Origin of the sequence: Xenorhabdus yunnanensis (genome assembly GCF_028598805.1) — a bacterium.
Lineage (GTDB): Bacteria > Pseudomonadota > Gammaproteobacteria > Enterobacterales > Enterobacteriaceae > Xenorhabdus > Xenorhabdus yunnanensis.
Genome location: NZ_JAQRFI010000015.1, coordinates 1 through 57,671, shown reverse-complemented (window position 1 = coordinate 57,671; position 57,671 = coordinate 1). Strand labels below are relative to the sequence as shown.

Genomic DNA, 57,671 nt, shown 5'->3' with positions numbered 1-57,671 from the left:
TAAGACTTAAGGAGATACACCATGACAACTTACGCCCTGGTAGGCGATATCGGCGGTACAAATGCACGACTGGCATTATGTGATGTGGATACTGGGCAACTGAGCGCAGTCGAAGTCTATCCCTGTGCGTATTATGCATCGCTTGAAATTGTTATCCGCCAGTACCTGAAACAGCAAAACTGTGAAGTCAATTATGGTTGCATCGCCATTGCCTGTCCGGTGACGGATGATATTATCAGCATGACCAACCACAGTTGGCGTTTTTCCGTTAGCCAAATGAAAGCGTCTCTGGGATGGGAACGTTTTGAGGTGATTAACGATTTTACCGCTGTTTCCCTCGCTATTCCGGTTCTGGGAGCTGATGATGTGATTCAGATTGGTGGAAAGCAACCTCAAGCCAAGCGTCCCATCGCGGTTTATGGGGCAGGTACTGGATTAGGTGTCGCCCATCTGATTCACACAGGAAACCAATGGATGAGCCTGCCCGGTGAAGGTGGTCATGTAGATTTCGCACCGGACAGCACAGAAGAAGATCATATGTTGAGTGTACTACGGGAAGAATATGATCATGTCTCCGCCGAACGTGTCCTTTCCGGGCCTGGCTTGGTGAATATTTATCGTGCTTTAATGAAGTTGAACGGTCAACCCGCAGAAGAGCTTACCCCACGCGATATTTCCGACCTTGCTCTAAGCGGAAATTGCCCTACCTGCAAACAGGCGCTGGAACTCTTTTGTTCAGCATTAGGGCGCTTTGGCGGAAACTTGGCGCTGAATATTGGTGCATTTGGTGGCGTGTACATTGCAGGTGGGATCGTTCCACGTTTCCTTGATTTCTTCCAAAAATCAGGCTTTCGGCAGGGATTTGAAAGCAAAGGCCGATTTACGAGTTATTTGCAGGATATTCCCGTGTATCTGATTACCCATGATAAACCCGGGTTACTGGGGGCAGGTTCTTATATCCGACAATCGTTGGGTAAAGCAATTGAGTAAATATATTGGGTAAATAACCTCAATATATTTATATCTGCTCATGCTATTTATTTGTTTGATTTTCTGTTGAAAAATATAAGCGATATTTAGCATGGGTGTCTTATGCATAGATCACATAGCCGAAGACGTACATGCAACTAATTTGAATATCTTGATGCAAGATAAACGCAATGAAATAGTTAAACACCGAGGTGAAGAGCAAGATCGATCAATTTTATATTTTGTTAAATGATTAAAAGGCATCGTCAGTCACTTTTATTAATACAGATCTTTAATGATATAAGTCAGTTTCTTGAGAAAAAATTTTCTGATATTCAGTGTGATTCTTGATTTGCATCAAAGTGCTTCATGCTGTTCTTCTTAAGCTAACCCCAGTATTTTTGTTAACATCATACTGTTACTGGGGTATCAAATGAGCATATTAAAGCTTTGTATTATCGGTAATGGAATGGGATGCCGGGCGACAGTGCGTGTGATGGGGATTGGTCTGAATACTGTCCTTCGCCATTTAAAAAGCTCAGACCCAAATCGGTAACAGAAGCCATTGCTCCCGGCACTGAAGTGATTGTCTGTTGCGAAATGGATGAGCAGTGGTCGTATGTGAAGTCAAAGAATCAGCCCCGTTGGCTCTTTTATGCTTACGGCCAGATCAGACGGAAAGTGATCGCCCACGTTTTTGACCCAAGAACAAAGAAAACATTGATGCGTCTGATGGCGCTACTGGCTCCCTTCAACATTGTGATCTCTATGACCGATGGCTGGAGAAGCGATGAAAAAACACTGGCGGGGAAGCTGCATGTGGTCAGTAAGCGTTATACACAACGCATAGAGAGACATAATCTGAATCTTCGTCAACATTTAGCAAGACTGACTCGCAAAACGTTGTCTTTTTCAAAATCCATCGAAATACATGACAGGGTCATAGGGTATTATTTAAACATTCATCACTATCAATAAATTGGTATCATGACCTGTTTTATGTATGAACGAAGCTATCCACATTTCTCCCAGTAAAAAGCTCCTGCAAAATACTTGTTATTATAACCCTATGACTTATGGCGCAATGCGATCGCTGGCCATTTTATAAGCTTTTGAAGCCTCCCTTTTACCTACAGCTATGACCCATATCACAATCTCTTCGTCTATCACTTGGTAGACAAGACGAAATCCCGAAGAACGAAGTTTTATTTTAAAGCAGCCAGATAACTCTCCGTGCAATCTAGCTGACTCAACATAAGGGTTACCTTGTAGCTTTCGCAGCTTCTTTTTAAACTGCTCACGTATACTTTTATCAAGCTTTTGCCACTCTTTTAAAGCACGTTCGTCAAATTCAATACTAAATGTCATCGAGATTTACCCGAATTCGTTTAGCGGAATTTTTTAGGCGATCACGTACTACTTCTAGAATGTCCTCATCCTCATCGTGTTCCGAGACCATCACGGATACTTCCGCGAACGGCAGTTTTTCATTTTCTGCTACATAACGCAGAAAGAGTCGCAATGCATCGGAGGGTGACAGGTTCAGTTTATCAAATGCCCGATACGCACTCTCTTTAAGTTCTTCATCTACTCTTATCTGAATCGTACTCATAGTATCCTCAAATGTAATTACGTTTGTATTGCATTGTACATTATTGCATCTATGGTGCAATGAGTTTTACAAACTGTATATGAAGAGAAAAGCTCCTCTTAAGGCTTATTTACTTCTTCTCACCCATTTCTATGATTTCTTTGGCCGTTTTGCCATAAAGTGCTGCTTTGAACTTTTGAATCTTTTGGGCTTTATCAGCATTAGAAAAACCGACTTTGAATATAGTCACCTCTATTGTTTTTTGAACTTCACTCGGTCTTCTGATGACAATTCCTGATTTATTTTCTGAATGGATTCTTTCATTGCTGTATTGCTTGAAGCATCAAGCTTCAGCTCACCACATCTAACTAAAAACAATGATAAAACCAATACCGTAAGAACCTTTCTTATATAATGGTAATCCCTACGAAAAACCCATCCCACTTTCCAAAGGTAGCCAATAAACCTATTTATACCAAAAAATCGATAAAAAATATTATGTAAGCACAAAAAAACCCCGTATAAACGGGGTCTTATAGACAGAAACTTACCTAAATGCTCTTAGTAAACGTTAGAACGGAATGTCATCATCGAAATCCATTGGTGGCTCATTGCTCTGTGGCGCAGGAGACTGTGCCGGGCGAGACGGAGCGCCGCCGCTGAATTGCTGAGATGCTTGTGGCTGCTGTGGTTGTCCCCAACCACCTTGTGCTGGTGCATCTTGGCTTGCTGCACTGCCGCGGCTGCCCAGCATTTGCATGGTGCCGCCGATAGGATTGACCGCAACTTCCGTGGTATAACGATCTTGACCACTCTGATCCTGCCATTTGCGAGTCTGTAAAGAACCTTCGATATAAACCTGAGAGCCTTTGCGCAGGTATTCACCGGCGACTTCTGCCAATTTACCGAATATCACTACGCGATGCCATTCGGTTTTCTCTCTCATCTCACCGGTTTGCTTGTCACGCCAGCTCTCAGACGTTGCCAGAGTAATGTTGGTGACTGCACCGCCATTCGGCATATAGCGAACTTCCGGGTCCTGCCCCAAATTACCCACTAAAATAACTTTGTTTACGCCTCTGCTGGCCATTGGGAATACTCCTGATGAAATGAATTTTGCTAAAAAATAGAATTCTCTAATTATAAGCGAAGTAGTTTACCATGCGAGGACTAAGTTTAAACAGAGAGCCGTTATATTATACTTTGCGAAGCTCATCGTACTTTACATTATCATGGTTACAGTATAATTCTCCATTAAACACTGTATATCCATTCAGCAATGTTTGTGCAATAATGACGCGTTTATGAGTTTTGCACTATAAATAGAGTTTTGCACTATCAATAATCTGGGAAGTGGTATATGGATAACATCGAAGTTCGGGGCGCCCGCACCCATAATCTCAAGAATATCAATTTAATAATTCCCCGTGACAAGCTAATAGTCATTACTGGGCTATCTGGCTCCGGTAAGTCATCTCTGGCTTTCGATACCCTGTATGCAGAGGGGCAACGCCGCTATGTTGAATCACTCTCTGCATATGCCCGCCAATTTTTGTCACTGATGGAAAAACCGGATGTCGATCATATTGAGGGGCTATCACCGGCCATTTCTATTGAGCAAAAGTCTACTTCCCATAACCCGCGATCTACCGTCGGAACAATAACTGAAATTCACGATTATCTCCGCTTGCTATTTGCACGAGTGGGCGAACCGCGCTGCCCTGAACACGATATTACGCTGGCGGCACAGACGATCAGCCAGATGGTGGATAACGTTCTGACACTGCCGGAAGGTCAACGCCTGATGCTACTGGCGCCTGTCGTCAAAGAGCGTAAGGGCGAGCATGCCAAGCTGCTGGATAATCTCGCGGCACAAGGCTATATCCGCACCCGTATTGATGGTGAAGTATGTGATCTTTCCGATCCACCAAAACTCGAATTACAGAAAAAACATACTATCGAAGTCGTCATCGACCGTTTCAAAGTACGTGCTGACCTCGCTCAACGATTGGCGGAATCACTCGAAACTGCGTTGGAGCTTTCCGGTGGTACTGCCGTTATTGCCAATATGGATGATACTCAGGCCGAGGAACTGGTTTTCTCCGCCAATTTTGCCTGTTCAATATGTGGCTATAGTATGAGCGAGCTGGAGCCACGCCTGTTTTCCTTCAACAATCCCGCTGGTGCTTGCCCAACTTGTGACGGCTTAGGCGTTCAGCAATTTTTCGATCCCGAGCGTGTTGTTCAGAATGAAGATATTTCCCTTGCAGGTGGTGCAATCCGCGGTTGGGATCGCCGTAATTTCTATTATTTCCAGATGCTGAAATCACTGGCTGAACACTACAAATTCGATATCGAAGCATCATTTAATCAGTTAAGCCCAGCCATTCGAAAAGCGGTTTTATACGGTTCAGACAAAGAGTCTATCGAATTCAAATACACCAATGACCGTGGCGATGTGACCGTGCGTAACCATCCGTTTGAAGGTGTTTTGCATAATATGGAACGCCGCTATAAAGAGACGGAATCCACCTCAGTACGGGAAGAGTTGGCAAAATATATCAGCAATCGCTCCTGTGTTTCTTGCGACGGAACTCGATTGCGTCAAGAAGCACGTCATGTTTTTATCGGAAATACCACGCTGCCGCAAATTTCGGATTTCAGCATCGGTCATGCGATGGAGTTTTTCCAAAATATCAAATTGAGTGGACAACGAGCCAAAATTGCCGAAAAAGTCCTGAAAGAGATCCATGATCGTCTGAAATTCTTGGTTAACGTTGGATTGAATTATCTGACTCTCTCTCGTTCAGCAGAAACCCTTTCTGGCGGGGAAGCACAGCGTATCCGTCTGGCGAGCCAGATTGGTGCTGGTCTTGTTGGTGTAATGTATGTGCTGGATGAACCTTCCATTGGTCTGCATCAACGGGATAATGAGCGTTTGCTGGAAACGCTGCTGCATCTGCGCAATTTGGGCAATACCGTTATCGTAGTCGAACATGACGAAGACGCCATCCGTGCGGCTGATCATATTATTGATATCGGGCCAGGAGCGGGTGTGCATGGTGGTGAGATTGTTGCCGAAGGCACTATAGCCGATATTATGGGAAGCCAAAAATCCCTCACAGGCAAATACCTGAGTGGTGAACGCAAGATTGCCATTCCAGAGCGGCGTGTGCCAGCCAATCCAGACAAAATGCTGAAATTGATTGGCGCAAAAGGTAATAATCTGAAAAAGGTGACATTAAAACTGCCTGTTGGCTTGTTTACTTGTATCACTGGTGTTTCTGGTTCCGGCAAATCAACGTTGATCAACGATACGTTGTTCCCTATAGCACAGCGCCAGCTCAATGGGGCAACAAATATTACTCCTGCACCTTACATCGATATCCAAGGTCTTGAGCACTTTGATAAAGTGATCGATATCGACCAAAGCCCGATTGGCAGAACTCCTCGCTCAAACCCTGCTACTTATACTGGCGTGTTCACCCCAGTAAGGGAATTATTCTCTGGAGTTCCTGAATCCCGAACCCGTGGTTATACGCCGGGGCGTTTCAGTTTCAACGTTAAAGGTGGACGCTGTGAAGCCTGTCAGGGTGATGGCGTAATTAAAGTTGAGATGCACTTCTTGCCTGATGTTTATGTGTCTTGCGATCAATGCAAAGGCAAGCGTTACAACCGCGAAACGCTGGAAATCAAATATAAAGGTAAGAATATTAATGAAGTGCTGAATATGACCATTGAAGAGGCCTGTGAATTTTTCGATGCAGTCCCGGCTCTTGCCCGCAAGCTACAAACCTTGATAGATGTTGGCCTCTCCTATATTCGTCTGGGGCAATCTGCAACAACACTTTCAGGCGGGGAAGCACAACGGGTAAAACTCGCGCGGGAATTATCCAAACGGGGTACAGGCCAGACCCTGTATATCCTTGATGAGCCAACAACTGGCCTGCATTTTGCGGATATTCAGCAATTGCTGTCTGTTCTGCATCAACTACGGGATCAAGGAAATACCATTGTTGTCATCGAGCATAATCTGGATGTCATCAAAACGGCTGACTGGATTGTCGACCTTGGCCCTGAAGGCGGCAGCGGTGGCGGTAAGATACTAGTATCGGGAACACCAGAAGAAGTGGCCCAGTGCGAAAAATCTCACACTGCTCGTTTTTTGAAGCCGATACTACAACCTAAGTGAGAATAATGTTCTATTTTGGTACTATTATCTTTCTCATGATACGATGATCTTTCTGAATAGTGGCTTAGGATTTAAAGCACATTATTCAATTTTTCTTCCCCGTTGCTATGTACGGGGATAAACCGGCAGAATATTTATCTTTGTGGTGAAAAACCACGTGTTCCCCGTGTAAACGGGGATTAGATTTGTACTTTTCCTCTTTCGGCTCAATAAAATATTAAAGGCAGATTATTTATCTTTCTGTTGTATTGCAGTTTACTAGATGTGTTCTATGATTACGCTATATTCAAGATTCAAATAAATACGGCCTGATAGCGCTAAAAATCACATTGAGGTTAACTGTCTAATGGCAAAAAACAATATCTCTCCTTCCCAAAAAAATCGACATCAAAATTTCAAAATAATCCATAAAATCATAGAAATAAACAATAAACTTAACGTTCTTAACGCTAAAGTCAGGCGGTTAGAAAATATAGTTAGCCAGTTAGAAAATGAGGAAAAACATCTCAGTCAGAAAATCATGCAACTAACCAATTATTAGTAATAACAAGCTTGTTTTCCGCTCACAGCTAAACTTCCTGTAGAGCGAAAGGGTTAGTGAAATAATCTATCTGATGATCTCATAATATATGGTTGACCTAATATTATTAATGATCATATTACCAATGCATCAATGCCAAAATGGCATAACATATTCTTTAAATTTATAATGGAGATTAAACATGTATATGTTTTTACCGTTCTTAATTGCGCTAGTTACAATCGTCACTGTCATTACTGGCAAAAAAAAGCTGACATATACGCTTTGGTTTGCTTTATTCATCATCACGGTATTTTGGTTTAAATATCATGCAACTGATGCATTAAACCTTTCTTTTTAATCGGAGGCCGTAATGAATAATACAATGTCAGCACCGCGTAATGTTAACCTCGCAATGGCCTTGAATATCCTCGGTCTGTTCGGTATTAGTGTAATTTTGATAGTCGCGTTTTATTATCAGCTAGCGCGTTTTGAACTTCCCTGCCCATTATGTTTATTGCAGCGTGCAGGCATCATCATGATTGGTTTCGGCTTTTTGTTTAATATTTACTTCGGTATAAAAAACGCCCATTATAGCCTCTCATTACTCGGCTGTATTGTGACTGGTTTCGTTGCCATGCGTCAGGTTTCTCTCCATATCCTGCCGGGAGATATGGGATATGGTTCAACTTTCTTCGGCCTGCATTTTTATACTTGGGCCGCAATTCTGTCTATTCTGACGATCATTGCCATTGCGGTTATTATGCCTCTGAAAATCGGTAATACTGATTCAGCAAAATACACGCCACCACCATTAGGCAAAATTGCTATGGGTTTGTTCGCATTTTTAATTGCAGCCAATCTGGTTTCTACCATATTGGAATGTGGCGGCGGACAATGTGATGACAACCCGACGTTCTATCAGTTACTAAAGAAGTAATTCTTTCATACTGAAATCATTAAAATAGAAGGCTACGTAATTCCAACAGCCTTCTATCTTTTCCAATAAGATCTTTTCAGCGAAATCACCAGAAATATATTCTGTAGTTATCGATTCAAAAGCTCCGAGTCAATGAAATAGCAAACTTCATGTGCCTCTTCCGGTGTCGGAACCTCCAGCTTACCAAGCATCCGATCCATCACCTTATCCGGTACAGCATATTGACGATTGCTGTTCTGTTTATGCCAACGTTTATAGTCTTGTTCAATGTAAACAATCCTAACTCGGGCATCATAACTCACAAATAATTTGATGAGTTGCTGGCGTATCTGTTCTGTCAGGTTGGTGGCATTCCAAATGAAATTTTGCCTGCTACGCAATTTATCTCTGGCTTGCTGCTTTGCTTGCTGTACAACCCAACCATTGGCATGTTTATCTTCTGGACTAATTTGATGTTCGCGACGAATCGCATCCAGACTAATCACAGGCATTCCTTCGCCATATAGTTGGATAAAATGGTCTTTACCCATCCCCGGCAATCCGCACAACAAGGTTACCTGACTGCCATAGTTATCATAAGGCTGGTAATCTGGCTGCTCACTATCCGTAAAAAAGTAATGGAAACAAGCCTCACTAGATGAGAATACCCGTGACTCCCGCCAGCAACCCTGTTCACGGCAGTAAAGCTCAAACAGCTCAATACGTTCCAATAATTCCTGTGCGTCATGACATGTGCGCCCTAATACATCTGCTTTTGCCAGTAAAGCCAGCAAATAAGTATCAACACGCAATGATGCCGCCAATAATGCCTTTTGTGGACTGGGTTTTTCCATTAACCACAATGGTAATCCATGGAAACGCACAAGTGCGGCGATCTGTTCCCGTATTGCAAATGGTGTTGGTATTTGCTGAAACAGAATTTTTCTGGCCGTTAATTCTCCTTTACGGGCGTGTCCCGGAGAAATAATGTGTCCATCCCAATCTATCCGCGTCGTACTACGCTTCTCTACATCATGTAATAATGCCGCCGTCCAAAGAATTTCCTGTTCTTCCGGGGCCAATAATGAATATTCGGGTAATAGCTCCAATGCCGCCAATACCATTTGAGTGTGGATTGCGACATCACCTTCGGCATGGTGAATGGGATCTTGCTGAACACCATTCATATCAGCGATAAAAGAGAAGGTTGAGGATAAATAATCCCATGACTTATGGTGGCTGAATACCCAACTCATTCCCTTTCTCCTTTTGCCCTATTTTTATTTGAACCAGAAAGACGTTCGAAATATAGAGGTGCTCTTTGCCAATGACGTTTCCAATGTATATCCGTTTTAACATGATTTTTTCGCACATATTTAAAAACATGATGCGCAAAATCAGTTATCAAATATTCTCCTGCATCTCGGCTAACAATGCCTTCCATTGAGCACTCTTGCTTGGTTTGTGTATCCCAAGAAGAAAAACAACTGCCCTGCCTTGCCGTTTCAATAATATTTTGCATAAATGCAGATTCATTCGATGTTTCAGGAATATTGATTTCAGGCACTGTCGGAAAATCGAATAATGCGGCATAAAATTTGACTTCTTCCCAACTGAGCCAGCAATCTTTAATGCGCACCGCAAATACAAAGAAGTATTCTTCAATATGAAGATATTCGATGGAATGAATGGCATAAAGATTTTCGCCAAAGATCTCAATATCGCCTAAATCGTCTTTAAGCAATTGCCAACGCTGACGAATCTGTTGAGTCCATGCCGATTGTGTTGGTGCCGCATGTGAACGGGCGAATACGCCATAGCGATTTAAACAATTATTCTCACCGTCCAATTTTTCGGTATGAATAAGCTGCTTAATTTTTTTCATATCGAGCCACCAATGAGAATTAATACGATCGTCACTGGTCGTGCCTGGCGAGAACGGATAATGGAACGTTCTACCATACTTTCTTGATTGCATATCCATAATGCTTTGACTCTTTTGATAATTATCCCAATAAAAGCGCAATGTCACCTTTACAGACTAATGTTCATCTGAATGACCGATGAAAGAGTTCAAGAGTTGGTATTACATTTTCTTTATTTCCATTTATTTAATCCTTTCATGAAGAAGGATTAAGTTAAATATTCGATTGGCATTTAATATTAAAGTGAAAGATTTTTTAAATTTAGATGATTACTATATTTAGATGGCTACTATATATGAAGAAGTTATAGATTGACAGAGCGAACAAACTTCAATCACAAATACCCTATAAAAATCTTCTAATTTGGGCTAACACTTTTTTAAGCTAGCAATTTCAAGTTGCGGCCAATAAAGCTGCAACTTGAAATTCTACCAGTGATATAAGATCACTAACTCACCGCAGAAAATGCCTCTGCAATACGCTGTACGTTATGGTGATTCACTCCAGCCATACAAACACGGCCAGAACCGACCAGATAAACACCGAATTCTTCACGCAATCTATCAACTTGTTTCTGGCTGAACCCGGTATAGCTGAACATGCCGCGCTGTTTCAGTAAGTGGTCAAAATTTTTCTCCGGCAAGGCTTTTTTTAATGCATTTACCAATACTGTCCGCATTTCCAGAATACGCAAGCGCATCCGTTCTACTTCTTCCAGCCATTGGTTTTTTAACTCAGTATTACTCAATACTCTGGCAACAACCTGCGCCCCAAAATTTGGGGGACTGGAGTAAATACGGCGCACTCCCGCTTTCAATTGCCCTAAAACACGTTCAGCCACTTTTGCATCGTCACAGATAACTGATAACCCACCAACTCGCTCACCATACAATGAGAAAATTTTCGAGAATGAGTTACTGACCAGACAAGGTAGCTCCGCATTTGCCATTGCTCGGATCACATAAGCATCTTCTTCCATGCCATCAGCAAAACCCTGATAAGCGATATCAAGGAAAGGTAGCAATTCCCGCTCTTTGGCAACTTGAACCACCTGATCCCATTGATCATTAGTGAGATCTGAACCTGTTGGGTTATGACAGCAAGGATGCATTAAAATAATACTTTTTGTAGGCAATTGTTTGAATGTTGCCAGCATTTCGTCAAATTTCACCCCTTTGGTTTTATCATCAAAATAAGGGTAATAGTTCACCTTGACGCCAGCTCCGGCAAAAATGGCAGCATGGTTTTCCCAGGTCGGATCACTGCACCATACTTCAGAATCTGGAAAATAACGATGTAAGAAATTGGCTCCTACTTTCAGTGCACCTGAGCCACCCAATGTTTGAATGGTTGCAATACGCTTCTGGTTTAACAATGGATGATCTTTGCCGAACAGCAATTCCTGAATTGCTACGCGATAAGCAAACAACCCTTCCATTGGGAGGTAAAGAGACGCAGACTGTGGCAAAGCGCGCATTTGTGCTTCGGCAGCCGCAACAGCCTGCAATTTTGGTGTTATACCCTGCTCATCGTAATATAGCCCGATACTCAGATTAATTTTTTCTGCACGAGGATCGTTTTTAAATACTTCCATCAACGACAGAATAGGATCACCCGCATACGCATCAACATTCTGGAACACTACGTTATACTCCCTGCTAGTGAGTTTATAAAAGATACAATAGCAAACAATATAACTTACCAGATTATTCGTCTAGATATTCCATTGCAACACGTGAGGTCAGCTTCGTAATCAGCTCGTAAGCACTGATCCCCGAATGCTCTGCAATTCTTTCCACTGGCAGAACATTCCCCCAAAGCGTAACTTCATCTCCAACTTTATCCTGACATGCAGGTCCCAGATCCACAGTAATCATATCCATGGATACGCGACCAACAAGCGGCACTTCCCGTCCATTGATAAATACAGGTGTACCGACTGGTGCACTGCGGGGATAACCATCACCGTATCCCATCGCCACAACGCCAAGGCAGGTATCACGCTCGCTGATCCACATACCGCCGTATCCTACCGACTCCCCTGCTTTATGTTTACGTACTGCGATTAAGCTGGATTTTAGTGTCATCGCAGGGACTAAATTGAAGTCAGTAGCCGTTTTATCTATCGTTGGCGAAGCACCATACATCATAATGCCGGGACGCACCCAGTCCAGATGCGCTTGTGACCACAATAAAATCCCCCCAGAGGCAGCGATGGATTTTTCGCCGGCTTTATCTGCAATAAATGCCATAAAACAATCAATTTGTTGCTGAGTCGTCTCAACCGTAGGCTCATCTGCACGGCTAAAATGACTGATGATATTAACGGGTTGTTCAACGTTATGGCAGCGGCTCAGACGTTGATAAAATTCTTCTGCTTCATCGACCCTGACACCTAAGCGATGCATGCCTGTATCCAGTTTCATCCACACTTTAATCGGATAGGACAAATCCGCCTGTTCCAGTGCCTCGAGCTGCTCAATGCAATGCACTACGGTTTCAATATGGTTGACGACTAAAATAGGCAGATCAGCCGCTTCAAAAAAACCTTCCAATAGCAAGATGGGTTTGACGATCCCACCACTACACAGGGCAAGTGCTTCCCCAATTCGAGCGACACCGAAGCAATCAGCATCTTCCATTGTGTACGCAGTTTCTAATAAACCATGTCCATAGGCGTTTGCTTTCACAACTGCAATCAGTTTACTGTCAGGAGCTTGTACTCTCACCTGTTGCAAATTGTGTCGCAGAGCGCGGCGGTCGATAACAGCAGTTGCCGCTTTCATTTCATCCCCTTTTTATAATTTTTCAATCAGGTTTGATAAATAACAGCCTATCTTCGATGTTGATTATTCAGTCATTTGAACATAAGCGATAGGTGCTCAGATTTACTCGTCGCTATAACTTGGCCCAGCATAATTATCGAATCGTGACCATTGACCATTAAACGTCAGCCTTACTGTACCGATAGGGCCGTTACGCTGTTTACCAAGGATAATTTCAGCCACGCCTTTTAGTTCACTGTTATCGTGATAAATCTCGTCACGATAAATAAACATAATCAAGTCAGCATCCTGTTCGATAGAGCCTGATTCACGCAAGTCGGAGTTAACCGGTCGCTTATCGGCCCGCTGTTCCAAACCACGGTTTAGCTGGGAGAGTGCAACAACCGGCACTTGAAGCTCTTTTGCCAATGCTTTCAGTGAGCGGGATATTTCCGCAATTTCCAGTGTTCGGTTGTCAGATAAAGAAGGTACCCGCATCAATTGCAGGTAATCGATCATAATCAAGCTGAGTCCGCCATGTTCGCGGAAAACCCGCCGCGCGCGGGAACGCACTTCTGTTGGCGTCAAACCGGATGAATCATCGATATACATATTGCGTTTTTCCAGCAAAATCCCCATGGTGCTGGAAATTCGCGCCCAATCCTCATCATCAAGCTGACCGGTACGAATACGTGTCTGATCAACGCGGGATAGGGATGCCAACATACGCATCATGATCTGATTACCGGGCATCTCAAGGCTGAAAATCAGAACAGGCTTATCCTGCATCATCGCTGCGTTTTCACACAGGTTCATCGCAAAGGTGGTTTTACCCATTGAAGGACGCGCTGCCACGATAATTAAATCTGATTTTTGTAAGCCAGCGGTCTTCTTATCCAAATCTTGGTAGCCCGTAGAAACCCCTGTTACGCCATCATGTGGGCGCTGATAGAGCATCTCAATTCGCTCAACGGTTTCTGTAAGGATTTCCTCAATTCCTTTCGGGCCTTCATCTTTATTCGCCCGATTTTCTGCGATCTGGAATACGCGTGATTCTGCCAAATCCAAGAGTTCTTCGCTGGTTCGGCCTTGTGGATCATAGCCTGCATCTGCAATTTCATTTGCTACTGCGATCATATCGCGTACTACCGCACGCTCACGGACGATATCGGCATAAGCGTTGATATTCGCTGCACTTGGGGTATTTTTTGACAATTCGGCAAGATAGGCGAACCCGCCAACATTATCGAGATCACCATTCTGTTCAAGAGATTCAGATAATGTAATCAGGTCGATGGGTTTTCCTCTTTCAAGCAAACGCTGCATTTCAGAGAAAATACGCCTGTGTGGTCGGCTGAAAAAGTCATTGCTGGTAACCCGCTCGGATACATTATCCCAACGTTCATTATCCAGCATCAGACCGCCTAACACGGATTGCTCTGCTTCCAAAGAGTGTGGTGGAAGTTTCAGCCCTTCCACTTGGCGATCTTTTGGTTCAGCCATACTGTTGTTAGTTGGTTTTTTTCCAGCCATGTATATTGCATCAATCCACTAAACAAAAACGAAATAGCGCATAAGTATACGCCATGAGAACAACCTTGAGTAATTATATATAGTCTATACTCGTAATTTAAACGCAACTGATTGATATTGAATAAATAAACCTCATTTTTTAACGCGTTTGTTCTTGTTTGTTTATATAATTGTTTATACATAGAACACTGAACAAATCTATAAACAAAGCATAAGATAAAAACAATACAAAAGAAAAGAAAGAATGAGAGTGAATGAGTGAACAATAAAACGTGGTCAGTACGTTTAACGTTCCAAGCTATGAGGGTTGCGTGTATTCAGTTGAAAACTATTAAAGTAACAACTACGAATGTTACTGCTAGTGAGAAGATACCCCGTTACGGCTATCTTCCCGATGATTTTTAAATGGAACTGATTATTTTTATGATTTATCCCGAACCTTGCGTTCAATCAATTCACCATACGAATCAAAATAACGGCTGGGCCAGATTTCAGATGGGTGTATTTCGAGATAGTTAGCAATAATCCATTCGCCTTTCGGCCACGGTCTGCTGAGAGTATTTGCCAGTGTAGATGAACTGAGGCCAGATTCACGAGAAACAGCCGCTAAAGTTGTACCGCGCTTACGTAATTCAGCAATAATGTCGGCTTGATGCCAATCATTTTTAACGTTATTCATTCCTGCTACCCCTTCCATTAATTGAACATTGATGGTGGCGATTCAGACAGGGTTCGCAGTACCGGAACATACCCATCCGGCGAGGCCGAAACCTCCCCTATCAGAACCGCCATTGAGTAGGCGATAGCAGACACACTGGTAGAAATTTCCTACCAGTGGGGTATGTTTACAAGGCTGCGAAACCCTGACCACTGGATTTTGCCAGTGACGGGGGTACTTTAACTGATTGGTTTATCGGACTCAATAAGCGAACCAGTAAAAACCGCTTACCTTTTTGCGTTATATGCTGTCCAGATGAGATCTGATACCCTTGCTACTCTGGGTTCAAGTAAATATGACAGTCAGCTCAGTGCCAGAAGCGGACATTGCTAACATCATGGATGTTATAATCAATGGGGTGCATGTCAGTGAGGTTATACTAGCATGAAAGCTCGTACGATTTTATTAAAAAAGTGGTGCATATGATTGAAACATGGAAGGATCTGGAAAGTTACACACAGTACGTCTACTCGACGTTGCTTAACCCACGAGATAATGGTGTAAAGGTTAGCCGCAATGTTACCCTTAAAGGGTTAAAAGGTGAGTATCAAGTTGATGTGTTTTACCAATTTGAAAATGCGGGCGTTACACATCGTGTAGCAATAGAGTGTAAATATCATAAGCGTCCTCTTGACCGGGACACTATTATGCCATTTTGCAATAAAATTACTGATATTGGGAACATAATTGGAGTTATAGTCAGCAAATCAGGTTACCAAAGCGGGGCAAAGGAGTACGCCGAAAAACATGGCATTACCTTGTTAACAACTGAAAATTTACCAAAGTTTAATATTTTGGTTGCTGATTATTTGTTGGTTTCAGCGTTGCCAGCAAAAGATTGGATTGGGGAGCCTTTTTGGATCTTGATGGAAAGAGAAGAATATAACGTCTCCGGCTCATATTATAAGTTCCCACAAAAGCATAACGGAAGGAATGTAATACCATTATTCTTTTCAAAGCGTGAAGTCATTGAATTTTTAAATAACATGGAGGAAAAGGACACTTTTGCAATTCGTGGTGTTCCACAGCATTATTTGAAGCGTTTAATTGGTTTTGGTGAACATTTTAACCTTCTATTTTTTCAGATGCTTCCAGCTATGACAGATGAGCAAGTCGCAGGCTGGTTCATTGAACCAGCAGAATTAAAAAAGAGATACCTATTATCAGAAATATCACCTGAAGAATACAAGGAGTTTTATGTTGAGAAAAAGCCACGATACGACAACGAACTAACTCTCTTTAAAATATTAAAAGCAATGAGGAGTAAAATGGGGGAAGGGCTAGCGGAAAAAATATTAAAAAGAAAAAAATGAAATAAACCTATGGGCAAAACACGCTCACGTGTCTCCCTGGTTGATGTTAGACCTGTACGGTAATGCCTACGAGTGATTATATGGATAAGATTTTAGGCGTACAGCCTTCTTATCGTTAAAAATAATTTATAGAAAAGTTATAAATTTCTTACTTTAACAATGGATTATTCTCCTCATCATGAATTGCCCCGATTAACCCGACGGATCTTAACCATTCTTGCGCTGAATGTTTTTTCAGACATAATGTCACCTCCTCGCTCATAGCTGACTGTCAGATTTAGTCGCACTTTTCTACAGAACACTGTCAGATAAAGTAGCGACTAATCCCAAAAAGGTGTGTGATATCTAACCTTCTGAGCATTTGATTTCATTAATTCCTATACTGCACAGGCATTAAAAAAATCAATTTGTTATCTAAATTCCATCAAAGTTATCCAGTCTCTGTTTCTGTTCATCACTCAGGCTAAACACAAACTCTTCATGCTCAATCTGCCACGTGCCAAAGCTCATCAGGAACGCGATTGCAGGGTCTATCTTATTCGCGGATTTCTTCTTGTTCGGTTTGATATTAGCGTTCGCGTCCGTTTCCATCACGACATTGGACATCGCCCAAGCCAGCACTGGATCGCCGTTGTGACGAATGACCTTGCGGTTAACGAACACCTCGGCAGATTTCGCCACAGGGCTAAAGCGCATATAGGTTTGCGGGAACGGCTCAACATCCAGCCCCGCGCCTTGTAGCTGAGTACGTAGGTGAGTGGCGTTCCATGTATCAAAGCCCACCAGTTTGATATCAAAGTGCTGGCTGTCTTTGAGAATGTCATCACGGATACGGTCGTAATCAATGCAATCGCCTGTGGTGGTTCGAATCCAGCCCATTTGCGCCCATTGACGGTATATTACCCGGCTCTTATTCGCTAGGTTCTGTAGCTGGGCTTCGGGTAGGTAATGACGAGTCAGTAATAACAGTTCGTTATCCACCGGGAACGTGTAGCAAATACTGGTGATATCGCCTGTAGAAGATAAATCCAGCCCAGCGTAACATTCCAAGCCTTTCAGGTCGTTTTCATCGTAATCTGACTGGCAGGCTTTCCATGCGCCTTCGCCCATCCACGGGGTTTCGCCCTGACACCAGATATTAAAGCGTTTGGTTAACATCTCTGTCCATTGCGAGGGTATGCCACGGGCTTTTTGGATGGTGTCATGCAATGAGGCAGTGTCTACGGAGACATTCAGATTGGGATTGGCCTTCACCCAAAGCCGCTCATCATCAATCTCGTTCTCGTCGTCCAGTTCGTAAATCAGAGCAAATAACGATTCGTTTTGCTCTTCGCCGTCCAATATCTGGCAACAATAATCATAGTGTTGTTTACAGGCTGATATCACATTACTGCCCGCCGTGGTGATGGCAAACAGGATACCTTCGGGACGTGCGCCCATACCCAGCTCAAGGGCAGAATAGACGGCGTTATCAGGGTGCAAATGATATTCATCGACAATTGCCAGACTGGGGTTAGTACCCTCAATCGTGGCGGCTTTGGCTGCCAGCGGTTTTAGCAGGCTATTGCTCTTCGGATAGGTTATTTTGTGTTGCTGGATAACAACCCGTTTTTTCAGGGGCTTTGATAACAGACTCATCTGGCGGGCATCATCAAACACAATACGTGCCTGATCGCGACTCACAGCGGCGGTGTAGATATCCTGCTGCCCGTTCTCCATCACCAGAAACCAGTTCGCCAGTATCGCGGCAACGGTAGATTTAGCATTTTTACGCGGCACTTGAATGTAAGCACTGCGATATTTCCGCCGTCCGGTTGCTTTGACTTTGAAGCCGAATAGATTGGCAAAGGCGAATTGCTGCCACGGTTCTAATATAATCGGCTTTCCCCTCAAATGGCCTTTGACGTGTGGACAGTGACGGGAAAAAGCAATAAACCGCTCCACCACCTCCGAATCAAACACATAAAGCGGGTTATTCAGGTCGTTAAAGTAGCGTTTCACCGCCTGTTTTACCCGTTTACAAGCCGGAACTCTGCCATTTTCGACATCAAGAGCGTACCGCTCCCATGCATTCATAGGCGGTCTAACTCGTCCTCTTCCTCAGTTTCTACCGGATTTTTACGCCGTGACACAGGATCAAAGCCGAGCAATGACGACATTTTTATCATGATTTTTTCTGCATCGGATTTGGCACTCAGTGACGGATTGCGGCTTTCGCTGCCCTGACTGTTTACGATGCTAAAGCCCCGAATATCAAGGTCTGCCACCGCTTTTCGGTAAATGGCATAGTTGACGCAGTACAGTTCTAAGTTGTTCCAGTCGGCGGCGGTCAGATCTTCCCGTTCGCCTAAGGTTTTTGCCTTGGATTTCCACTGACTGGCGGCAATGTCATTAAGATAAGTCGGGGGTTTGGGTGCCCTTGCCATAATTTTCTGTCTTCCTTGTGAGTTTATTTTCAAAAAAAGTGCTGTGCGTAAAAATTTGAGGAGGAGGTCGGTTCCGCTGAGAAGCGCGTTTGTCATTTTTGATACCCCCACCCACTATTTCATTTGTTATTATTCTGCGACTAACCAACCGCGACACTTTGCCGCTTCTGTTTCCCGTTCCTGATAGATACCCTGTTTGCGCTTCGCTTTGGTGATAGGATCTGTCTGTACGGTCTTGCGGTTATGGCAGGGCGGGCATAACGATTGATGATTGGATTCAGGCCAGAACAACACATCAGCTTCACCCTGTATCGGGATAATGTGATCCACAATCGTTGCAGAGGCATAGATATCTTGCTGTAGGCAGTGGACACATAACGGATTCGCTTTCAGGTATTGCAGCCGGTAGCGTCCCCATCGGTTACTGTAGCCTCGTTGGGTTCGGGTTCCCCGTTGTTTGTCCTGCTGCCGTCGGGCTTCCCGTTGGTGTTGTTCACAACGGCCTGACTTCACACGCTCACGGCAATTAGGATAGCTACAGCGCTTTAAAGGTTGCCACGGCATCAGTAAACTCCCACATCACGATACACAGACCACAATGATTTAATGGTGAAAGGCACCTCTTTAAGCTCTGCATCCACTGCCATCTCCCGATTCTCATACAGCAAACCGATATAAAGCAGACAGCCCACCTTGATAGCAGAGGTAAAAACCAATCCGTTATCAAACCGTTTGCCGATATGTTGCTGGCAGACTTCCAGCGCGGCTTCGGCATAGCCCATTAACAAGGCATCATCAAGCGTGTCGCTTTCATCCAGCCGGCAATGCTGTTTGATTTCATTCAGGGGAATTTCAATCCGGTTCATCAGAATACACCTCCCTTACAAAGCAGTTCTAAGCGGGTACATTTCGCATCAGGGATAACCGCCACAATGTCAAACGCGGTTCCTCTGGTGTTAGCCCCGTTATAGAGAATGATATTGGCGGTGGTCACGTCATCACGGTAACGCATCCAGATACGCACAGTGGCCTCAGAGAACACGGCACCGGATGCCAAACGCTCACGCCCGCTAATCGCCCTCACTTCCGCCCAGACGGTGGCGGCATCCACCCACTTGTCAATAACCTGCCCTGACGGGGCGCGTGACTGCTCGGATTTCTGGATAGTCACCCGATGCCTAAATCTGCCTGCCCTCATTCCTTGCCCTCCGGTTGTTTCTTGATTTCTACCGTTTGCTTCCATGCCTGGCTAAATTCATCGCCACCTTCACGGGGAGAGAGTCCCTCACGTTCACGGGCTTCATTCGGGCACATGACACCAGATTTAATCGCCGTCTCATAGCTCTGGAAGCGTTCTTTCGGATTGGCGCGAAGCAAGTCGGCGGTATCAAATTCCACTTGATAACGAATGCCTCTTTTTGGCGATGCCATCAGCAAGGCCTATTTGATTTGTTGCTCAAAGTTGGCAAGCCACGGGCGCATGGTAATGGTCAGAAAAGCGCGGGACGCTTCACTAAAGTTACTGTAGGTACTGTTCGAATACTCTTGCAGAAAGATCGGGCTGACGTTGAACATACGGGCGATATCATCAATGGTGAAGCGACGGGAAGCCAGCCACTCGGCATCTTGGTTACTCATGCCTAATTGCTGGTATTCCATCCCGCCCTCAAGAATGGGTGTTTTCCCTGCATTACGTGCGCCTTTATAACGTTCGAGCGCTTCCAGTGCCTTAGCGCCTTTTGTACCATCTAACCAATCAGCGGATTTAATTACCCCTGCCGCCATCATGCCGTCTTTCATGATGCTGGCGCCGTGGCGTTGTTGTGCCAGTCCCAGACCTAAAGTTTCACGGCAGATAGTGACAGGCGAACGCCCCAAAAAGTCATCTTCTGTGGCATAGCGCAAATGTAAAACTTCTTCCTGTAGATAAGTTTTTACCTTGCCGCTATAGGGTTCGGTGATGGTGTACGCGAACCGGTGATCCGATAACCGTTGCGGCACAACCGCAGAAGGCGGGTAAGGATGCAAAGATTGTGGCTGCCCCTCACGCCCCCAGACAATCACCGCATAAGCATTGCCATTCAGCAAGCAATGACGCATCAGGGTTCGCTTAAACTGAAACGGCGTCTGACAGTCATTCGGGCATTCATTAAGCAAATAATCCACCGGGTGATCACTGAGCCATTCGCGGGACTCTTTGCCGTTCTGGTGCTGAACCCGATACAGGTAGCAAGGCATGGTCGCCACGGCTTCACTAATCACCGTGACAGCATTCATCACCGCAGGCAAGCCCTCGGCTGTCGAGGGTGAAACATGCTCGCCTGATTTGGTATTAGATATACCCGCCAGAGCAAGAAACTCATCAATACTCATACTACGAGTCTCAGCGGCTTTTCGCTTAAAAGGCCACATAATCACACCTCAGACAGTTGCAGCCAGTAATGACGCAAATCAGCATCATAGGGCTTAATCGCATTCAATGAGCGTTTAGCAATCTCAACACCGCTTTCAGGGTAGGCGGGTAAACTGGTGACAGTGATTTCCCGTAATTCAGCCTCTAAGACGGTTCTGATATAAGGTTCTTGACCAATATCCCACTGATCTTTGATAGCCCTGAACCCAAAGGACATACCGGAAATATCACCCCGTTCAACCAGTGCCAGTACATCACGCCCTAATTGGGTATCCGGCGGGGTTAACTCAAAGCGTAATCCGGTGGTATCTTCACTCAATTGCAATGTGCCGGATGTGGTACGGCCTAACAGATTCATGTGATCATGTTCATACAAAGCCCTGACATCTGTCCCTGCCGTTAAACTGGCACTAAACGCATTCGGGGCGAATTGTTCGACAAACTCATCCCACAAAACTTGTGATCGGCTGTTCCACCTAATCACGTAACCTGTCAGTTTCTTATCACTGGCAGAAAGTGATGCGGTTCTTAATTCAATATCATTCATTCGATAGACTCCAAGACTGAAAAGGGGCGCTGTGCCCCTCTTGCTTATTTCGTGGTGCTTTTGACTTCCAGCACCTTAATCGCGTTGGAGTCCACCAAACCACCGCCCAAGTACTTATCGGTGTGTACCTTATAGAATCCCGGCTCAGTGATATTGTCGGGACGAGTACGGGTGCCTGTTTCATGGTCAACGATGAAATAACCGCGCTTGAAGTCACCCAGACCGATCACGCCCTCTGGCATAAATTCGAGGTAATGGACAGGCAAGCCCAGTAACATATCCGGATCACCGGCTTGCAAACGTTCGCGCCAGATATAATCCCCGTTGCCGTTTTTCAGCTTCTGCACCTTGGCGGCAGTCGTCGAGTTCATCACCCATACTGCATTTTTGCGGTATTTGTTCCTGAGCAGGAATTTCAGGTCAATCAGGCTATCGGCTTCAAGGCTGGTGACCTCCAGCTTTTGCAGCGTACCAAAATCACGTACCTTGTCGCCTTGGGTATCGCGGGGATAAGACAGAAAACCTTTGGCTTTTTTGCTGCCGTCACCGCTGACAAGATCCGTTTCTTCGGTATCGACGAAGGTATCGGCAATTTCTGAGGTCAGCCAGCCCAAGATATCCACATCGCTAAAGTCGATAATCTCTTGGGTGGTTCTGGGGTAGGCATAGATAGGAAACAGCTTGATGCTCACTTCTTCCATCTTCGGCGTGCCAGTCTCACCGCGTGCCTTACCTTCTTCCCCGTGTACCACTGCCGCACCACCGACCGAAACAAGCTGTTTATACTCGTTGCTGCGGGTGGTTTTGAGCGTACAGATTTGACGCATGACCGACTCATCAGCCAGTTGCTGCATGATCTGTTTATTCAGTTCGGGGATAACGGTATAGCCGCCCTCTGAGGGAACGCCCGTAGACAAGGCGCGGGTTTCTCCGGTCAGAATATAGTGGCGCAACTCGTCATTGCTGAGTGTTTCATTGGCGGGCTGATTTTTGGCCTGATTGCGTTCTTCATCCGATAACGCCTCATAACGGGCAATTTCCGCATTGAGTGCTTCGGATTGGCTACGCAGCTCATCAAACTGTTTCGCTTCATCAGCATTCAATGAACGCTTTTCATCTTCGGCTTTAGTCAGTAGCGAACGCATTTGTTCGGTAAAGGTTGCTTTTTGCTGACGTAATTCGAGTAATTTCTTCATGGTGCCTCTGCATGTAGGTTAAGGGTTCGCTGTCATGCAGGTTCGGGGGAAAGCGGTAGCTGTCTGAGAACTACCGCTTTGAGGACTTGCTACAGAGCAATTGAAATCAAGATGAGCCTACATGTATCAGCAATCACTATTTAACACCATGAAAAATAATAAAAAAGACCTCACAATAGGAGGTCTAAACAAGGGGAAACATGAGGACGGAATATTTACAAATCTTTTCATTTATACAGTGGTCGTTTTTCGTATAAATTGATTATGGTCATTCAGGCAGTTATTGAAATGAAATCTCCCGACGCTAGCAGCGAGGGGCAAACTTAAGTCCACTCCAGAGAGCCATCTTCAAGTACCCAGACAGCTTCTCCCGGACAGGATTCATCAAAGAACCAAATACTATCTTCTATTCCTTCTTCATTTTTCGGAAACGCTTGCCTGAAGAATTCAATCTGCTCATCCACACTCCCTTCGAGAAAATTACCATGTTTAGCAAGCTTGATACGACCTTCTCTCAGGAGGCGTTCTAAAATCCAAAAGAAAATTTTTTTTCTTTCATCAAAGGTAATTAAACTGTCAGAATTTTCAGGCTCACTATAACTCCAGACAGCTGTCAGAGGTCGGGTTTCTGCCGCTGTCCAAATTTCTTTATATTCATGTTCAGATAACATAGATGATCACCTAAATTTAATTTCTATGTCTTTATATTTATGGCCTAATTCACTCAGCCTCTGGTTTCCTCTAATATCAATTGTCCATCTGGCTCCAGTATTAGAGGATGAAACGTTTCGTAATGTTATTGACGTTCCATCTACTGTTTTAGCTGTATAAATCATCGGTCTGACTTTTTTTAGCGGTGTGTTCCCTGCAAGTTGCTGTGCATACCTATGGATTTGTTGATTTGTAAGACTTTGGCTTTCATAGACTTTAGTCGTACCATAACTATTGCTCGCCTGTCCTTGCCTAATAATTTTTCCATCAATCATCAAATCTCGTGACGGGTTATTTTTATCAAAAATCCTTCGCAATTCCTCAAATCGATTTTTCTGTTGTTGTCTAACCGCTTTGTGATTCTGTGCGTTCTTATTACCTTGCGGTTCCCATCCTCCCGGCGTACCAGAACTAGCACCCCCTAATTTAGCCTTTTGATCCGCCGTTAATCCCTTCCCAATATTTGGCTTAACTGATTTACCCGAACCGTATTTCTCCTGTAAGCGATTCAGGTAACGTTGGGTAATCTCATCATTCCCTATCATCAAAAGTGTAATCAGATGATCGAAATCTCCTTGAGAAATGTTATCTGCGATTTTCTTTGCAGGAATTCCAGCTACCCCCACTTTAGCCGCTATTTCCAGAAGTTTTTTTGCCACCTGAGTCCGGCAATATGCGATTCTCTTACAGACTTTTAGGGGTAAAGTTACAACAGACCGCTTTTTCCTCTCTGCGGCCTTATTCTGCTGATCCTGTTGTGGGTATTTAACAACCTCATTCGCCTGAGATAACGGGACAAATATAGCGTAAAAGATTGTCAGAATAATAACAAATAGTTTTTTCATGGGTTTTTCCCTCTTTTTAAAAATAAGGGGTTGCTTATATCACCTTGACATAATTTATTTGCCTAAAGCGGCAAACTTGAACATACAAAAATTAAAAATATATAACAATAAATACTGTGTTTTACAGGGGATTATTTATTATCTATTTATGAATTATTTACAAAAATACCATTAATGGGATTCATTGACATTCCCTCAGAGTCCGAAATTGAAAGTCATATAATAGCTAAAAATTGTATATTGGCATGGAGTTACAGCTGATTAGCGAGAGGGTATTTTCACATTAGCTGGGGATAATGGTTAAAAAAGGAAATGAAACTGAGTTAATAAAATTTCCGATGGTTCCGGCTTAGAACCCCATATTTCCCTTCACAGATTTATCTGGCTTTTGTTTGCCTGCCGGAAGATACCCCTCCTGAAAATCTTTTTGCATCTTTTGCTGCATAGCTTATATCACACAAAATCAGACGCTATCACCCACCCAATCATTAATGTATTAACTCGTATTTGATGGTTTAAAGTTTAGAAAAAATGTGCTGGGGTTATCTACCTTATCTACCCACTCACTCTATCCCATGTGGCGCAAGGCTTTGAGTGGGTAGATGACTGATTTTTTACTGTCTACCCGTTGTCTACCCACCTCTGCCCCATCTACCTATTTTTTCCTTTGGGTAGACAAGGTAGATAACTAGTAGATAACTAAAAAAGAGTTATCTACCCAATTAAGCATATGATTAATATAGATAAATAACCATTAGGTAGACAAGGTAGATAACCAGACGCTATTTTTAGATAAACTCGTTCGTTTTATCGGTGAGTTGTACATTGGTCTGCCGTCTGCCTTTTATGGTTCGCGTCAGATATTCAGCCTTGTACTCCTTTGCGGCTTCTTTAACCGCTTTCCCAAACTCAGTTACACTCAGAGGACGCCCCAACCCCTGATATTCCATAAATGAAAGATAAAGGTGATAGAGGTATCTTTTGGGCTGGCGTTCTTCTTCTGTTTTACGTCCCCCACCCATTTCTAACCCTCTCGGCTCGCTCATGAAGGCCAGTGCCGCGCACAAATCTAAAACAGGATTAGATGCCCGTTTAACCTCCAATGCTTCATCACTATCACGCTGTTCCAGCAATAGCACTTTGGCCTGTTCAGGATCGTCAAATGTTGCCAGTAATCGTCTGACAATAACCGGAATTTCATGGGCTATTTTCTCTGACAAATGCGGGTCTTTATCTTCTTCTTTTACTTTATTGTTAAATTGGTAAATAACACGCCGACGAGCCACACCCCCAGCACGTTCGGTAAATATCATCGGGGTATTATTTGTTGCAATAACAACTGCCCGTATGATTGTTGTGTATTGCTGTTCATGCTTGGGATCAATCTCTATGGCGTCACCCCCCGTAATCGCTTTTATGCCCGTACCTTCCCCTGTATATTTGGGTTGATCGGGTAGAGTTATCATGCTCTTACCCACAAATTGCGCTCGTCCTCGTGCCGTGTCCAAAGCCACCATATTTCCGCTGGCTGTATTGTGCTGACCTGCTAATAACGTTGCTATCTGAGTAAAGACGCTTTTACCGCTGCCCCCTTCGCCCGTAATTTCTAAAAATAGCTGCCAGTCATAACGGTTCGCCAGCACCATATATAATGCTGCAAATATTCGCTTCATCTTGTACGGATCACGGTCAGCAGCATGGCTTATCCATTTATGGAAATTAGGCGCACCATCCCGCAAATTCTCATCCGGTTTTGCTGGGGTATACTCAATGCCATTGTGATTTAATAACCAATTTTCAGGCCGGTGAGGTGAAAATACTTTCGTTTCAATATCAAAGACGCCATTAGCAAAGGGGATCATGCTCTGGCACGGCTCACCCATCACAGGCGCAACAATCTTTAATGCTTCAACCACATTATTGAGTGCACGCTTACTAAAGTTAGTGCCATGCAAGGTATAGACCTTTCCCATTTCCCGGCTTAAATCCAAGCATGATGTTTTCTTCCAGACTCCCGATTGATATGTATAGAACCCCTCGCTTTCTGGATGAATAGCAATCCCTTCATAACGTTCTGTTAGCAATAAAGCCTTTTCATTATCCGCCAGTTGCGCAATGTTGTTACTCGTGCGTTTTTTCTTCTGCTTTCCCGGATTAATTGAAATAACGTTAGCTGTTTCCACTTTCTTCTCTCCCACCTGATACAACCCTTCACTGAATGCCTGCTTTGCTGCCTCAATGCCGTGATGCTGGCGATAATCGTCCCAATCGGCCTTATGTTCTGTTGGCGGTAATGCGATCCACCCGTTGATAGCTTTAGCGGTCTTCTCTGCCGCTATTTTGCCAACGTTCTTCTTGGGCTTGCCTTTGTCGTCCAGTTCGCCCGGTGAGTGCCAATCATTGTCGGCGGCAAGGATAATTTTTGCTGTTAGCCACCGTTCTCTGACCTGTTTAGCTACGGTCGGTAAATTACCTTCATCAATCGCAGCCAGTACCCAGCCCTCACACAATTGGCTCACCGTTAAGGCCGTTGCATAGCCCTCGGTAATGATGAACGTGTCTGGCGTTTCAGTGATTGCCGATAAAGGGATAAAACTCCCCTTTTTCTTCGAGCCTGTCACAAAACGCTTATCACCATTCGGCTTGATAATCTGAGCACCGGTGATCGTGCCGTCCAGCGTCTGAACCACAAGCAATAAAGAGCCATCTTTCAATAACCGCTGATTAGGGTATTTCAGCTCCTTTTTAGTCAGATACTGAGATTCACCCGTGAGAGAGGTTGCAACCAGAGCCGTGATACGTTCAGCAATCGGTTTCACTGTTCGGGGTTGCTCTTTGGCGGGCTTGGGTTCAGGCAAGGGAAGTGCTAACACATCAGCTACCAACTTAGCAGCAGCAAAGACAGAGATCCCTTTTGTTCTTGCTACTAAATCCAGCCCATCGCCATGATTTGGTTCATCACACTGGCGACAATGCCAGTCGCCATGATGGTTATCATCGATAAAGTGGAAACGGTCAGTACCGCCGCATATCGGGCAAGCACCGTGTTTACCTTTTGCCGGAACCTTCACACCACAAGCAGGCAACAGGCCTTGCCAACGATTGATGGCTGATGTTTTAACTGTTCGAATCACATCTAACGGGCGGCTTTTCTGATTATTATTTCCCTGATTCATGATCACTCGTCCTCTCCATTAACTGCCACATAAAGCGCATGGTAAACTTCCTGATTGATATCACAGGCCAGTGAAAGCAAATCATGTAGCTCTTCCGAACAATGTTGGCTGGCCTGCTCAAGAATGATTTCATATAAAGAGGTACATAAGCCCGCACGAAATGAAGCCTGACCTAACGGGTCGGATTTTCTGTATACAATGCAATTTAATAATTTATTCATCGGTGACTGTGGAGCATGTTTCAACAGGACGCGGTGAACTTCCTGATGAATGCCGTGTGCCAATGCAATCAGATTATTTAAATTGATTTCGCATTCACCTTTGGCTTTTTTGGTAATGAACGTGAAAAGAGAAATACCCAAACCTGCACGATATAGCGCCTGTTTTAGTGAGATAGGTTTGTTACTCATGGTATGCCCCCTGACGTAATGCGAAGATCAAGGAGGACATATCAGCCAATTGCTGAGTGCCGGATGCAATAAGGAATGTAAATTTAAGGCGAGTTTGGTTAGACTGTGTATCAGCCATAGCATTAGCTCCGATAATGTTGTGGGTAGACGCCTCGACAGTGTTCCCGCACTTCGGGGCGTTGTTATTTTCATACCATATACAAGCTATGGTGTAAGACACATAATAGATATAAGGTGTCTTACATGTCAACTCTTTAAATTGTAGTATTTTTGCGTATACTGTCTTACACCAATTGATAAGAGGTGTAGAAATGGCAACAGGTGCAAAAAATGCGAAATCACAATCAATAACAGTACGAGTACTACACGAATTGATTGAAGGAATGGAGCAAACGAAAGAGCAAAGCGAAAGTACAGGGCAATTTGTTTCTGCTGCAATGCGAGCTGAAATCAAACGCCGCCTACGCAAAGCCAAAGCATCATCTGAGTAAGAATCATCAATTAACCCTCTTAAAGAGGGTTGTCTCTCAAATTGATGATTATTTAATATCAAAGAATCTCTGTAGCTAATATCTACCATCACACCAACTATTCCCGAAATTAAACTGCTTTTAGGGTGAGTTTGATCGCTGCCAATCAAGACAGTGAATTTTTCATAGCGTTATTTTTTTAGTTAGCAGGTTTACGGCTATACGGGTTATTCACGTTTTCTACTGTTGGTGGATTGCGCACCCAATGCAGTAGATCACTAAGCAACCAAGCACACGAATTGCGGCCTAATGGTTTACGGGCAGGGAAACGGCCTTCATTTTCCAGCTTCCATGCTGACGTTCTGGAAATAGAGGTGATGTGCTGGCGTTCTTTTTCACGTATAAGACGATCATAAGGTTCACCATATTCGGAAAGGATAGAGCGGCGTTCTTCTGGCGTAGGAGTACTATATTGCATGGTTGTGTTACCCTCACTGTTTAATTGTTTTTGTGAGGGTATTTTACTTAATAGAAATTATTACGAAAGAAAGACACATTTGTTACATATATATCACAATGGTCATGCACAGAATGAAATTCATCAATTTTCATTATTGAGCTGCTTTTAATATAACCACATTTTCATAATTGCCCGCTAATACATCCAGCCGCTCGCACCACCTGTTTAAAGCGTCCTGCTTCTCTGGTAGGTATTGGCTCTTGTTGTATATCGCCATTATGCCCGGCAGCGCATGGCCTAACAGTTGCTCAACGACATGTGGTGCTATACCCATGTCATTCATTTTAGTTGCAAACGTTCGCCTTAAATCATGCAAAGACCATTCCTCATCATGCTCTAATTTTTTCCATATTTTTCTGCCATATTGTGCGACTGCTTCAAGTTTTTTAATTTCCCCTAAGAGATAACCACTTTTATGGTTTTGGTGAATAATATTCACTAAAAATGGCTTCATGTATTCAGGTATTAGACGAATGATTTTCTCGCCTGTCTTGCTATTTTCTTTTGGGACAGTCCATAACATAGAATTAAAATTCCATTCTGAACATTTAGATAATCTGACCTCTCGTGTCCGACAACCAAATACAACCAAAATTTTCAATAAATTATTATAATAAGGTAGGTAAATACCTGTATTTATGGAGTCCCATAATTGACCAAGTTCATTATCTTCTAAATACCGCTGGCCTTTATTTTGTTTTTTTCCAATATCCTGAATAGTTAAATCATCCAATACATGGCTGACTGCATACCTTCTTACCCGGCAAAATTTTAGAGCTTGCTTGCACAGTTGAAATAGAGAACCAGCAGCCACTGGCGCTTTCTTTTTCATTCTATCAAAGCATTGTAGCCAATATATTGTTTCGCAGTCAGACAATGCCATTTCACCAATATAAGGATAAATATGTTTTTCTAATTGCAGAATGAGGGTATCAATATTGACTCGGTTTTCTCTGCCGTAGTGCGCGATCCAATATTCAATAGCGTCTTTCACAGTGACTGGTTTTAATGATTCCTGCATCACTAAGTTAAATTGCAGCTTTGGATCTTTCCCAGATGCTAACCAACTACGACATTTATCCCTCGTTTCTCTAGCCTGTTTAAGGCTCACATCAGGATAGCGCCCAATGGTAAGGCGGTTTAACTTTTTTCCATCAAGTCGGTACGTAAAAACCCAACTAATGCCACCAGCTTTAGATGCTTTGGCGCTCAACCCCGCACCATCGGCAAAAAATTCAATATTGCCCCTTTCTTTTCCGTGCAGGGTTCTAAGTTTTTTGTCACTGAGCTTGTTTAGTTCGGCAGCCATGATCGCTAAAAGTATTTATACAATTGTTTATACGTAGTGTGCTGTAAGAGGGGCAAAACGTCAATAAACACTGTAACAACATACAGCTTAATGATTTATTAATTATTTGATATTTATATAAAAATAATAATCATGGACAAACTTCAAAACACAAAGTAAATATATATAGTCTGTAATGATTTCGGACACATTAACGCAGTTTGCAGCAATTGCAATGTAAACGTACGAGGTTGTTCCCAATACTTCTAACATAATGAGAGAGTTACCATGGCAAAACGCATAGAATTTTCCGCCACTGGCGGCCCAGAAGTACTCCGATATTGTGAATTTACGCCTGCTGATCCTACAGCTGATGAAGTACAAGTTGAGAATAAGGCTATCGGTATTAATTATATTGATACCTACATACGTAGCGGGTTATATCCGCCAGCTAATCTACCCTGTGGGTTGGGAACAGAAGCGGCAGGTATCGTCACTAAAGTTGGGGCAGATGTAACGTCCATTAAGGTCGGCGATCGTGTGGTTTATGCCCTATCAGCTTCTGGTGCTTACAGTGAAGTACACAATGTACAAGAAAACAAATTAGCCCTATTGCCAGATGCCATATCATTCGAACAAGCCGCCGCATCATTCTTGAAAGGTCTGACTGTTTATTATCTTTTCCATCAAACCCACAAGATTCAAGCAGGGGAAACCTTCCTATTTCATGCAGCAGCGGGGGGTGTTGGTTTGATTGCTTGCCAATGGGCAAAGGCATTGGGAGCAAAATTGATTGGGACTGTTGGCTCAGATGAAAAAGCTAACCTTGCCAAAGCAGCGGGAGCATGGCAGACCATCAATTATAATCGCGAAAATATCGTGGAACGTCTCTTGGACATCACTGATGGTAAAAAAGTAGATGTGGTTTACGATTCCGTTGGTCAGGCAACATGGTTGGATTCTCTCGATTGCTTGAAACCCAGAGGACTGATGGTCAGCTTTGGTAATGCTTCTGGGCCTGTAACAGGGATAAATTTAGGGATCCTCAATCAGAAAGGCTCGCTGTTTCTCACCCGTCCTTCTCTGTCTGGTTATATCACTACCCGTGATGAATTGAATGAAGCCAGCAAAGTACTCTTTGATTTTATTGCCAGCGGCAAAATCAATGTGGATGTTCCAGAAAGCCAGAAGTTCCCATTGAGCGAAGCAATAAGAGCACACCAGACACTGGAAAACCGTGCAACCCACGGCTCCAGCTTATTGATCCCGTAGTATCCATTGCCTCGAAATTCTATTCCCTGAGCGGGTTATACCCGCTCAGTTACCATTTCCAGCGCTTTTTCAACAACCATAATATCAGCTCCCTGTTTATGGGCATTCTCACTCAAATGGCGACGCCATTGGCGTGCACCGGGAATACCCTGAAAAATCCCCAAGATATGGCGGGTGACATGCCCTAAATAAGTGCCTTTAGACAATTCCTGTTCGATATAAGGATAAAGCGACTTAACCACATCAACCGTATTGGTCACTGGAGCTGTTTGGTCAAACAACTCACGATCCACATGTGCCAGAATGGATGGATTTTGGTAAGCCTCCCGACCAATCATCACACCATCAACATATTGTAAATGCTGCTTTGCTTCTTCCAGTGATTTAATACCACCGTTAATGGAAAGTGTCAGTTGCGGAAAATCTTTCTTTAATTGATAAACTCGTGGGTAATCCAAAGGCGGAATTTCGCGGTTTTCTTTTGGGCTTAAACCAGACAACCAAGCTTTACGCGCATGGATAACAAAATTATCGCAATCGCTGTTTTTTACAACAGTATCAATGAAATCACACAGAAACTCATAGCTATCCTGTTCATCAATGCCAATGCGGGTTTTGACAGTAATTGGAATATCCACTACATCTTGCATCGCCTTAACACAATCGGCTACCAGCGCCGCTTCTCCCATCAGACAAGCACCAAAGCGACCATTTTGCACGCGATCAGAAGGGCAACCGACATTCAAATTAATTTCATCGTAACCCCGCTCCTGCGCGATCTTGGCACACTGCGCCAAGGCTTTAGGATCACTGCCACCTAATTGTAATGCCAATGGATGCTCTTGCTCGTTATAAGCCAGATAATCCCCTTTGCCATGAATGATCGCACCTGTTGTGACCATTTCCGTGTAAAGCAACGCTTCTCTACTTAATAAGCGATGGAAGTAACGGCAATGACGATCAGTCCAATCAAGCATGGGGGCCACGGAGAAGCGGGATGATGGGTGCATATCACAAACCTCATTTAAAAATCAAAAAGATAGCGCCGATATCGTCGCTTTATATTCTGGTCTATTTCGGCTTATTCAGCCATCAGGAGATACTCAGGGGGAGCACAAACTCCCTCAAATTCTCTAAGGCGGGCGATTATACAGAGCGAGAAGGATCGCTTCAAACTCAACCAAAACTGAATATTTGAATTAGGCCCACTCAAAGCACAGTGCTGAGAATTTCCCTTGAACTTCATTGATAAATCGGTTTGTACTGGAAAAGCTCCAATTTCGAGCGATGTAGTATCCTTCACCTTGATAGCCAAACTCAGGTTCTAACTGAGTACGATACTTTTTGTATTTATCTCCAATTCCTTTAATTTCTTCATATTTTTTCAGTAACTGAAACGAACAGGTTTTATTGTTTCGGAGATAGTGAAAACCAGGTTCATCGATGAGTTTATGATCCTCAAGCGCTTTAACTGTATAAAAACCAATGTCTGACTTGTGGAATCCTTGCTGATAAAGTTCTCCATTGACATATAAATTAAGTGATGAGTGATTTTTTTCACTATTACGAGCAGCTCTCTTTTCTCGCTTTTTGGAGCGTACCTCTATCTGGTAATCCATTTCTTCAGGAAGAGGGATAATTTGCTCCACATTCAATAAAAGTTTTTCACTTACTCGAAAAGGTTGAAGACGAACACATGTTATGTCCAGTCCTATATCATTCATCCATAAAACCGATGTCGTAATTTCTTTAGAAAAGTTACGGGCAGCCAAAACGATGCGTGTCTCTTTAGCAAAATTATCTTTTTGTGGAGAGTCCCATGCCAGAAAATCCAACATCGAACTTTCAGCATCAATATCCTGTCCCGTTTGACTCAAAAATTCCTTGTAAGCACTAACTGCCTGATCCCACGTTAGATTCGAAACCATGGCTGCGTAACGGATCGCCTGAAGTTCCATGTGACCACCATCATTATCCCGCTTAAGTTCTATAACGACGAGATTGGCAGACTTATCGATACCTAGTAAATCAAGACGGCGACTGGAGCCAACAAAGTGGCTATACTCTTCTGCAATCACTAATGTATCAGGACTAATGGCTTCAATCTGTGATTTTAAAAGGCGCTGAATGTCTTGTCGTTCCTTCAGTTTCTCCGCCTCAAATGAAGTCATCTCAACTTTTACTAACGTATCCTGTGTTAACTCATATATTGCCACTTAAGTTCCCTTATACCCATTCAACATATCAAAAATTACCCGTGCAAATTCGCGCGTTTTTTCTGGGTCAGAGATAAGTTGCATCATTTGGTCTTGGTGCGCTGCACTACTATTTAAAATTGTATCATCAATGGATTGAGTAAAATTGCCTAACATAGCCCGTTCACGCGTATTATTCGCTACTTGATTCATGACAGTTTCATTTTCAGTCAACTTATCCCGAACGATAAAAGCATAATTAATCATATCATTAGCGGTCAGATTACCTGCGATAAATACTTCGTTTAACCGTTCGATAATATGAGACAGAAACTAAATCTGAGAAAATTAATTAGGCTGATTATACACAAATGGTACAAATCAGCGTGACGGGGATGCCAGCAAACTCAAAGAAAAACTCAAGTAGTATACTCACCGCACTCTTGGTTTTGAGCTAAAAACGGTGTATGTTTCCAAAATAACTATCAAAGTCGCTCAAAAACATTGCGTCAGAAAAAATGGAATTGTCTACACTTTAATCTACCTAAATATGGTAAATTAGAGTGGATTAGTTAATTATTGGGATGGCTTGATTAGGTGTGCCATAAAAGGACTGGATATGCTTGTATCTGCATGAGAATGAAACTACTGAATTTTACTTTAAGTGGTTAAAGTAAAAATTATAAACTATAAATAAAGAAACAAAATAACTGTAAATAAAATCAGTATTGATAATAGTTAACTCAGTGCCTTAACATTAGCATCTTTAACACATAAAGAAGATTATTTGTTAATATAAATGGTAAAGTAGATATTTTAAGGGTGAATCCGAATGAAATAGTCTTCAATTTATGTAATCATATTCAATAAAAAATTATTTTTTTGTAAAAAAATAAATATCAATAAGGAAAAGCAATGGACATATCTAAATACCCATAAAAATAGCAAGAGCGCTTTAAATTTTTTGAGCAGAATGGTAGCCCAGCATCACAAGAATTTAAATTAACTCTTAAAAAATCATCAATGAAAACCCGCCTTATAATAAATATTAACTGGATTGCATTTTTCTTTGGAATAGGCGAAGATAGCTGTAACCCATTTAAAGGTATATTCACCAAATAAAAACATTTCTTATTTTTAGTAGTGGAATTAATTAAAAATCATTGATTACATTACTAATAACTTAAGTTAACAGCATGAAAAATAAAATAAAATTAGATCCAAAAATCTTAAGGAAAGTAATAAAAAAAAACACTTTCTCTATCATAATATTACTTTCAATAACAGCACTCTTAATTGGATTTTCTGTCTTTGTAGTATTCAGTATCGCAGATAACTCCAAGCAATCTATTGGCCTAATACCATTCGGTATCATTTTACTTTTTTTAACTATGGCATTTTTAGTCATTGTAATCATACCCGGAACCTACAACAGTATCACCTTCGAATACAATCGCCATTTAACTCACAAATACGGACTTCACTTCGATGCTAAAATTACAGATGTCCGATTAAGTGCCGATGAGGAAGAGGATATCCCAAAAAACTGGGTTGAAGCAGCCGAGCTTTTTAGTGAAATATCTATAAATTTTGAATTTACTTCAAATAATCAACATCATGCCGGCGAGGATATGGCAGCTAATTTTGCTCATTTTGATACTCTGTCCGTGCGATGCAAGTTATTCCAATCCGTTATCTCCCCGGAAAAGAAAAACATGCTTTAATCAACAGGAAAGAATTCTATCATCGGTTACGGTCAGAAGGTGTTGATATTGATCCTAATAAAGTCAAAGAAACCAATTTGTTAATTGACGATGAAGAAGATTGGTGATAACTCATTGTTATAATGATTATTCTTATCCTAAATGATAACTGCCTATTTTTTCTGATACTACACCTTATAAAAATAGGCAGATTCATAATTTTTAAGGCACATCATCATATTTATGAAGATTAATCATATATTGATCCCTTTTACTATATAGTGTAAATGCCTATCCCTGTAGGTTATTAGTGCAAAACTCGAATTTCAGTATGGCTACTATCTTCATCCATTATTTCGTCGTCGAATGAGTCTTCCATTTGATCCCGCAATAAAGAATTAACAACATCAGCAAAGCCGTCTTTCATATATTGTTCTATAAAAATGCCTTTCGCATTTGGCCAAGGTAATTGGGCTATCGGCCAGTCACAATGCTCTTTGTAAAACAAAAATTCTTTTAGGCGCCCTTTCACAGTGTCAAAATCACGGCTCCAATAGGCATTTCCTAGCCGGTAATTTGTGTGAAATGCATCAAAACTGTCAAAAATTTCATAAACATAATCGGCTGTTTTAAGTATATTTTTCCACGCAGTTTCTTCACTGATATAACCAGCAGAAAAACAGTTTCGGCTCAGTATAATCGCTCGCCAGAGATCAAATCCCCAAAGTAAAGCGGGAGGGTGCCCATCAATCGAACGAGAACATTGCTGTACATATTCAGGCTGTTCTTCAATCAAACTACCAAGTCCCTTGAACATTTCTCCATCGGTAAAAACCGCATCAACAGCAAAACGTTCTGAATGCATCCCTGCCCATAATTCATGCAATATTTTCCAATAATCTTTTTCATTAAGAATGCCCCAATTTTTGTAAACTTCGGATTGATGAGGCTTTGCATCAGACAGAGGTAAAAGGCGATATTGATAATTATCGTGAGAAACACGGTTTTTCAAAGGGTAATGTTCTAATGTTTCTGTCCAAAATCCGTCGTAATAGCAGCTAACGATATGCAAACGTAATGCCTGACGTTTTTCTTCCGGTAAAACAGAGCACTTTGCCTGTAAGTAGTAGCGTTTTTGTTCATTAATAGGAAGGTTTTTGATACGTTGGAGACTGTAAATAGAGAAAGATATACCAAGTGAATTCAAACCAACCAAGCTAGCCCAGAGCAGATATCTCCCTGAAGGCATGTTATTGGTATCAAAGAACAATACCGTGGTTCCGAGTGATAGCACACTCAGCAAACATGTTGCAATCCAAAGAATGATTAAACCAATCGCCTGAATAGGCTTGAGAAGCTTCACTCCTTTTCTTTCCTTGAGGATATTTTTGATTATCCGAAAACCATTAACAGGAAACCTTCTATTATTAGGGTGGTTTTGCAGTAATTCTTTCATTTTTAATCCATTAATAAAGTAAGCTATATTTGAAATATTTTTAATGCTACAATCTTTTTCCTTCCTAAGCGTAACCATTAGGATTCTATATTTAAACAATTCATGATATTAACTGGCAATATAATTGCCCTGATAAATCAACTCAAATATCCAGATATTATCCAATATTTCCAGTTTTATTTTCTCCATTTTTTAACCCATTTTATTGTTCTTATCCACGGATTAATTTTATTTCTAATCAGCATATATCTGTAAATCAGGTATCTCATAATGACAATGTAGCGCCACTCTTCTTTACAGGTATATTACCTACCAGAAGAGAGCTCAACATTATATAGATTCCACTCCCCGCCCCAAAAACATGATAACATTAAAGTCATTAGCATCGTGTAGATGTGAGAGGTGTAATGAAAACTATCAACCAAAAAAAGTTACTGGCACAGGCTGAAGCAATCTGTCTGTCAAGAGGGGTTCGCTTAACACCTCAACGCCTTGAAGTTCTTCGCTTAATTACAGAACAACCTGGCGCAATAAGTGCTTATGATTTGCTGGATTTATTGCGTGAAGTAGAACCCCAAGCCAAGCCTCCAACGGTTTACCGAGGATTGGAGTTTCTGCTGGAACAAGGTTTTATTCACAAAATAGAATCTACAAACAGTTATGTTCTTTGTCATCACTTTGAAGAACCCTGCCATACCTCGGCTATGTTTATCTGTGAAGTTTGTAATTCAGTAACCGAAAAAGATGCAAAAGATATTGAATCCGCTATTCAGCTGTTAGCTCAAGGTACAGGGTTTCATTTGCGAAATAGCGTGATAGAAGTCCATGGTATATGTTCTTCCTGCTATGAGGTTGAATCTTGCATGGAGCGCGATACATGCCAGCACAATCATTCGGTTGAAGAGAATAAAAAGAAATAAGAAAAGGACACTTGAGGCCGGATTAGGTAATAAGGCGGTCATAACTGATATAATTACATATTTTCCCAGTACCCGCTAAACTCAAGTTTAACGGGTACTGGGAAAGATGACCGCCCCAGAATGGCAAAGTACAATTATCTGTTTTTACAATCAGACCCAGTCCCCGTTACGAATAACGCCTACTGCCAATCCTTCAATAGTGAAACTCTGCTCGCTTAAATCGACAACAATTGGTTGAAATTCCGGATTCTCAGCAATCAGCTCAATTCTGTTTCCTGTTTGCTTGAAGCGTTTTACTGTGACTTCATCTTCAATGCGCGCCACGATGATTTGCCCATTATGAACATCTTGTGTTTTATGCACAGCCAGTAGATCCCCGTCCATAATGCCGATGTCTTTCATAGACATTCCACTAACACGCAACAGAAAATCAGCGCTTGGTTTGAATAATTCAGGATCAACCTTGTAGTGACTTTCGATGTGTTCCTGAGCTAGCAGTGGTTCCCCAGCAGCAACACGACCAATCAGCGGCAATCTCGCGCCTTCATCTTCCTCTTCGAGAAGCAAACGGATACCTCTGGATGCACCAGAGATAATCTCAATCACCCCTTTACGCGCAAGTGCTCTTAAATGCTCTTCTGCTGCGTTAGGTGAACGAAAACCAAGACGTGCTGCAATTTCAGCTCGTGTTGGTGGCATACCCGTTTGCGAAATATGGTCACGCACCAAGTCATAAACTTGCTGCTGCCTGGCAGTTAATGCTTTCATTTCGCCCCCTGTTTGTTTATACAGTCCGACTGTGAGTATATACAGGTAAATTCGAATTGGGAACCTGTCAGCATGTAAAAGCAACTAAATAACGTATTTTGATGAAAAAACACGTCATCTCAACGCATAAAATGCGACCAAAAGATCATTCCCCAGATAAACAGCGCCAGAAGTATAGTGAGCAATACAGCTGCAGATCCCATATCTTTCGCTCTACCCGATAATTCATGATATTCACTACCGATACGATCCACTACCGCTTCTATGGCACTATTGAGGATTTCGACAATGACCACCAGAATAACAGAGCCAATAAGAAGGAGCCTCTCAAATAAGCCAAAATCTAAAGAAAATGCAATGATGATCGCAAGTATGGCAGCTATTGTTTCCTGCCGAAATGCCGCTTCATTCTGCCATGCAGCTTTGATCCCTTTCGCTGAATATTCAGCCGCTTTAATGATACGGATCAGACCTGTTGATTGATTTGCCATAAAAACTTTCTTCAGTGAGCTTAACAATTGTATGGTTATATAACTTTTAGCTCTTATTATTGTCTTATTTCCACAGATCTCCAAATCTGTTTCTGGTATCCTTGCGACGCGTTGCTAACAAGAGGCTTAAAGCAGTTATGTCAGGTTGGCGTAAAATATATTATAAACTATTGAATTTACCACTAAAATTTTTAGTAAAAAGTAAACTTATCCCTACGGATCCCATTGCGGAGCTGCGTCTTGATACGACTCGGCCTATTTTGTACGTACTACCGTACCACTCAAAAACAGACTTATTGACCCTGCGTCAACAATGTCTGGCGCAAGATCTGCCGGATCCGTTGAACCCTTTGGAAATTGGTGACACACAGCTTCCCAGTTGTGTCTTTATCGACAACGGCCCACGTGTGTTCCGTTGTTATGCACCAAAGCATGAATCTGTGAAAATTTTTCATTCCTATCTGGATTTGCATCGCAATAATCCCGATTTGAATATCCAGATGGTACCTGTTTCCGTTATGTTTGGCCGCTCTCCGGGGCGCGAAGGGCAAGAAGGAAATACAACTCCGCAATTACGTTTACTAAATGGCGTGCAGAAGTTTTTTGCAATCCTGTGGCTTGGGCGGGATAGTTTTGTGCGTTTCTCCACACCAGTGTCTTTACGCCGTATGGCCGATGAGCATGGTACGGATAATATCATCGCCAATAAACTCACCCGTGTTGCACGGATACACTACTCCCGTCAGCGTCTTGCGGCTGTTGGGCCTCGTTTGCCTGCCAGACAAGATCTATTCAACAAGTTATTGGCATCAAAGGCAATAGAAAAAGCAATTGCTGATGAAGCACGTAGCAAAAAAATCTCTCCCGAAAAGGCAAAACAGAACGCCATCAATATGTTGGAAGAGATTGCTGCGGATTTCTCCTATGAAACAGTACGTTTGACCGACCGTGTTTTGAGTTGGACATGGAACCGTTTGTATCAGGGCATCAATGTTCATAATGCCGAACGTGTTCGCAAGTTGGCACAGGATGGTCATGAATTGGTTTATGTGCCATGTCACCGTAGCCATATGGACTACCTTCTGCTTTCTTATGTGCTCTATCACCAAGGGCTGGTTCCACCGCACATTGCTGCGGGCATTAACCTGAATTTCTGGCCTGCCGGTCCGATATTCCGTCGTCTTGGAGCATTCTTTATCCGCCGCACGTTTAAAGGTAATAAGCTCTATTCAACAATCTTTCGTGAATATCTCGGTGAGCTGTTTGCCCGTGGTTATTCGGTGGAATACTTTGTCGAAGGGGGACGCTCCCGTACGGGTCGTTTGCTTAATCCCAAAACAGGGACTCTCTCCATGACATTGCAGGCGATGCTGCGAGGAGAATCTCGTCCAATCACTATTGTGCCGATCTATATCGGTTATGAATATGTGATGGAAGTAGCGACATATGCCAAAGAACTGCGTGGTGCCACCAAAGAAAAAGAAGGTTTTTTCCAGATGGTACGAGGGCTGCGCAAATTACGTAATCTGGGACAGGGTTATGTGAACTTTGGTGAGCCGATCCCATTGATACAATACCTGAACCAGAATGTTCCAGAGTGGCGTGACTCCATTGATCCAATAGAATCCCAGCGTCCAACTTGGCTGGCTCCGACAGTCAGTAAGCTGGCTGACAATATTATGGTCAATATCAATAATGCCGCCGCAGCCAATGCTACCAATTTATGCACCACGGCATTGTTATCATCACGTCAGCGAGCACTTACTCGCGAACAGCTTATTGAGCAGTTGGATTGCTATCTGCAATTACTGCGTAATGTGCCTTACACTGACGATATCACGGTGCCAGACAAAACAGCAGAAGAGTTGTTAGATCATGCCTTGTTGATGGATAAGTTTGAGGTCGAAAAAGATAGTCTGGGAGATATTATTATCCTGCCACGCGAAAGCGCGGTATTGATGACTTATTATCGCAATAATATCCAACACTTGCTGATACTGCCATCCCTGATTACCAGTATTGTTATGCACCGCCGCCGCATTAGTCGCAGTGAATTGCTCAGACAAGTCGCGCTGATTTACCCGCTGATTAAGCAGGAGCTTTTCATGCGTTACAGTAAAGAAACGCTTTCCAACGTTGTCAATACTCTGATTGACGAACTGGCGCGCCAATGCCTTATCTGTAACAAAGAGCAAGAAATGCTGGTGCTGAATCCTGCACGTATTCGCCCATTGCAATTGCTGGCGGCAGGCATCAGAGAAACGCTGCAACGTTATGCCATCACGCTTTCTTTGTTGAATGCCACACCTGAAATCAGTCGTGGTGTACTGGAAAAAGAGAGCCGAATGTTGGCACAACGTCTGTCTGTTCTACATGGCATCAATGCACCGGAATTCTTTGATAAAGCGGTTTTTGCCAGTTCGGTCAATACGCTGCGCGAAGAAGGTTACATTAAAGACAGCGGCGACATGATTACAACCAGCGCTCAGGAACTTTATCATGTATTGAGTGAGCTGATGTCACCTGAAATTCGTTTGACGATTGAAAGTGTCAGCATGCCGCCAGAACAAAATGAACCTGTGCAAGTAGTGCAAGATCAGCAATAACGACGCTAAGCTGGTCATGAAAAACAAGAAATTAACGGGCGGATTACCGCCCGTTATATTAAAGGCATGTCATGCTAGACATAGCTGAAAAAGATACCGAGGAATAAAATTAAACCGACATAGTTATTGTTCATAAAAGCCTGAAAGCAGGCCGATCTTTCCCGATTTGCAATCAATTTCTGCTGATAAACGAATAGTGCTGTTGCCAACAATATTGTCCAATAATATATTCCTTCCAGATTCACCATATTGCCAATCGCAACCAAGATGCCCAGCATGATGAATTGCAGAATACCAATAATCAATTTATCAAAGCGTCCAAAAAGCACGGCGGTCGATTTCACCCCGATTTTCAGGTCATCATCACGATCCACCATGGCATACTGTGTATCATAAACCACAGACCAAATGACATTAGCCAAAAATAATAGCCAGCATTCTAAAGGTAAGGACTCACTTACTGCGGCAAATGCCATGGGAATTGACCAGCCGTAAGCAGCACCTAACACAATTTGTGGCAGATGGCTGACACGCTTGACGAAAGGGTAAGTCCATGCCAATGCCAAACCAACGACCGACAGTGCAATCGTCATTTTATTCAGCGTCAGCACCATCGCAAAAGAAATGAATACCAGTGTGGCAAACAAGATTTTGCTTTCTTTTTCAGTGATGTCACCACTAGGAAGAGGACGAGATTTTGTCCGTTCCACATACCCATCAAATTTTCGGTCTGCGAAATCATTAATGCAACATCCCGCAGCACGCATGGAAAATACACCGATAGTGAAGACTAACAATACGTGCAAATTCGGCATACCTTTTGCGGCGATCCACAATGCCCAATATGTTGGCCATAGTAATAATAATGCGCCAATGGGTTTATCAATACGCATTAAACGGCAATACGCACGCCATTTATTTTGCGTCATACTGACCTCCAATCTATTTCTCCCTTTTTATTTTGTTGATTTTATATGCAGGTGATTCAGACAGAAAAATCTCAGTAAGCAGCAGTGGCTTACCCGATAATCTCAGTAAAGAACGCCGCGCCCAACGATTTTCCTGTCGGCCTATTTGAATATAATCTCGTGTCAGATTATTACCACTAAAAAGATAGCGTCCAAGTGGTACTGTCCCCACATCAACCAATTGTCGATCCGGGCCAGTCAATGTTTCTACTGGAATAACAGTGCGTCCCAATAGCCAGGGAATACCATCCCCATATAAAACAATTTCACGCAACCAATATTTTTCACTGAAAGGTAAGTGCTTACTTTCATCACCTAACTCTTCAGCAGTGATAAAACACTCCCGAAAAGGGGAAACCGATACTTGCTGACAATATTGTTCAAAGCGGCGCGTCATTGAGCCTACTTCTATCAGCCAATCTAAAATATCTTCGGGAAGGTTGACTTCATCAGCCGATAACCATTGGATCGGTGCCGAAGCTAATATGTGGGATGTTGAAGTTAATATATGCGATGTTGAAGTTAATATAGTGTCATCTGCCATGTCATTTTCCCATTGCGGGGAAGACCAATTTCCCCGACAGCACAACGAATGGAGAGTGAGGATATCATGTTGCAGACTAATAAAATAAAAAGTTGATAACAAATTATGTAAATTACAAAAAAATTCACCTCAATAACAACAATTATTGAGGTGAATAGAAATTAGATAAGATGGAAATTCAGATTAACGCCATTCTTTGAATAGGTTAATCAGACCATTTGTGGAGCTGTCATGGCTATTTACAGCTTCTGCATCATGTAGTTCAGGCAGAATACGGTTCGCCAATTGTTTGCCTAATTCTACGCCCCATTGGTCAAACGAGAAGATATTCAGAATTGCACCTTGAGCAAAGATTTTATGCTCATACATGGCTATTAATGCACCCAAACTAAATGGTGTAATTTCGCGCAATAAAATGGAGTTAGTTGGACGGTTCCCTTCAAACACTTTGAATGGCACAACACTCGCCACATCTTGAGCATTTTTTCCTGCTTGCGCAAATTCAGCTTCTACCTGAGCCTGCGTTTTACCAAATGCCAGCGCTTCAGTTTGCGCAAAGAAGTTAGATAGCAATTTGCCATGATGATCGCTAACTGGGTTATGACTAACTGCTGGTGCAATAAAATCACAAGGGATCAGTTTAGTTCCCTGATGGATAAGCTGGTAGAACGCATGCTGACCATTGGTACCCGGTTCACCCCAGATAATCGGACCTGTCTGATAATTCACCGGATTGCCATTGCGATCGATGTATTTCCCATTCGACTCCATGTTGCCTTGTTGGAAGTATGCAGCAAAACGGTGCATGTATTGATCATAAGGCAGAATCGCTTCAGTTTCTGCACCAAAGAAATTGTTGTACCAGATGCCGATCAGTGCCAGCAAAACAGGAATGTTCTGTTCAAAGGCAGTCTGCTCAAAATGCTTATCCATCGCATGAGCGCCACTCAACAACTGTTCAAAATTCTCATAACCAATGGAAAGTGCAATGGATAAGCCAATTGCAGACCAGAGCGAATAACGTCCGCCTACCCAATCCCAAAACTCGAACATATTTTGTGGATCGATACCGAACTTGCTGACTTCTTGTTCATTGGTTGATAATGCCGCAAAATGTTTCGCGATATGTGCCTCATCAACGGCACTTTGCAGAAACCAATGACGTGCTGAATACGCATTGGTCATCGTTTCTTGCGTGGTAAAAGTCTTGGAAGCAATCAGGAACAAAGTTGTTTCTGGATTCAAAGTTTTTAACGTTTCAGCGATGTGAGTTCCGTCAACATTGGAAACAAAATGCATATTCAGATGATTTTTATATGCTTTCAGTGCTTCAGTCACCATATAGGGACCAAGATCAGAACCACCAATTCCAATATTCACTACATCTGTAATGGCTTTGCCTGTATAACCTTTCCACTCACCACCAATGATGCGTTCACTGAATGATTTCATTTTCGCCAGCACCGCATTAACTTGCGGCATCACATCTTCCCCATCCACCATAATCGGGGTATTGCTGCGGTTACGCAGGGCAATGTGCAGTACAGCACGATCTTCAGTACGATTGATTTTCTCACCAGAGAACATGCTGCGGATTGCACTGACCAAATCAGTTTCTTGCGCTAATGCCTGTAATTTTGCCAGTGTTTCTGCGGTAATGCGGTTTTTTGAGTAATCCACCAGAATCTGCTGATCAAATGTCGCAGAAAATGCCGTAAACCGTTCTTTGTCCTGTTCAAACAGTTCCCGCAAATGCATGTTCTTCATTTGCTCAAAATGCTGCTGCAATGCTTTCCAGGCTTCGGTCTGGCTAGGATTGATGTTTTTCATGAATAATGCTCTCTATCAACTGTCAATAAACAATGCCAATAAACAAATAGGAATACACAGATTGTAACGGGTTAATTCTGTGATTAGTCTCCCTTTCCTTATAATTGCTGATATTGGTCAAAATAGTCGGTAATTTCCAGCCCTAATTGTTGAGATAGGCAAAAACGATAATTTCATTTCCATCATGAAATTTATTTATGCTTCATGGTCAAACATTGACTCAGTGCGCCTAACCCGATATTTCTAAAAGTCTATTCTCCGAACAAAAGGTTATCATCCATGTGTGCTGTTTCATCTCCTAAATCGCAGTATGTTGTAGCAAAATTCGGTGGTACTAGCGTGGCAAACTTTGATGCCATGAATAACTGCGCCGATATTATTTTGGCAAACGCAAATGTCCGTGTGGTCGTTCTGTCAGCTTCTGCTGGCGTGACCAATTTGCTGGTTGCATTGGCGGCTGGCTGCGATAGCGACAAGCGGGAGAGCTACCTGAAACAGATCCGTGACATTCAATATGCCATTATTGACCGATTGAACGAAGTTGCGGTGATTCGCGAAGAAATTGATCGTCTGCTGGAAAATATTGAGATGCTATCAGAAGCGGCATCGCTCGCAACCTCAGAAGCACTGACAGATGAATTGGTTAGCCACGGTGAAGTAATGTCCACTTTATTGTTTGTGGAGTTGCTGCGCCAACGCAATACTGATGCCGAATGGTTTGATATTCGCCGGATCATGCGAACCAATGATAACTTTGGGCGAGCAGAGCCGGATACTCTTCAGCTCCATATTTTAGCGATGGAGCATCTTTATTCTCGCCTGAACAATACAATCGTTATCACCCAGGGTTTTATTGGCAGAGAAGAAAAAGGCCGTACCACTACACTGGGGCGAGGTGGCAGTGATTATACCGCTGCCTTACTAGGTGAAGCACTTGGTTTACAGCGCGTTGATATTTGGACAGATGTTCCGGGAATCTATACTACCGATCCCCGTGTTGTCCCTACGGCTAAACGTATTGATCAAATTGCCTTTGATGAAGCAGCAGAAATGGCGACATTTGGTGCCAAAATCCTCCATCCCGCCACACTGTTACCTGCGGTTCGCTGCGGCATTCCGGTATTTGTCGGCTCCAGCAAAGATCCAAAAACGGGGGGGACTGTGGTTTGTGACAAAACAGAAAATCCCCCGCTGTTTCGCGCGTTGGCATTGCGCCGCAAACAAACTTTGCTGACACTGCATAGCTTGAAAATGCTCCATGCCAGAGGCTTTCTGGCGGAAGTCTTTACCCTGCTGTCGCGTCATAATATTTCAGTGGATTTGATTACCACGTCAGAAGTAAGCATTGCTCTGACGCTGGACACCACAGGTTCCACCAGCACTAATGGCAGTCTGCTGACCAATGCGTTGCTAACTGAACTTGCTACGTTATGTCGTGTGGAAGTCGAAGAAGATATGGCATTGGTTGCGATTATTGGCAATGAGCTTTCACAGGCTAAGGGATTGGGGAAAGGGGTTTTTGGGGTGCTGGAATCATTTAATATTCGGATGATCAGCTGTGGTGCAAGCAGCCATAATATCTGTCTGCTCGTTCCCGGTAAAGATGCGGAGCAGGTGATTCAGACATTGCATCAGAGTTTGTTTGAATCTTAATATTTGTCTTTTTATTTATGCAGTTAATTCCACTTTTAGCGGTGGAATTAACTTCCATCCCTCTGCACCAACCAAAATATATCATTTATCCCACTTTTCCATTCCTAACACATCGGATGTGTTTTTCCCCTCTTTATCATTCATAATAAGAAAACGAAAATAAATTCCATTTTGGTTCCATCGCAGCGACCTTTGCTGCAAACAGACGATTTTCCAGAGGGCATCTTATGAGCACAGCCGTTGCCAGCAAACGCACAAAAAAAACTAAAATAACGACAAACAGTGCCGCTGCAAGCGGTCAGGTTCAATCGTTAAGTCGAGGGTTAACACTTTTGGAATATGTTTCCGATTCTCCTGTCGGCGTTGCTTTAACTGATTTGGCTATCCAGACCGGTCTCCCCAATTCCACTACCCATCGTCTTTTGACTACCTTGCAGCAACATGGTTTTGTCCGCCAGATAGGTGATCTGGGATTATGGGTGATTGCTTCCCATGCTTTTGTCGTTGGCAGTAGTTTTCTGCAAAGCCGTAATCTGATGGTATTGGTTCATCCAATATTGCGCCAATTAATGGAAGATTCCGGTGAAACCGTCAATCTCGCCATCCTTAACATTGATGAATATGAAGCCGTGATTGTCGATCAAGTGCAATGCAATGCGCTGATGAGAATGTCCGCTCCCATTGGTGGCAAACTACCGATGCACGCTTCTGGCGCGGGAAAAGCGCTGCTTTCTACACTCTCTGAGCAAAAGCGTCTGCAATTACTGCATAAGAAAGGAATGCACGCTTATACACAACATACCTGTACCACCGCCGCAGCATTAACAGAAAACCTCGAACAGATCCGTAAGCAAGGATTTTCGTTTGATGATGAAGAACATGCGTTAGGATTACGCTGTATTGCTGCCTGTATCTATGATGAGCATCATGAAGCTTTTGCTGCTATTTCTATCTCAGGCCCGATATCACGCATCTCTGATGATCGAGTTACTGAACTCGGTGCCCTTGTTATGCGGGCTGCAAAAGCGGTTAGCCGGGAATACGGTGGAATTAAATAATTTTTGCCACAACTCATTTTTGCCACAACTCCATCTAAAAAGCTGATTTGTTGACAAGCTGTTACGTTTCAGCTTTAAAAATTGATGTAGATCACAGATAAAACGTGTAGTCGACGAAAGTTGATTGCATCCTCTGATTATTACATTAACAATGTTACCGGTAACAATGAAGCAGTAGTCACATTCCATTGTGGTGTCGGGAACAATTATCATGACAACAAACCAGAACAGCACGGTCACCAACGAAACCGTCGCGCGCATTACACAGCGTATCATTGAACGTTCAAAAGAGACTCGCAGCCAGTATTTAGCTCGCATTGAATCCGCTCGTTCAAAAACCGTCCAACGCGCACAACTGGCATGCGGCAATTTGGCTCATGGTTTTGCCGCCTGTCAAAATGATGAAAAAGTCGCATTGAAAAATATGGTGCATAATGACATCGCCATTATCACCTCTTACAATGATATGCTCTCCGCCCACAAGCCGTATGAAGACTATCCACAAAAGTTAAAAGACTCCCTGCGTGCTGTAGGTGCTGTCGGTCAAGTTGCCGGTGGGGTTCCCGCCATGTGTGATGGTGTGACACAAGGTCAGGATGGCATGGAATTATCCCTGCTTAGCCGTGATGTGATTGCAATGTCGGCTGCCATTGGGCTTTCTCATAATATGTTTGATGGCGTCCTGTATCTGGGAATTTGTGACAAAATTGTACCGGGATTAGTGATGGCTGCTCTATCATTTGGTCATCTACCCGCTGTTTTTGTTCCCGCTGGGCCGATGACCAGTGGCTTGCCAAACAAAGAAAAAGTTCGCGTTCGCCAGCTTTATGCCGAAGGTAAAGTTGACCGTCAGGCATTGCTCGAAGCTGAAGCCGAGTCTTATCACAGTATCGGAACCTGTACTTTTTACGGTACTGCCAATTCCAATCAAATGGTGATGGAAGTCATGGGGCTGCATTTACCGGGTACTTCTTTTGTCCATCCTGACACACCACTGCGTGAGGCTTTAAATGATGCTGCCGCACGTCAGGTTACACGTCTGACTGAAACTTCAGGTAATTATCTTCCTTTGGGTCAGATGGTCGATGAAAAAGTGATCGTCAATGGCATGATTGCTTTGCTGGCAACCGGAGGATCAACCAACTTAACCATGCATCTCGTTGCAATGGCAAGAGCTTCCGGGATCATCATTAACTGGGATGATTTTTCTGAATTGTCAGAAGTGGTTCCTCTGCTATGTCGCATCTATCCAAATGGACCCGCAGATATCAACCAATTTCAGGCGGCTGGCGGAGTAGCGTTGGTTATTCGCGAGTTACTGCAAAAAGGCTTGCTGCATCGTGATGTAAATACTATCGCTGGGTTTGGTCTGGAACGTTATACTCAAGAGCCGTGGCTTAATGAAGGTCAGTTAGTATGGCGTGAAGGTACATTCGTTTCATTGGACAACAATGTTATTGCCAATATTGAACAGCCATTCGAACAGCATGGCGGCACAAAAGTCATGATTGGAAACCTTGGGCGTGCGGTAATGAAAACGTCTGCGGTTCCAACAGATAATCAGATTATTGAAGCCCCTGCTGTGGTTTTTAATAGCCAGCATGATATCGTCCCCGCTTTTGAAGCAGGTAAGCTGAACCGTGACTGTGTTGTCGTTGTCCGTTATCAAGGCCCGCAAGCTAATGGCATGCCAGAATTGCATAAATTGATGCCACCGCTGGGTGTACTCATGGATCGGGGCTTTAAAGTTGCTTTAGTTACTGATGGTCGATTGTCTGGTGCTTCCGGCAAGGTTCCTTCAGCCATTCATGTTACGCCAGAAGCCAAAGCTGGCGGATTACTGGCAAAAATACAAGATGGTGATGTGATTCGCGTTGATGGTCGTACTGGCGAACTCATGCTTCTGGTCGATGCACAAGAACTGGCACAAAGAGCACTATATCAGCCAGACTTGAGTGAAGGGCATATCGGCTGTGGCCGTGAATTGTTTGGTGCGTTGAGAACTCAACTTTCGGGTGCAGAACAAGGGGCATGTTGTATTACATTTTAATAAGTGAGGGATTTTAAACCCCTTGTGTTCTGAATTAACGAGAGAAACTGCTAATGAATAATTGGAAAGCAACCGCAGAAGATATCCTGACCGATGGTCCTGTCGTCCCTGTCATTGTTATCAATGAAATTGAACACGCCGTTCCTTTGGCAAAAGCATTGGTTGCTGGTGGAATTCGTGTTTTGGAAGTGACATTAAGAACTGAATGTGCGCTGGAAGCCATTCGCCTTATCGCTAAAGAAGTTCCCGAAGCAATTATCGGGGCAGGTACTGTTATTAATCCTGAACAATTGGCTGCTGTCACTGAAGCAGGTGCTCAATTTGCCATTAGTCCAGGATTGACTGATGAACTGTTAAAAGCAGCGACTGCGGGTTCAATTCCTCTTATTCCGGGGATCTCTACTGTTTCCGAATTAATGTTGGGAATGAGTTATGGCCTGAAATGCTTTAAATTCTTTCCAGCAGAAGCAAACGGTGGGATTAAGGCACTAAAATCCATTGCAGGTCCATTCCCACAAGTACGTTTCTGCCCGACGGGTGGTATTTCTCCTGAAAACTATCGTGATTATCTGGCATTGAATAGTGTTCTGTGCATTGGGGGCTCATGGCTTGTACCGGGCGATGCATTGAAAAAAGGCGATTATGCCCAGATTACGGAACTGGCACGTACTGCCATTGCAGGTGCAAAAGCGTAATTTCATTATTTAAATATTTTTTATGCGGAAATTAACGATTACGTAATTTCCGCACTGAAAAATAAATCAATCCCATTTAAAAAATCATTTAGATAATAAAAAATAGTACTATGTCATCCATATTATTTATCATTCAGTAAAGCATTATTTTTATCTATGATAAGTACTATATTGAATTTTTTATTTCATTCACTTCATCATTTACTTCATTACGTTGGCTGAATCGCTGCCTACGACGATAAGCAAAAACATCTTCTACATGTCCGTTGTTAATACGATTTTGTAATGCTCGCCAGTAATCTGCTTTAAATAGATCGCTGTGACTTTCTTCAAAATAGCGCCGAATGTACTTGTCAGTACATAAAAAATGCCGAAACTCTTCTGGAAAAACATCGTTAACAGCCACACTGTACCAAGGTTCACTAGCCAACTCATCTTCTGGATAACGTGGCGGAGGAATATCCCGAAAGTTTACTTCAGTCATATAACAAATTTCATCATAATCGTAGAAAATTACCCTTCCATGACGCGTAACACCAAAGTTTTTAAACAACATATCACCAGGGAAAATATTCGCAGCAGCCAATTGCTTAATGGCATTTCCATATTCTTCAATTACATCTTTCAATTGCGCTTCATTGACTCGTTCCATGTAAATATTCAACGGTATCATTTTACGTTCCATATAGAGATGCTTTATCAGGATCTTATCGCCCAAATCTTCTAACTTTTCTGGTATCTCTTTTTGCAATTCTTCCATTAACTCAAGACTGATATGATGTTTATCAATAACAAAGTTTTCAAATTCCTGTGTATCAGCCATTCTTCCAACACGATCATGCTCTTTTACCAGACGGTAACACTCCTGAACGCGCTCTTGTGAAACCTCTTTCTGTGGCGCAAATTTATCTTTAATAATTTTAAATACACGATCAAATGAAGGGGAAGTAAAAACCAGCATCACCATGCCTTTCACTCCCGGTGCAATCGTAAACTGTTCCTGAGAGGAATTAATGAAAGTCAGGTATTCGCGGTAATATTCTGTCTTACCATGTTTCTGACAGCCTATTGCCATGTATAACTCTGCTGTCGATTTCGTAGGAAGAATTTCACGCAGCCATTCAACTAAAGCCGCAGGTAAAGGGGCATAAACCATAAAATAGGAGCGGGCAAAACCAAAAACAATGCTGGCATCATCATGGCTGGTCAAACAGGTATCGATAAAAATGCTTCCAGATTCATTGTGATGGATCGGCAACAAAAACGGATAAACAGACTTCCCTATCCTGATTTTTCCTACCAGCCATGCGGCTTTATTTCGATAAAACAATTCATTAGCAATTTGGAATGTAGACTGTAATAAACCACCTCCTGAAAATGTATTCTGTAAATATTGCGTGATATAACCAATATCCCGATCCAAATTCTCCCATTTAAGACGTAATGGCAAATCATTTAAGATGGTTCGCAGCATTGACGTAAGATTACCGTCAGGAACAAAATCCCGTGATAATGGACGAGAAATATGGCGAAAGCGGGAAGATGGCTGAGAAGAAAAGATATACAGATTTTCTGGTTTTAAATTACGATGTTGAAAAAAACGACAGTAAACCGAATTAAAAAAACTTTCTGCAATTTCAAAACGCGGATAGTCAGGTAGTAAACGAGTATAAACAGCTTTGACTTCAGCAATGTAATCTTCATCATGTTGTAATGAGGTATGAATACGCTTCAATTGCTCCACCACCAATCCGACATGATGATCGTACAGGTTAATCCTCTTTTTCATGGCCAGCTGTACAGCATGCCAGTCAGCCTGTTCAAAACGTTGCTGAGCGCCGGAAGTAACTTCCAGAAATCGACCATATTGCGCATCAAATCCCTGCAAAATGGTTTGTGCAATTAAATGTGAGAGATCTATTTCCATCTTTAGCCACCTTTATCAGACACGTAAAGGGGCATTCCTTTTGGAATCCCCCAATCATCCAGTCTCTATCGGTATAATGAACTTAGAATTGTTGTTCTTCTGTCGATCCTGTCAGTGCAGTAACAGAAGAACCCTCTCCCTGAATAATAGTAGTCACTTTATCAAAATATCCTGTTCCTACTTCCTGCTGGTGTGAAGAGAATGTATAACCTCGCTCAAGGGCAGCAAATTCTTGTTCCTGAACTTTTTCAACATAATGTTTCATTCCTTCACCACGTGCATAATCATAGGCCAAATCAAACATGTTAAACCACATGCTGTGTATGCCCGCTAATGTGATGAACTGGAATTTATATCCCATCGCAGATAACTGCTCTTGGAAACTCGCGATAGTTTTATCATCCAGATTCTTTTTCCAGTTGAAAGAAGGTGAACAGTTATAAGCCAACAACTTACCCGGATATTCTGCATGAATAGCTTTAGCAAAAAGACGAGCCGCTTCCATATCCGGTGTAGAGGTTTCACACCAGACCACATCAGCATAAGGGGCATAAGCCAGTCCACGGCTGATCGCTTGTTCAAGGCCTGCTCGTGTACAATAAAATCCTTCGTAGGTTCGTTTGCCAGTAACAAACGCCCTATCATAAGGATCACAATCAGATGTCAGTAGATCTGCTGCATCTGCGTCAGTGCGTGCAATTAACAGGGTTGGAACACCAGATACATCAGCCGCCAAACGCGCAGCTACCAACTTCTGAATGGCTTCTTGAGTCGGAACCAATACTTTGCCGCCCATGTGTCCACATTTTTTCACCGCTGCCAGTTGATCTTCAAAATGAACTGCGGCAGCACCAGCTTCAATCATCGCCTTCATCAATTCAAATGCGTTGAGTACACCACCAAATCCAGCTTCTGCATCTGCAACAATCGGCAAGAAATAGTCAATATATTCTTGGCTGTCTGGATCAATACCATTTGACCATTGAATCTGATCTGCCCGACGGAAACTATTATTGATGCGTTTAATCACATTAGGAACAGAATCAACGGGATACAATGATTGATCAGGATACATACTAGATGCGGTATTCGCATCTGCTGCCACTTGCCAGCCGGAAAGGTAAACCGCTTCAATACCCGCTTTAGCCTGCTGAAGTGCCTGACCACCCGTCAATGCTCCAAGCGCGTTCACATAGCCTTTTTTCGAGTTGCCATTCAGCAATTCCCACAACTTTTTCGCTCCCATTTGCGCCAAAGTGTGTTCAGGATTGATAGAACCGCGTAATTTAATGACATCTTCAGCACTGTACGGACGAGTAATATCTTTCCAACGTGGTTGTTGCCATTCTTGTTCCAGTTGAGCGATTTGTTGTTTCCGGGAAATGGTCATGATGTTCTACTTCCTATTATTAATTAATCGGATATGTTTGCCATTATTGTTTTTAAACTACATTGTTTTTAAACTACGTTAATGCTTTTAAACTAATCTAATAACTGATAACCAGGTAACGTAAGGAAATCAATCAAGTCGTCCTGAGTAGTAATTCTTTCCATCAAATCAGACGATTCCATAAATCGCCCTTGATTAAAGCGTAGCTCACCCACTTCCTGTTTAATTACGTTCAACTCTTCTTTTAACATTTCCTTGAACAGTTCCTTTGTCACTTTTTTACCATTAGAGAGTGATTTTTCATGACGAATCCATTGCCAAATAGAAGTCCGGGAAATTTCTGCTGTAGCAGCATCTTCCATCAAGCCGTAAATCGGTACACACCCATTCCCCGAAATCCAAGCTTCTATGTACTGGACTGCAACACGAATATTTGCGCGCATTCCCTCTTCTGTTCTTTCTCCCGAACAAGGTGCAAGCAATTGTTCAGCCGTAATCGCTTCATCTTCTTCACGCAAAACTGTCAATTGGTTTTGATGCTCTCCCAGTTTTGAGTCAAAAACTGTCATGGCAATATCTGCAAGCCCTGGATGCGCGACCCATGTGCCATCATGGCCGTTATTCGCTTCCAGTTCTTTATCCGCTCTGACTTTGTCCAAAACTTGCTGATTCTGCACAGGATCTTTGCTAGGAATAAATGCCGACATTCCTCCCATCGCAAACGCGCCGCGTTTATGACAGGTTTTAATCAGCAAACGAGAATAGGCACTCAAGAAAGGTTGTGTCATCGTCACAGATTGACGATCTGGTAAAACACGGTCAGCATGATTTTTCAGTGTCTTGATATAGCTGAAAATATAATCCCAACGTCCACAATTTAAACCAACGATGTGATGACGTAAGTGATACAAAATTTCATCCATCTGGAATACTGCTGGCAATGTTTCAATCAAAACCGTTGCTTTAATCGTGCCTTTTGGCAAATTGAAGCGTGATTCAGTAAAACTGAAAATATCACTCCACCATTGTGCTTCATGGTAGCTCTGTATTTTTGGCAGGTAAAAATAAGGCCCGCTGCCTTTTTGCAGTAATTTTTTATGGTTCAAGTAAAAATAGAGTGCAAAATCAAACAGTCCGCCAGATATCGAGTCATCCTTATAGAGGACGTGTTTTTCTGACAGGTGCAACCCCCTAACCCGAGCAATCAATACTGCTGGATCCGCTTTCAATTCATAGCGCTTACCCTGCTCATTGGAATATGAGATCGTACCATTGACGGCATCCCGTAAGTTAATTTGTCCAATAATGACTTTATCCCATTCAGGCGCTAATGAGTCCTCAAAATCCGCCATAAATACTTTCACATTTGCATTCAGGGCATTGATGACCATTTTGCGCTCTACGGGGCCTGTTATTTCAACTCGACGATCTTTGAGATCATCAGGTATCCCCTGAACTGTCCAATGCCCTTCCCTAATGGAAGAGGTTTCCGAAATAAATTCCGGTAACATTCCGCTATCTATTTTTTTCTGCCAATGTATACGATCATCTAACAATTTTGTGCGTCTGTCAGAAAATTCAATGATTAAATCCTCTAAAAAGCTAATACATTCAGGTGATAACACCTGATACTCTGTCTCTCCAAAAGGCTTAATAAAGGTTAGTTTGGTTGCTGATACCTGCTGCATAATTTCCCCGCTTCTCACTTTTAAACACTCACCTGATTAAGATTAACCAATCTAAAAAATAAATCAAAAACCATTTCCATTATTTTAAAAAACAAAAATTAATCAAATAAAATCAAATGATTAAGATAATTTTAAGACAAAGAAAACAGGGAAATAAATTCCAAAAAATCAGGCACGCAAGTGTTAAGTTTTTGTTATCTATGAGAAATAACGGAATAACTGCTGAACAATAGCTACGAAAAAAATTAACAAAATGAGGAATGGCTCGCTTCAGCAATATCTCATTTTGTTATCTAAAATTCAAATTGGATTCAATCTAAGGAAGGGTTCATAAAAGTCAGATCATATGGCGTAATTTGATAGACATAATAATTTAACCAATTTGAAAATAGTAAATGACCATGACTACGCCAAGCCGCAATAGGTTTACTTTCAGGATTGTTATTCGGGAAGTAATTGATAGGCAACTCCGGTTCCAAACCTGCGGCGCAATCACGCAAATATTCTGCGGCTAATGTACCTACATCATATTCAGGATGCCCTGTCACAAATACTAATCTTTTATCTTTGCTGGCAAATAAATAAGCTCCTGCCTCTGCTGAACTAGCTAAAATATCTAAATCGGTATGTTCACGAATTAGCGATTCAGGAAAATCAGCGAAACGCGAATGAGGTGCAAAAAATGTTTCGTCAAATCCACGTGTTAATAGTGCCAAGGGATCTAAAGTTGAATGAGGATAAACACCAGATAGTTTAGTTTTTCGGGTATATTTAGGAAGGTGATAAAGAACTTTTAATGCAGCCTGAACCGCCCAGCAAACAAAAAGTGTCGAAGTAACATGTTTTTTTGCCCAGGCTACTATCCTTTCAACCTCATCCCAATAAATCACATCTTCAAATTCAACAAGTCCCAAAGGGGCACCTGTCACTATCAAACCATCAAAATTTTGATCTTTTATTGAATCAAAATCACAATAAAAAGTATTTAAATGTTCAGAAGGGGTATTTTTACATTGACGACTATCAATACGTAGCAATTGAATATCGATTTGAAGTGGTGTGTTAGATAATAACCGAATAAACTGATTTTCTGTTTCTATCTTCTTTGGCATTAGGTTAAGTAACAATACCTTTAGTGGACGAATATTCTGAATATTGGCCCGTGTTGATGTCATGACAAAGATGTTTTCATTGCGAAGAGTGTTCACCGCAGGTAATTCATCTGGTACACGAATTGGCATTGTTCAAAACCTCGATCATTATAATTTATAAGTTTAGACTTCTAGATAGCTAAATCTAACAAAAAGGAAAGGTGAATGTCGAGTTATTGTACTCAAATTGAAATTATTTCATTTTATTATATGAAATAGAAAAGAGTAATAAAGAAGATAATTAAGAAGAATAATTGGTGTAAAAATTCCCAAACGCAAAAAAGCCATCCGGACCCGGATGGCTTCTCTGTCTGATTACATGTCTGGCAGTGTCCTACTCTCACATGGGGAGACCCCACACTACCATCGGCGCTACGGTGTTTCACTGCTGAGTTCGGCATGGGGTCAGGTGGGACCACCGCGCTGTTGCCGCCAGACAAATCCTGTGTTCAATCCCGAACAAGCTGTTGACCATTTGAAACCCGGTGTCTCTCTCTCCCCCAAAACACCTTCGGTGTTGTCAGGTTAAGCCGCACGGTTCATTAGTACTGGTTAGCTCAACGTCTCGCAACGCTTACACACCCAGCCTATCCACGTCCTCGTCTCGAACGTTCCTTCAGTGTCCTCAAGGGACAGGGGAAGACTCATCTCAAGGCAAGTTTCCCGCTTAGATGCTTTCAGCGGTTATCTCTGCCGCACTTAGCTACCGGGCAGTGCCATTGGCATGACAACCCGAACACCAGTGGTGCGTCCACTCCGGTCCTCTCGTACTAGGAGCAGCCCCTTTCAATCTTCCAACGCCCACGGCAGATAGGGACCGAACTGTCTCACGACGTTCTAAACCCAGCTCGCGTACCAC

At 42.7% G+C, this 57,671-nt stretch carries 51 protein-coding genes, 2 rRNA genes and 2 pseudogenes; 15 read left to right on the top strand and 40 right to left on the bottom strand.

The annotated features are described in order from the left end of the window. Window positions 1–21: 21 nt before the first annotated feature. Window positions 22–990, top strand: coding sequence for a glucokinase (gene glk, locus PSI23_RS08555; protein ID WP_273554699.1), 969 nt, complete (start codon window positions 22–24; stop codon window positions 988–990). Between the two features lie 442 nt (window positions 991–1,432). Beyond that, window positions 1,433–1,947 (top strand): annotated as a pseudogene (locus PSI23_RS08550) (IS1 family transposase); the annotation flags it as partial. Between the two features lie 96 nt (window positions 1,948–2,043). On the opposite strand, the gene PSI23_RS08545 reads toward PSI23_RS08550, so the two are convergent. The 4 genes from PSI23_RS08545 to PSI23_RS08535 all read right to left on the bottom strand — a co-directional run bounded on the left by PSI23_RS08545 (window position 2,044) and on the right by PSI23_RS08535 (window position 3,650). Next, a complete protein-coding gene (locus tag PSI23_RS08545; protein ID WP_273554698.1) occupies window positions 2,044–2,337 on the bottom strand; it encodes a type II toxin-antitoxin system RelE family toxin in 294 nt (97 codons plus the stop codon). Beyond that, complete coding sequence (locus PSI23_RS08540; protein WP_273554697.1) at window positions 2,327–2,581, bottom strand: type II toxin-antitoxin system RelB/DinJ family antitoxin; 255 nt, start codon at window positions 2,579–2,581, stop codon at window positions 2,327–2,329. The genes PSI23_RS08545 and PSI23_RS08540 overlap by 11 nt, the downstream gene beginning before the upstream one ends. Before the next feature lie 231 nt (window positions 2,582–2,812). Beyond that, window positions 2,813–3,004 carry a DUF6694 family lipoprotein gene (locus PSI23_RS23190; protein WP_373567299.1) on the bottom strand — a complete coding sequence of 64 codons (192 nt, stop codon included), beginning with the start codon at window positions 3,002–3,004 and terminating at the stop codon, window positions 2,813–2,815. A gap of 127 nt (window positions 3,005–3,131) precedes the next feature. Beyond that, the gene (locus PSI23_RS08535) at window positions 3,132–3,650 is read right to left on the bottom strand and encodes a single-stranded DNA-binding protein (RefSeq protein WP_273554696.1); all 519 of its coding nucleotides are present in this window, start codon (window positions 3,648–3,650) and stop codon (window positions 3,132–3,134) included. Between the two features lie 270 nt (window positions 3,651–3,920). Here PSI23_RS08535 and uvrA point away from each other — a divergent pair, with 270 nt between their 5' ends. From uvrA to PSI23_RS08520, 3 genes are all read left to right on the top strand, one after another. Beyond that, window positions 3,921–6,752: an excinuclease ABC subunit UvrA gene (uvrA, locus tag PSI23_RS08530; protein ID WP_273554695.1), complete on the top strand. Its 2,832-nt coding sequence runs from the start codon at window positions 3,921–3,923 to the stop codon at window positions 6,750–6,752. Between the two features lie 722 nt (window positions 6,753–7,474). Continuing rightward, window positions 7,475–7,633, top strand: coding sequence for a DUF5993 family protein (locus tag PSI23_RS08525; RefSeq protein WP_306309549.1), 159 nt, complete (start codon window positions 7,475–7,477; stop codon window positions 7,631–7,633). Window positions 7,634–7,645: 12 nt separating this feature from the next. Then, on the top strand, window positions 7,646–8,212 hold the full coding sequence (locus PSI23_RS08520) for a disulfide bond formation protein B (protein ID WP_273554694.1): 567 nt from the start codon (window positions 7,646–7,648) through the stop codon (window positions 8,210–8,212). Window positions 8,213–8,319: 107 nt separating this feature from the next. On the opposite strand, the gene PSI23_RS08515 is transcribed toward PSI23_RS08520, so the two are convergent. The 6 genes from PSI23_RS08515 to PSI23_RS08490 all read right to left on the bottom strand — a co-directional run bounded on the left by PSI23_RS08515 (window position 8,320) and on the right by PSI23_RS08490 (window position 15,093). Continuing rightward, window positions 8,320–9,447, bottom strand: coding sequence for an AAA family ATPase (locus PSI23_RS08515; protein ID WP_273554693.1), 1,128 nt, complete (start codon window positions 9,445–9,447; stop codon window positions 8,320–8,322). Continuing rightward, window positions 9,444–10,175 carry an RNA ligase family protein gene (locus PSI23_RS08510; protein ID WP_273554692.1) on the bottom strand — a complete coding sequence of 244 codons (732 nt, stop codon included), beginning with the start codon at window positions 10,173–10,175 and terminating at the stop codon, window positions 9,444–9,446. Before PSI23_RS08510 ends, PSI23_RS08515 begins: the two co-directional genes overlap by 4 nt. Window positions 10,176–10,564: 389 nt before the next feature. Then, window positions 10,565–11,758 (bottom strand): amino acid aminotransferase, encoded by a 1,194-nt coding sequence (locus PSI23_RS08505; RefSeq protein WP_273554691.1) that lies wholly within the window; start codon window positions 11,756–11,758, stop codon window positions 10,565–10,567. 64 nt (window positions 11,759–11,822) lie between these two features. Beyond that, window positions 11,823–12,902, bottom strand: a complete 1,080-nt coding sequence (gene alr, locus PSI23_RS08500; RefSeq protein WP_273554690.1) for an alanine racemase — start codon at window positions 12,900–12,902, stop codon at window positions 11,823–11,825. Window positions 12,903–13,004: 102 nt separating this feature from the next. Continuing rightward, window positions 13,005–14,414: a replicative DNA helicase gene (dnaB, locus tag PSI23_RS08495; protein ID WP_273554689.1), complete on the bottom strand. Its 1,410-nt coding sequence runs from the start codon at window positions 14,412–14,414 to the stop codon at window positions 13,005–13,007. Between the two features lie 421 nt (window positions 14,415–14,835). After that, a complete protein-coding gene (locus PSI23_RS08490; RefSeq protein WP_273554688.1) occupies window positions 14,836–15,093 on the bottom strand; it encodes a helix-turn-helix domain-containing protein in 258 nt (85 codons plus the stop codon). Window positions 15,094–15,554: 461 nt separating this feature from the next. On the opposite strand from PSI23_RS08490, the gene PSI23_RS08485 reads away from it, so the two are divergent. Then, window positions 15,555–16,445 (top strand): restriction endonuclease, encoded by an 891-nt coding sequence (locus PSI23_RS08485; RefSeq protein WP_273554687.1) that lies wholly within the window; start codon window positions 15,555–15,557, stop codon window positions 16,443–16,445. 414 nt (window positions 16,446–16,859) lie between these two features. On the opposite strand, the gene PSI23_RS08480 is transcribed toward PSI23_RS08485, so the two are convergent. The 13 genes and pseudogenes from PSI23_RS08480 to PSI23_RS08420 form a co-directional block, all read right to left on the bottom strand. Then, entirely contained in the window at window positions 16,860–18,521 is a 1,662-nt protein-coding gene (locus PSI23_RS08480; RefSeq protein ID WP_273554686.1) for a terminase large subunit, read from the bottom strand. Beyond that, window positions 18,518–18,871: a phage terminase small subunit P27 family gene (locus PSI23_RS08475; RefSeq protein WP_273554685.1), complete on the bottom strand. Its 354-nt coding sequence runs from the start codon at window positions 18,869–18,871 to the stop codon at window positions 18,518–18,520. The genes PSI23_RS08480 and PSI23_RS08475 overlap by 4 nt, the downstream gene beginning before the upstream one ends. Window positions 18,872–19,000: 129 nt before the next feature. Next, complete coding sequence (locus PSI23_RS08470) at window positions 19,001–19,435, bottom strand: HNH endonuclease (RefSeq protein WP_273554684.1); 435 nt, start codon at window positions 19,433–19,435, stop codon at window positions 19,001–19,003. After that, complete coding sequence (locus tag PSI23_RS08465) at window positions 19,435–19,737, bottom strand: head-tail connector protein (protein ID WP_273554683.1); 303 nt, start codon at window positions 19,735–19,737, stop codon at window positions 19,435–19,437. Before PSI23_RS08465 ends, PSI23_RS08470 begins: the two co-directional genes overlap by 1 nt. After that, entirely contained in the window at window positions 19,737–20,069 is a 333-nt protein-coding gene (locus tag PSI23_RS08460) for a phage head closure protein (RefSeq protein ID WP_273554682.1), read from the bottom strand. The genes PSI23_RS08465 and PSI23_RS08460 overlap by 1 nt, the downstream gene beginning before the upstream one ends. Further along, window positions 20,066–21,283, bottom strand: a pseudogene (locus tag PSI23_RS08455) (phage portal protein). Before PSI23_RS08455 ends, PSI23_RS08460 begins: the two are co-directional and overlap by 4 nt. 2 nt (window positions 21,284–21,285) lie before the next feature. Next, window positions 21,286–21,831 (bottom strand): HK97 family phage prohead protease, encoded by a 546-nt coding sequence (locus PSI23_RS08450; RefSeq protein WP_273554681.1) that lies wholly within the window; start codon window positions 21,829–21,831, stop codon window positions 21,286–21,288. A gap of 44 nt (window positions 21,832–21,875) precedes the next feature. Then, window positions 21,876–23,027: a phage major capsid protein gene (locus PSI23_RS08445; RefSeq protein WP_273554680.1), complete on the bottom strand. Its 1,152-nt coding sequence runs from the start codon at window positions 23,025–23,027 to the stop codon at window positions 21,876–21,878. Between the two features lie 323 nt (window positions 23,028–23,350). Beyond that, window positions 23,351–23,698 (bottom strand): DUF596 domain-containing protein, encoded by a 348-nt coding sequence (locus PSI23_RS08440; RefSeq protein WP_273554679.1) that lies wholly within the window; start codon window positions 23,696–23,698, stop codon window positions 23,351–23,353. A 6-nt stretch (window positions 23,699–23,704) separates the two neighbouring features. After that, a complete protein-coding gene (locus PSI23_RS08435; protein WP_273554678.1) occupies window positions 23,705–24,583 on the bottom strand; it encodes a hypothetical protein in 879 nt (292 codons plus the stop codon). A gap of 788 nt (window positions 24,584–25,371) precedes the next feature. Continuing rightward, a complete protein-coding gene (locus PSI23_RS08430; RefSeq protein ID WP_273554677.1) occupies window positions 25,372–27,759 on the bottom strand; it encodes a toprim domain-containing protein in 2,388 nt (795 codons plus the stop codon). A 2-nt stretch (window positions 27,760–27,761) separates the two neighbouring features. Further along, window positions 27,762–28,169, bottom strand: coding sequence for a hypothetical protein (locus tag PSI23_RS22750; RefSeq protein ID WP_306309548.1), 408 nt, complete (start codon window positions 28,167–28,169; stop codon window positions 27,762–27,764). Further along, a complete protein-coding gene (locus tag PSI23_RS08420; RefSeq protein ID WP_273554676.1) occupies window positions 28,162–28,287 on the bottom strand; it encodes a hypothetical protein in 126 nt (41 codons plus the stop codon). Before PSI23_RS08420 ends, PSI23_RS22750 begins: the two co-directional genes overlap by 8 nt. 193 nt (window positions 28,288–28,480) lie before the next feature. Here PSI23_RS08420 and PSI23_RS08415 point away from each other — a divergent pair, with 193 nt between their 5' ends. Then, window positions 28,481–28,660, top strand: a complete 180-nt coding sequence (locus PSI23_RS08415; RefSeq protein WP_273554675.1) for a YlcI/YnfO family protein — start codon at window positions 28,481–28,483, stop codon at window positions 28,658–28,660. Window positions 28,661–28,838: 178 nt separating this feature from the next. Here the strand turns inward: PSI23_RS08415 and PSI23_RS08410 are convergent, their stop codons facing one another. Both PSI23_RS08410 and PSI23_RS08405 read right to left on the bottom strand, forming a co-directional pair. Further along, window positions 28,839–29,117: a helix-turn-helix transcriptional regulator gene (locus PSI23_RS08410; RefSeq protein WP_273554674.1), complete on the bottom strand. Its 279-nt coding sequence runs from the start codon at window positions 29,115–29,117 to the stop codon at window positions 28,839–28,841. Between the two features lie 133 nt (window positions 29,118–29,250). Then, window positions 29,251–30,468, bottom strand: coding sequence for a tyrosine-type recombinase/integrase (locus PSI23_RS08405; RefSeq protein ID WP_273554673.1), 1,218 nt, complete (start codon window positions 30,466–30,468; stop codon window positions 29,251–29,253). A 267-nt stretch (window positions 30,469–30,735) separates the two neighbouring features. Here PSI23_RS08405 and PSI23_RS08400 point away from each other — a divergent pair, with 267 nt between their 5' ends. Next, window positions 30,736–31,719, top strand: coding sequence for a quinone oxidoreductase (locus PSI23_RS08400; RefSeq protein WP_273554672.1), 984 nt, complete (start codon window positions 30,736–30,738; stop codon window positions 31,717–31,719). Between the two features lie 35 nt (window positions 31,720–31,754). Here PSI23_RS08400 and dusA read toward each other — a convergent pair whose 3' ends face one another. The 3 genes from dusA to PSI23_RS08385 form a co-directional block, all read right to left on the bottom strand. Then, the gene (gene dusA / locus PSI23_RS08395; RefSeq protein ID WP_273554671.1) at window positions 31,755–32,729 is read right to left on the bottom strand and encodes a tRNA dihydrouridine(20/20a) synthase DusA; all 975 of its coding nucleotides are present in this window, start codon (window positions 32,727–32,729) and stop codon (window positions 31,755–31,757) included. 189 nt (window positions 32,730–32,918) lie between these two features. Next, on the bottom strand, window positions 32,919–33,935 hold the full coding sequence (locus PSI23_RS08390; RefSeq protein WP_273554670.1) for a PDDEXK family nuclease: 1,017 nt from the start codon (window positions 33,933–33,935) through the stop codon (window positions 32,919–32,921). Further along, window positions 33,936–34,127 carry a hypothetical protein gene (locus PSI23_RS08385; protein WP_273554669.1) on the bottom strand — a complete coding sequence of 64 codons (192 nt, stop codon included), beginning with the start codon at window positions 34,125–34,127 and terminating at the stop codon, window positions 33,936–33,938. A gap of 983 nt (window positions 34,128–35,110) precedes the next feature. Between PSI23_RS08385 and PSI23_RS08380 the strand changes: the two genes are divergently transcribed. Continuing rightward, complete coding sequence (locus PSI23_RS08380; RefSeq protein ID WP_273554668.1) at window positions 35,111–35,638, top strand: hypothetical protein; 528 nt, start codon at window positions 35,111–35,113, stop codon at window positions 35,636–35,638. Window positions 35,639–35,924: 286 nt separating this feature from the next. Here the strand turns inward: PSI23_RS08380 and PSI23_RS08375 are convergent, their stop codons facing one another. Beyond that, window positions 35,925–36,980, bottom strand: coding sequence for a DUF1266 domain-containing protein (locus PSI23_RS08375; protein ID WP_273554667.1), 1,056 nt, complete (start codon window positions 36,978–36,980; stop codon window positions 35,925–35,927). A 500-nt stretch (window positions 36,981–37,480) separates the two neighbouring features. Here PSI23_RS08375 and zur point away from each other — a divergent pair, with 500 nt between their 5' ends. After that, on the top strand, window positions 37,481–37,993 hold the full coding sequence (gene zur, locus PSI23_RS08370) for a zinc uptake transcriptional repressor Zur (protein ID WP_273554666.1): 513 nt from the start codon (window positions 37,481–37,483) through the stop codon (window positions 37,991–37,993). A 150-nt stretch (window positions 37,994–38,143) separates the two neighbouring features. Here the strand turns inward: zur and lexA are convergent, their stop codons facing one another. Together lexA and PSI23_RS08360 are read right to left on the bottom strand one after the other, a co-directional pair. Continuing rightward, entirely contained in the window at window positions 38,144–38,761 is a 618-nt protein-coding gene (gene lexA / locus PSI23_RS08365; RefSeq protein ID WP_273554665.1) for a transcriptional repressor LexA, read from the bottom strand. A gap of 119 nt (window positions 38,762–38,880) precedes the next feature. Further along, the gene (locus PSI23_RS08360) at window positions 38,881–39,252 is read right to left on the bottom strand and encodes a diacylglycerol kinase (protein WP_273554664.1); all 372 of its coding nucleotides are present in this window, start codon (window positions 39,250–39,252) and stop codon (window positions 38,881–38,883) included. Between the two features lie 137 nt (window positions 39,253–39,389). Between PSI23_RS08360 and plsB the strand changes: the two genes are divergently transcribed. After that, entirely contained in the window at window positions 39,390–41,858 is a 2,469-nt protein-coding gene (gene plsB, locus PSI23_RS08355; protein ID WP_273554663.1) for a glycerol-3-phosphate 1-O-acyltransferase PlsB, read from the top strand. A gap of 74 nt (window positions 41,859–41,932) precedes the next feature. Here the strand turns inward: plsB and ubiA are convergent, their stop codons facing one another. From ubiA to pgi, 3 genes are all read right to left on the bottom strand, one after another. After that, window positions 41,933–42,787: a 4-hydroxybenzoate octaprenyltransferase gene (gene ubiA, locus PSI23_RS08350; RefSeq protein ID WP_273554662.1), complete on the bottom strand. Its 855-nt coding sequence runs from the start codon at window positions 42,785–42,787 to the stop codon at window positions 41,933–41,935. Between the two features lie 13 nt (window positions 42,788–42,800). Next, window positions 42,801–43,370 (bottom strand): chorismate lyase, encoded by a 570-nt coding sequence (gene ubiC, locus PSI23_RS08345; protein WP_273554661.1) that lies wholly within the window; start codon window positions 43,368–43,370, stop codon window positions 42,801–42,803. A 183-nt stretch (window positions 43,371–43,553) separates the two neighbouring features. Beyond that, window positions 43,554–45,200: a glucose-6-phosphate isomerase gene (pgi, locus tag PSI23_RS08340; RefSeq protein ID WP_273554660.1), complete on the bottom strand. Its 1,647-nt coding sequence runs from the start codon at window positions 45,198–45,200 to the stop codon at window positions 43,554–43,556. Window positions 45,201–45,479: 279 nt separating this feature from the next. Here pgi and lysC point away from each other — a divergent pair, with 279 nt between their 5' ends. The 4 genes from lysC (at window position 45,480) to PSI23_RS08320 (ending at window position 50,656) form a co-directional block, all read left to right on the top strand. After that, window positions 45,480–46,853: a lysine-sensitive aspartokinase 3 gene (lysC, locus tag PSI23_RS08335; RefSeq protein ID WP_273554659.1), complete on the top strand. Its 1,374-nt coding sequence runs from the start codon at window positions 45,480–45,482 to the stop codon at window positions 46,851–46,853. 227 nt (window positions 46,854–47,080) lie between these two features. Next, window positions 47,081–47,911, top strand: coding sequence for a glyoxylate bypass operon transcriptional repressor IclR (gene iclR / locus PSI23_RS08330; RefSeq protein WP_273554658.1), 831 nt, complete (start codon window positions 47,081–47,083; stop codon window positions 47,909–47,911). Window positions 47,912–48,122: 211 nt separating this feature from the next. Then, window positions 48,123–49,961, top strand: coding sequence for a phosphogluconate dehydratase (gene edd / locus PSI23_RS08325; protein WP_273554657.1), 1,839 nt, complete (start codon window positions 48,123–48,125; stop codon window positions 49,959–49,961). 53 nt (window positions 49,962–50,014) lie between these two features. After that, entirely contained in the window at window positions 50,015–50,656 is a 642-nt protein-coding gene (locus PSI23_RS08320; protein WP_273554656.1) for a bifunctional 4-hydroxy-2-oxoglutarate aldolase/2-dehydro-3-deoxy-phosphogluconate aldolase, read from the top strand. A gap of 166 nt (window positions 50,657–50,822) precedes the next feature. Here the strand turns inward: PSI23_RS08320 and aceK are convergent, their stop codons facing one another. The 6 genes from aceK to PSI23_RS08290 all read right to left on the bottom strand — a co-directional run. Further along, on the bottom strand, window positions 50,823–52,583 hold the full coding sequence (gene aceK, locus PSI23_RS08315; protein ID WP_273554655.1) for a bifunctional isocitrate dehydrogenase kinase/phosphatase: 1,761 nt from the start codon (window positions 52,581–52,583) through the stop codon (window positions 50,823–50,825). Window positions 52,584–52,665: 82 nt separating this feature from the next. Then, on the bottom strand, window positions 52,666–53,973 hold the full coding sequence (gene aceA, locus PSI23_RS08310; RefSeq protein WP_273554654.1) for an isocitrate lyase: 1,308 nt from the start codon (window positions 53,971–53,973) through the stop codon (window positions 52,666–52,668). A 92-nt stretch (window positions 53,974–54,065) separates the two neighbouring features. After that, window positions 54,066–55,661, bottom strand: coding sequence for a malate synthase A (gene aceB / locus PSI23_RS08305; RefSeq protein ID WP_306309546.1), 1,596 nt, complete (start codon window positions 55,659–55,661; stop codon window positions 54,066–54,068). A 311-nt stretch (window positions 55,662–55,972) separates the two neighbouring features. Further along, window positions 55,973–56,902 carry a homoserine O-acetyltransferase MetA gene (gene metA / locus PSI23_RS08300; RefSeq protein ID WP_273554653.1) on the bottom strand — a complete coding sequence of 310 codons (930 nt, stop codon included), beginning with the start codon at window positions 56,900–56,902 and terminating at the stop codon, window positions 55,973–55,975. Window positions 56,903–57,133: 231 nt separating this feature from the next. Beyond that, window positions 57,134–57,249, bottom strand: a 5S ribosomal RNA gene (gene rrf, locus PSI23_RS08295). Between the two features lie 84 nt (window positions 57,250–57,333). Next, window positions 57,334–57,671, bottom strand: a 23S ribosomal RNA gene (locus PSI23_RS08290); the annotation flags it as partial.

What these genes read in the sequence shown, in the direction of transcription:
- glk (WP_273554699.1), top strand. Translation starts at nt 22, where the DNA reads ATGACAACTTACGCCCTGGTAGGCGATATCGGCGGTACAAATGCACGA.
- PSI23_RS08545 (WP_273554698.1), bottom strand. Translation starts at nt 2,337, where the DNA reads ATGACATTTAGTATTGAATTTGACGAACGTGCTTTAAAAGAGTGGCAA.
- PSI23_RS08540 (WP_273554697.1), bottom strand. Translation starts at nt 2,581, where the DNA reads ATGAGTACGATTCAGATAAGAGTAGATGAAGAACTTAAAGAGAGTGCG.
- PSI23_RS08535 (WP_273554696.1), bottom strand. Translation starts at nt 3,650, where the DNA reads ATGGCCAGCAGAGGCGTAAACAAAGTTATTTTAGTGGGTAATTTGGGG.
- uvrA (WP_273554695.1), top strand. Translation starts at nt 3,921, where the DNA reads ATGGATAACATCGAAGTTCGGGGCGCCCGCACCCATAATCTCAAGAAT.
- PSI23_RS08525 (WP_306309549.1), top strand. Translation starts at nt 7,475, where the DNA reads ATGTATATGTTTTTACCGTTCTTAATTGCGCTAGTTACAATCGTCACT.
- PSI23_RS08520 (WP_273554694.1), top strand. Translation starts at nt 7,646, where the DNA reads ATGAATAATACAATGTCAGCACCGCGTAATGTTAACCTCGCAATGGCC.
- PSI23_RS08515 (WP_273554693.1), bottom strand. Translation starts at nt 9,447, where the DNA reads ATGAGTTGGGTATTCAGCCACCATAAGTCATGGGATTATTTATCCTCA.
- PSI23_RS08510 (WP_273554692.1), bottom strand. Translation starts at nt 10,175, where the DNA reads ATGGATATGCAATCAAGAAAGTATGGTAGAACGTTCCATTATCCGTTC.
- alr (WP_273554690.1), bottom strand. Translation starts at nt 12,902, where the DNA reads ATGAAAGCGGCAACTGCTGTTATCGACCGCCGCGCTCTGCGACACAAT.
- dnaB (WP_273554689.1), bottom strand. Translation starts at nt 14,414, where the DNA reads ATGGCTGGAAAAAAACCAACTAACAACAGTATGGCTGAACCAAAAGAT.
- PSI23_RS08490 (WP_273554688.1), bottom strand. Translation starts at nt 15,093, where the DNA reads ATGAATAACGTTAAAAATGATTGGCATCAAGCCGACATTATTGCTGAA.
- PSI23_RS08485 (WP_273554687.1), top strand. Translation starts at nt 15,555, where the DNA reads ATGATTGAAACATGGAAGGATCTGGAAAGTTACACACAGTACGTCTAC.
- PSI23_RS08480 (WP_273554686.1), bottom strand. Translation starts at nt 18,521, where the DNA reads ATGAATGCATGGGAGCGGTACGCTCTTGATGTCGAAAATGGCAGAGTT.
- PSI23_RS08475 (WP_273554685.1), bottom strand. Translation starts at nt 18,871, where the DNA reads ATGGCAAGGGCACCCAAACCCCCGACTTATCTTAATGACATTGCCGCC.
- PSI23_RS08470 (WP_273554684.1), bottom strand. Translation starts at nt 19,435, where the DNA reads ATGCCGTGGCAACCTTTAAAGCGCTGTAGCTATCCTAATTGCCGTGAG.
- PSI23_RS08465 (WP_273554683.1), bottom strand. Translation starts at nt 19,737, where the DNA reads ATGAACCGGATTGAAATTCCCCTGAATGAAATCAAACAGCATTGCCGG.
- PSI23_RS08460 (WP_273554682.1), bottom strand. Translation starts at nt 20,069, where the DNA reads ATGAGGGCAGGCAGATTTAGGCATCGGGTGACTATCCAGAAATCCGAG.
- PSI23_RS08450 (WP_273554681.1), bottom strand. Translation starts at nt 21,831, where the DNA reads ATGAATGATATTGAATTAAGAACCGCATCACTTTCTGCCAGTGATAAG.
- PSI23_RS08445 (WP_273554680.1), bottom strand. Translation starts at nt 23,027, where the DNA reads ATGAAGAAATTACTCGAATTACGTCAGCAAAAAGCAACCTTTACCGAA.
- PSI23_RS08440 (WP_273554679.1), bottom strand. Translation starts at nt 23,698, where the DNA reads ATGTTATCTGAACATGAATATAAAGAAATTTGGACAGCGGCAGAAACC.
- PSI23_RS08435 (WP_273554678.1), bottom strand. Translation starts at nt 24,583, where the DNA reads ATGAAAAAACTATTTGTTATTATTCTGACAATCTTTTACGCTATATTT.
- PSI23_RS08430 (WP_273554677.1), bottom strand. Translation starts at nt 27,759, where the DNA reads ATGAATCAGGGAAATAATAATCAGAAAAGCCGCCCGTTAGATGTGATT.
- PSI23_RS22750 (WP_306309548.1), bottom strand. Translation starts at nt 28,169, where the DNA reads ATGAGTAACAAACCTATCTCACTAAAACAGGCGCTATATCGTGCAGGT.
- PSI23_RS08420 (WP_273554676.1), bottom strand. Translation starts at nt 28,287, where the DNA reads ATGGCTGATACACAGTCTAACCAAACTCGCCTTAAATTTACATTCCTT.
- PSI23_RS08415 (WP_273554675.1), top strand. Translation starts at nt 28,481, where the DNA reads ATGGCAACAGGTGCAAAAAATGCGAAATCACAATCAATAACAGTACGA.
- PSI23_RS08410 (WP_273554674.1), bottom strand. Translation starts at nt 29,117, where the DNA reads ATGCAATATAGTACTCCTACGCCAGAAGAACGCCGCTCTATCCTTTCC.
- PSI23_RS08405 (WP_273554673.1), bottom strand. Translation starts at nt 30,468, where the DNA reads ATGGCTGCCGAACTAAACAAGCTCAGTGACAAAAAACTTAGAACCCTG.
- PSI23_RS08400 (WP_273554672.1), top strand. Translation starts at nt 30,736, where the DNA reads ATGGCAAAACGCATAGAATTTTCCGCCACTGGCGGCCCAGAAGTACTC.
- dusA (WP_273554671.1), bottom strand. Translation starts at nt 32,729, where the DNA reads ATGCACCCATCATCCCGCTTCTCCGTGGCCCCCATGCTTGATTGGACT.
- PSI23_RS08385 (WP_273554669.1), bottom strand. Translation starts at nt 34,127, where the DNA reads ATGAATCAAGTAGCGAATAATACGCGTGAACGGGCTATGTTAGGCAAT.
- PSI23_RS08380 (WP_273554668.1), top strand. Translation starts at nt 35,111, where the DNA reads ATGAAAAATAAAATAAAATTAGATCCAAAAATCTTAAGGAAAGTAATA.
- zur (WP_273554666.1), top strand. Translation starts at nt 37,481, where the DNA reads ATGAAAACTATCAACCAAAAAAAGTTACTGGCACAGGCTGAAGCAATC.
- lexA (WP_273554665.1), bottom strand. Translation starts at nt 38,761, where the DNA reads ATGAAAGCATTAACTGCCAGGCAGCAGCAAGTTTATGACTTGGTGCGT.
- PSI23_RS08360 (WP_273554664.1), bottom strand. Translation starts at nt 39,252, where the DNA reads ATGGCAAATCAATCAACAGGTCTGATCCGTATCATTAAAGCGGCTGAA.
- plsB (WP_273554663.1), top strand. Translation starts at nt 39,390, where the DNA reads ATGTCAGGTTGGCGTAAAATATATTATAAACTATTGAATTTACCACTA.
- ubiA (WP_273554662.1), bottom strand. Translation starts at nt 42,787, where the DNA reads ATGACGCAAAATAAATGGCGTGCGTATTGCCGTTTAATGCGTATTGAT.
- ubiC (WP_273554661.1), bottom strand. Translation starts at nt 43,370, where the DNA reads ATGGCAGATGACACTATATTAACTTCAACATCGCATATATTAACTTCA.
- pgi (WP_273554660.1), bottom strand. Translation starts at nt 45,200, where the DNA reads ATGAAAAACATCAATCCTAGCCAGACCGAAGCCTGGAAAGCATTGCAG.
- lysC (WP_273554659.1), top strand. Translation starts at nt 45,480, where the DNA reads ATGTGTGCTGTTTCATCTCCTAAATCGCAGTATGTTGTAGCAAAATTC.
- iclR (WP_273554658.1), top strand. Translation starts at nt 47,081, where the DNA reads ATGAGCACAGCCGTTGCCAGCAAACGCACAAAAAAAACTAAAATAACG.
- edd (WP_273554657.1), top strand. Translation starts at nt 48,123, where the DNA reads ATGACAACAAACCAGAACAGCACGGTCACCAACGAAACCGTCGCGCGC.
- PSI23_RS08320 (WP_273554656.1), top strand. Translation starts at nt 50,015, where the DNA reads ATGAATAATTGGAAAGCAACCGCAGAAGATATCCTGACCGATGGTCCT.
- aceK (WP_273554655.1), bottom strand. Translation starts at nt 52,583, where the DNA reads ATGGAAATAGATCTCTCACATTTAATTGCACAAACCATTTTGCAGGGA.
- aceA (WP_273554654.1), bottom strand. Translation starts at nt 53,973, where the DNA reads ATGACCATTTCCCGGAAACAACAAATCGCTCAACTGGAACAAGAATGG.
- aceB (WP_306309546.1), bottom strand. Translation starts at nt 55,661, where the DNA reads ATGCAGCAGGTATCAGCAACCAAACTAACCTTTATTAAGCCTTTTGGA.
- metA (WP_273554653.1), bottom strand. Translation starts at nt 56,902, where the DNA reads ATGCCAATTCGTGTACCAGATGAATTACCTGCGGTGAACACTCTTCGC.